The sequence below is a fragment of the Paenibacillus sp. NPDC056579 genome, assembly GCF_042793215.1.
Lineage (GTDB): Bacteria > Bacillota > Bacilli > Paenibacillales > NBRC-103111 > Paenibacillus_S.
The window spans coordinates 1-57,671 of the sequence record NZ_JBHTVD010000021.1 but is presented as its reverse complement, the minus strand read 5'-3'; the positions used below and the strand labels follow the sequence as shown (position 1 = coordinate 57,671).

Sequence of the window (57,671 nt, the reverse complement as noted above, 5' to 3'; positions counted from 1 at the left end):
GCGTTTAAAGAGAAGATTCTGAAGGCGATATTTAACATCAATGTCAAGACTTCTTCGTTGGATGCCGAGATCGTCACCGAGCTTATACAGTCGGGCAAAGCAGATGAAATCGTTGCGGAAAAAAAGCAGCTGGCGCGGTCGGCCAACCATTTATTCTCAGAGCTGTTCCCGCAGCCTCAATATGCAGGCCATCCGTTAAGCTTTTATAGATGGCTTCCTTTATCGGATCGTGTTACTACAACAAACATGGAGAGTTATTTTCTAAGCAAGGGAATTCGGGTTTATCACTCCGACCGGTTTATAAGCGGGGCTAGCACACAGAGACAATATTTAAGAGTAGCGCTCTCGTCGACCAATTCTATGGAGGAATTACGAAGAGGGCTGGAGATTTTGAAGGAACATCTTCCGGTGTAGGGACGTACCCATGAAAAACGGCCCTGCTCGCAGTTTTGCGAATAGAGCCGTTTGTAATTCGTTCAAACCGCTAAGGAGCAGCTTAAGCTTAGTTTGGCTTCAGCTTGACCTCAATCGTCGTCGGCGCGGATTCCTCATGGAACGTATTCACCGCTGTGACGCTGAAGTTATGCTTCTTGCCGTTGGGCAATCCCGTTACTTTGTACGAGGTGCGGTTGATCGGCTGCGCCGTCAAGCGGATGCCGTCTTTGTAAACATAATAGCCCAATACGTCGCTTTCCGTATTGGCCTTCCATGTCAAAGTCGCTTCCTTGTGCCCTTTGTCGGCTTGGAGATCGGAAGGAGAGGCGGGAATCGCATGACGGTTCACCGTTACCGTATACGTACCGGTCGTTTGACCGTCCGCCGCGAGCACTTTGATAGCAATAACGTTCGCTCCTACGGCAAGGTTGATTGCCCCGGTCTCATAGACGGCGCCGCTCACCGTATACGTCACATTCGTGACGCTGCCGCCGCTGCTTACGGTGATGCCGTCAAGCTTGGACTTCAGGCTGCCCAAAGTCGTCTGCAGACGGATCGTTTGGACAGAGTTGGCAACGTCCTTCGTGTAGGCCGTTCTCTGAGGATCAAATCCGGCTACCGGATCGTTATTCAGGGAAAGGCTGCTGAGCGTCGCGATGCTTTCCTTGACGACGCGGACCGTAAAGGAAGCGGTCCGGCCGTTATAGGTGGCGGTAATAATCGTTTCTCCCGAACGATGCGCTGTAATTTGCCCGTCAGCGGTAACTGAGGCTACGGAAGGATCGCTGCTGACCAGCCCGGAAGCCTGCGTCACGTCGAACGTACCGCGCTCGCCAAGGAAATGCTGCACCTGCAGCGTGCCGGTCTCTTGCTCCATCAGAGGAGCCGACGGACCTTGGATCGCAATATGGTCGTACTGCTCCCACGCTTTCAGATCGACGATCTGCAGCCGGTCGAGCGGATAATTGATGCCGGGTTGATAAATGTTCGCTCCCGATTCGTACATGATGTACAGCTTGCCGTCGTCCGTGACGAAATTACCTTCGGCGGATGGCGGCATATCGAGTGAATCTACCATATTGAGGCCGTCAAGAAACCATACCGGAACACTCGTATTTTCAATCATTACGCTCGAATGAGGCGTTTCCTGCACGCTGACCTTGTATTTCAAAATGTTGCTCTTCGGATTGCCGTTCGTCTGGCTGAGCATCACCTCGTCATCCGTAACCGACACGCCTTGAATCCGATCCGTCACGGAGAATATCGTGTTCGGAATCACCATGCCGTCGGATGTGTACTTGCTGTCAGCCGGTAAAAGATCGGTTGCTTCGTCCAGCTTATAGCCGACGATCCAGGCATTGTATACCTTGTTGTCGCGGGCGGTCATTTTCTGAATCGGCGTCGTCAAATAGTTAGGCGAGCTGTAATAGTCTCCGACCCAGAGCGTTCCATTGGAGTACGAAGCGAAGGAAGCGCGGGTATTCGTCTTGAAGCTGTCGACAATCGATAAATTGGCATTGTCGGGACATTGGATGACGTCGTCGAGATTCAAGCGCAGCATTTCTTTGCCGTAGGCGATCCATACCGACTTCTTGCTGACTGCGACGCCGCCTGCGTGACCGGTGAACGGCTGGCCGTTTTTATACAGATGGATCGTCTTGACATGCGCTCCGCTCTGCAGATCGACAATGGTCAGCGTACTGGCTCTGCGGTCGTCGCGGTAGCTGGACAGAATAGCCCAATTCTTGTCCTTGATCACATGCATGCCTTGCGGTACAAGGCCTTGCAGCAATCCAGGCACGATAGGGCCCGGCTGGCTGACATCGAGAAACCGTTGATAGAGCGACGTGTCGCCGACAATCGGCGCGCCGGTCTCTTCCTGTGTCAAAGGCTGGTGCGGCAGAGTGATCAGCGCCGGGAGCGACTTGTCCGATTCGTTGGCCGATGAATCGACGGCGGCTACCTGCAGCTTGTACTCGAAGCCGCCGGATAACGATGTGATCTCCGCCCAGTACGTGCTCGATGACACCGTTCCGACGAGTGTGCCGTTCCGGTAAATTTTATAGGAAGCCATGTCCGGCTCCGCATTCGGCGCCCAGCTCAGCTTCACCGAGGCCACTCCGGTAGGAGCAACCGTCAAGCCGGCAGGAGCCGCAGGCGGAATCGGATCAATGACGGCGGGCTGCGGCGTGCTCTTGACCGTAGCGGAAGGCACCGACATTTGCGACGTTTCGTTGACTGCGACAACGGCGAACCTGTATTCGGTAAAATTCGTAAGCCCAGTCACCTGGTAGACAGGCTCCGTAGTAAGAGTACTGTCAAGGATGCCGTTGACGAGGACATGATAGCCGATCACATCGGGATCGGTGCTGGCTGTCCAACTAAGCTGCGCCGAACGGTCTCCCGGCGTGACGAACAAGCCGTTTAACGGCGCGGGTGCTGCCGTTTCAGGAGCTTGCCCCTCCACAAGCAGGCCCGGAGTCGGCGTCTGCTGGTTGGCGGTTTTGCGCATGACGATCGTGCTGTCCAGCGGATAGCTGTAGACGACACTCTTGTTGAGCACCACGTCATCGGCCGCTCCGGTTCCGTCGCTGTAGGAGGCGCTGCTGAATTTGTAGCCGTCGCCGCCGACAAGAACAAGGGTGCGCGAGCCGCTGTTGGATAAGCCTTGGCCTGAGATCGGGTAAAATTGATCGGGTCTCAAGCTGGAGCCGTAATGGGCGTTAAACGCTTCTACACTACCGGAAAGCCCGGGAGATTGCACCCACAGCACCATCGTATCTCTAGGCTGAATCGTCATCTCTTTGTCCAGGTTCCAGGTGGAGGTCGTATTGTAAATGATTTTATAGCCGTTCAAGGGTATCGGGGCGCTGCTGTTGTTGTAAAGCTCGATGTATTCATATCCGTCTACGGAGCCGCCCGCCGCGTTCGTTGCGTTGCTGGTGTCTTGAACCATTTCCGTAATAAGCAAGGGCGAGACGGGTGTGGAGTCCGCAGCGGCCCGGGCTTCAGGAAATCCGGTGAAACCGCTAAGGGGAGCAGCGAATAAGGAGCAGGCCAATCCGATTCTCGCGGCATGTTGTAAACGCTTTATATTCATGGTTGAATTCTCCTTTATCAAGCTGGGTTTACAGATTTATCAATAGCTGATTGCCGATCAATTGCAGCACAAAAAGACGAAAGTTCACCCCCTAACAAATTGTCTCCTTCGATAAAGATGAAGGGAAAATGTGCAGGATCAGGGTAATCTCGTCGTCTCCAACCCGTATTCCTTCTATTAAACTAGCAAAACCTGAAACGAGAAAAGTATATCATACTTTCGAGCATGGCGTATATACATAAGAAGTCTTAAAAAATGCCGCCGTTTCCCTTATAATGGGAGGAACTTGACATTTGAAAATGGGGGCACTACAATTTGTAGTGAGAGGTGTGGATATTGAAAATTCATCATTTTAAGACGAATGAGAGCGGCTTGAACCGTTTTTTCGGAGCCTTGGAAGCGAAGATTATGGAGATTCTGTGGGTCAGCGCCGAGATAACGATCAAGGACGTTCAGCAGAAGCTCGAGCAGGGGCAGGAGAAGGCCGTGAATTTCAACACGGTGATGACTGTCATGAACCGGCTGGTAGATAAGGGCGTATTGCAAAAGCGCTTGGAAGGCAGATCGTTCGTATACCGTCCCGTTTTGTCCAAGGAACAATTCATCGACACCCAGTCCAAAGAGCTGACACACGAGTTAATCGAGGAGTTCGGGCCGGTTGTGGTCAATCATATGCTGGACGCTCTGGAGACGGCCGATCCGGATTTAATGGAAAAGCTAGAGCAAAAAATAAAACAATGGAAAAAGGAAACGTAATACATGTGGGAAAATCGATCCAAGTTGATTTTTATATCATGTATGCTCATTGCCGGGGTAATGTTCGCCCAGATGGGAATGTATATCATGCATGCGTTGGCCGGATGGCAGATCCGATATAACGTTATTCAATTGTGCCACACGATGATCCGTTCGCTCGGCATGCTGTGGGTCGGGTACATTTTGAACGCCATCGTATTTTCCACGTTTGCTTTATCGATATGGATCGCCGCGAGACAGCTGTATTTGTCCAGAAGATTTTACCGGAAGCTGATGTCCTGGCGGAGCGATTCGCTCACTCACGATTTGAATCAGCGGTACAGCGGCGGGCAATATTCCATCGCTGTCGTTCAATGCTCCAAGCCGATGGCCTTTGCCATGGGGCTTATCAAGCCGCAAATCGTATTGTCGACCGGATTGGTCGATATGCTGGACCGGCGGGAGCTGGAAGCCGTCATTCATCACGAAACGTACCACCGCAATCATTATGATCCGTTAAAAACATTCCTGATGTCGCTTTGCGCATCGGTCATGTGGTATATTCCGATTTTAAAATCGTTTCATCAAAATTATAAGATCGTTAGAGAAGTGCTCGCCGACAACTACGCGATTAGCAAGACCGGAGATTCAGTCCATCTGGGAAGCGCGCTGCTGAAGCTGCTTAAAGGGAATTCGCCCGTACAAATGCCGTTCTCGCATGTTTCGTTCTCGGACACCTCCATCAACTTCCGTATCCGGCAGCTGCTGGATCCGCAGACGGAGCTTCCGCTGAAGTGGCCGTTTACACCGGCGATGATCTCGGTACAGGTGCTGTTTGCCCTTTGCACGATGTTTGTACTCGTGATGAACTAAGAAGTCTGTTCCCGGGCGAGTTCGCCGGAATGGCAGCAGGCTTCCATTTTTTTGGGGAATTACACTACAATGTGTAGTTTGAAAATATATTCACTATGAAGGAGGAAATGATGATGAATAACAGGGCCGAGCTTGGAACATTGATTGCCAGAGTGGTGCTGGGCTTTACTTTCTTTGTTCACGGCTACATGAAATTTCAGGGTGGCATCGCCAATGCGGCGGGCTTTTTCAACAAAATCGGCATTCCGGGAATGCTGGCCTACGGGGTAGGCGTCATTGAGCTTGTCGGCGGCATTTGCGTGCTGCTGGGGATAGGAACTCGTATTTTTTCCGTCGCTTTTGCTGGTATAATGGTAGGAGCCATTACGATGGCCAAGCTGTCTGCAGGGTTCGCCGGCGGGTATGAGCTGGAAGTGGCGCTGCTTGCTATGTCCGTTCATCAAGCGCTCAGCGGGGAACAGAAGCTTGCTCTGGGCCGTTATTTCGTCCGCGGACGGAATGCGAAGCAAAGCGTTTAAGTGCAATAAATGGCAGCGTATAGGGAATACTTCGCTTAATGACGGAGCCTAAGACGAACTTTTGATAGAAGGAAGAGATGGAATTGAAGCCAACTGCGAAGAAATCGGTGTACAAGGAGCTGCGCAAGCAGGAGAAGCTAAAAGAGAAGGCCAGAATGAGAATGATCATGTGGATTACGGCAGCTTGCGTCGTAGCGCTGATCGCTATTGCCATTATAGCCATGCCGAAGGCGGCGCCCGTGGAAATGCCGTATGAATCGATGCCGGTATTGGGCAAGCCTGATGCTCCGGTCAAAATTGTCGAGCTGGGCGATTATAAATGCCCTTCATGCCAAGTGTTCAGCCAACAAATCGAGCCGAAGCTGAAAAAAGATTTCGTCGATACGGGCATCGCTTCCTTTCATTTTATGAATTATACGATTATAGGGCCTGATTCCAACACGGCCGCACTGGCCGGTCAATCGATTTTCCATCAAAACAACGAGGCTTATTGGAAATTTTACGATGCGATCTACAAAAACCAGGGAGACGAGAGGACACCATGGGCGACTTCCGCGTTTTTGACGGACCTTGCGCGCAACGAGAAGCTGCCGATCGATTATGACAAGCTGAAGCAGGATATCGAGAACAAAACGTATCAAAACGAAGTAGACGCGCATAACTCGTTCGCAAGCAGGAACCGGGTGACCGGTACGCCGACCTTGTTCATTAACGGCAAAAAATTCGATGAGGCGTTCGATTACAATAAACTGAAAGCCGCTATCGAGCAGGCGCAAAAGGGTGAGTAATAGCGATGCGCTCCATTGGCAAACGGTATGGCCTCTATTTGGCCTGGGTGGTCTCGCTTGTCGCCGTAGGCGGCAGCCTCTTCTTCAGTGAAGTGCTGCGCTACGAGCCTTGCAAGCTGTGCTGGCTCCAACGCATTTTCATGTATCCGCTCGTCATTTTGCTCGGCATGGCTTGCTATAAAAACGACCGCAGGCTCATTCCTTACCTGCTGCCTTTGAGCTGTATCGGCGGTTTGATCTCGCTGTATCATTATGCCGAGCAAAAGATCCCCGGGCTTGCCAAGCTGCTGCCGTGCACGGTCGGGGTACCCTGCAATGTGGATTACATTGACTGGTTCGGCTTCGTTACGATTCCGCTGCTTGCTTTGACTGCGTTCATGCTGATTACGTGCAGCCTGCTTCTCGCTCGCGGTTCGGAAGAGGAAGTATAGCAGCTAAATAGGGTACCTTATATTGATCCAATAAAAAAACGCGGCGTCCTTGGAGGGATTTGAATCCCCGGGATGCCGCTTTTTTGTGTTGGAATCAAGGGATCTAGCATTACAAAGACAACGTCACTAGCCCGACTACTATCGTAATTAGTATAAGCAGTGACACAATCCAAGTGTAGATAATGACATGAAGCCTGGGCTTAGTATGTACGATATGATCATCTATGGTTGTTTCGCCTGCAATGCTGTCGATCATAAGACTGTTACCGGGCCGGTTCGAATCATATACAAGCGCCTCTTCATGATCATCCTCGAGCATCTCGGGTAGACTCGTATGTACAGAGGCCTGATGGATGTTACCGTCCATGTCTTTATATTGAAACGTTAGCTTATATACCGGCTTCTTATTTTCGCTCAAGATGGTTTCTTCTTTGGATATCAACGTACCCTTTGCCAGTACTCCTTTTGTAAGAAGAGGGACGGATCGGATGTACTGACGCAAACAGAAATATGTAAATAGAGCACCTGCTATTGGAAATAGATAAACAAAGATGAGGTCCAGCGGAAACATGTTACCGCGTGCTCCTATAATTCTTGAATATTCAGGTTTGCCCGCAGGGTAATGGATGCTGACGTTGTCACCCGCTCTGAAAATCGTATCGGCAGCATAGGAGGTTCCGCTGATTGTTTCTCCTGTTTGTATAGTAAATTGGTGATTTACTGCATAGATTTTGGCTCTATTGATGGATGCATTAGTAGGAAGAACAGAGGTTACTTGACCTGAGACTTCAATAGATTCACCTCTAAAATGGATAATGGACATATCTATCTTGGGGGTAATCAGTATGGATAACAAGAGACCGATAAAAAGAAAGATCCAACCGAGCAAATAGATTACTCGTCCGAAAAGTAAACTAATCTTCGTTTGAAACGAGATAGTACGATTGTTAGGCATTATTTAGTTTACCTCCTTAATCATTTCCTTATATTAACATAAACTAGTTCCTTTTTACTAGATGGGAGCTTATTTGAATGGAAGCTTTCTAAGCAGAAAATTACTCGCCGTCGGTTAGCATGATTGCTTGAGCCAGTCCATATATTGGTACGGAAAGACAGCGGGCAATCTTAATGAAGATGGAGTGAAGACGATGAACGGTACAGCGCCTACGGCGGTCCGGCAGGTCGTAATGAACATCACGGGAATGACATGTGCGGCATGCGCCGCTCGCATAGAGAAAGTGATCGGCAAGCTGGACGGCGTCGAGCAGATTGACGTCAACCTTGCCCTGCACCGGGCTACGCTGCAAATCGTTCCCGCCCGGATCACCCTCCGCAGCATCGAAGATAAGGTGCGGCAGCTGGGCTATACGGCGGAGGAGCATAATCCCGGCATGGCGGGTAAGAGCGGTGCCGATCCGTTTGAAATCAGCAGAACGGGGGCCGTGCTGCTCCTTTCCTTCCTGTTCATGGTCCCGTTCCTGTGGGCGATGGCGGATCACCACGCATGGTCAGCCTCTATCCCTGTGCCCGAGCTGCTGGTGAACCCGTGGTTTCAGCTGGCTTTGGCGACTCCGGTTCAATTCATCATCGGGCTGCCCTTCTACATCCGTGCTTTCCATGCGGTAAAAAACGGCGGCGCCAACATGGACGTGCTGATCGTTATGGGAACCTCGGCTGCGTATTTCTACAGCCATTATTTAATGTTTCATCCAAGCTCAACTGCGGGCCATGCGGCAGGCGGGGCTCATCATACGCCTTTGTATTTCGATGCAAGCGTCATGATTATGACGATCGTCTGGTTCGGGAAATGGCTGGAGGCGCTGTCCAAGCGGCGGACGCTGCACAGCCTCCGGCAGCTTCATGAGCTCCGGCCGGAGATGGCGCAAGTCATTAGGGGCAGCCGTGAGCTGCGGGTCCCGTTCGAAGAGGTGGCGAGCGGAGAACTGCTCGTTGTGAGGCCCGGAGAGAAGATCGCTGTGGACGGCGTCGTTACCGAGGGGTATGCATCCGTTAACGAGTCGATGATCAGCGGTGAAGGCCTGCCGGTCGATAAACGGCCAGGAGACCGGGTGATTAGCGGTACATGGAACCAGAACGGGGTGCTGAAGGTCAAAGCGACAGAGGTCGGACACCAGACGACGCTTGCCAAAATGATCCGGCTGATGGAGGAGGCGCAAAGCTCGAAGGCGCCGATTCAGCGGATGGCGGACAACATATCCGGCATCTTTGTGCCGATCATCATAGCTATCGCTGCGGCGACGTTTGCGGCATGGTACTTCGTGGTGGAGCCGGGCGTAACCGGAGGGGCTTTGGAAAAAGCGATAGCGGTGCTGCTCATCGCATGCCCGTGCGCTCTGGGGTTGGCTACGCCGACTTCGATTCTGGTCGGGTCGGGGAGGGCGGCTCAGCTTGGCATCTTGTTCAAGGAAGGCAAGCATTTGGAGGAGCTTCCGCGTACGGATGTAATACTGCTGGATAAAACCGGCACGATCACGATAGGCAAGCCGCATCTGTTCGATGTAATGGCAGCGGGAAGAAGAGACCGCGCGTCTCTGCTCCGCACCGTTGCCGCAGCGGAGCAGCATTCCGAGCATCCGCTGGCTAAGGCGATTGTCGAGGCTGCCTTGTCCGAAGGCTCGGGGGCGCTGGAGCTCCCGGCCAGCGAGCGCTTCGAATCGTCGGCGGGGCGCGGTATCATCGCCGTAGTGGAAGGCTCAGCCGTTCTCGCCGGAACGCGCAAATGGCTTCAGGAGCAGGGCGTAGCGCCGATTCCTCCATCGGGCCGCATCGAGCGATGGGAGCAGGAGGGCTGCAACGTCATTTATGCCGCCATTGACGGCGAATGGGCGGGAGCCATCGCGCTGAGCGACCGGATCAAGCCGGCGTCGCGCAAGGCGATCCAGCAGTTCAAGGCGATGGGAGCGGAGGTGATGATGGTCACAGGCGACCATCATCAAACAGCGCGCTCGATCGCGAAGCAGGCGGGCATTCGGCACGTCTATGCCGAGATGCTGCCGGAGCACAAAGCGGCGCTTGTTCAAGAATTGAAGAGCCAAGGCAAGCATGTGGCGATGATCGGAGACGGCATCAACGACGCGCCCGCGCTGGCGGCGGCGAATGTCGGGGCGGCGATAGCCAAAGGAACGGACATCGCCAAAGCGGCCGCCGATGTCGTCCTGCTTAGAGGCGACCTGAACGGCATGGTTCGCGCTATCGGCATCAGCCGCCGCACGATGCAGATTATCCGGCAAAACCTGCTGTTCTCGCTGATGTATAACGCCTTGGCGATTCCCTTCGCGGTAAGCGGCTATTTGGCGCCTTGGGTCGCCTGTACGGCTATGGCGTTCAGCTCGGTCACCGTCATTTGCAATGCGCTCAGGCTGCAAAAAGCTTGAATCCGGAAGCTGCTCGCTTCGTGCTTCCGGTGAAGGGGGATGTTCCCCGGCCCGGCAGGAGCGCAACGCAATGGTTCTTCGTTCGCCGGCTGCATCATACATATAAGGCAGCATAGCTTGCACAGGAGGTGAAGCCCATCCTGACTGCAGACGGAATCATTTTGGCCGCCTTGACGGGCCTCATGGGTGCGCCCCATTGTATCGCCATGTGCGGCGGAACGGCGGGCGGCTTCGCCTTGAACGCGGATACGGGAGCATTCCGCGCCGTCCTGGCGTACAATCTGGGGCGATGGACGACCTATATCGGACTCGGAGCGGTCATGGGAGCCTTGGGCTCCTTTGTCAATGTGGCGGGGAAGCTGGCGGGGATTCAAGCCATTGCCAGCATGGCGGGCGGCGCGCTTATCTTGCTCTGGGCGTTTCGCAAGGCCGCGCTGCCTTTGGCCCGCTGGGGGCCGCTGCGCTTCGCGCCGGTGAGCCGGCTCGCGTCCCGGCTCCGCTCCCGCAAGGATGCCGCTGCGATCTACGCAAGCGGCATCCTGCTCGGCTTTATCCCCTGCGGCTTGACGTACGCGATGCAGAACGCCGCTGCGAGCAGCCATGCCTGGAGCGGGGCGCTGCTCATGGCGGCGTTCGGGCTGGCGACGTTCCCGGCGCTGATAGCCGCAGGCCTCTTTGCGGGCGCGCTGAAGAAGTCGCTGCGCAGCAAAATCCAACGCGCAGGCCACTACATTGCCGTATGGATCGGCGTGGTGTCGATACTGCGCGGCATGGCCGCCAACGGATGGATTCCGAGCATCCATCCGTGGCTTTGGTAGCCCGGTTCGCGGGACCGGGCGCAGGAGCAAAACCAAGGACACCTCACGTCGGGAGGTGTCCTTGGTTTGTTTTCTCTGCGACTCATATCGGTCCAAGGGACGACAGGTAGCGTGCCAAGGCCGCTGCATAATATTTTTTCATCTATTGGCTAATAATAACAGTCAAATGTGTAAGCAACGAGGTGCTATGTGGTGAGCGAGCTATGGCTGGACCGGATCTTTCCGTTTATGAGCAAGTCCGATGATTTCGTATGGAAGACGATGTCCGACCGCGGATTTCTTGTTCAGTATTTTTATCTTGTCTCGATGATTGACGCGAAGCAGTTGGACAGCCTTGTACTTCCTGCGATTATCAGCAGCCAGAACCAAGAAGAGCTTCAGACGAAATTGCTCTCCTTAGGGAGTATGATGAGTGCAAAGGAGCCTGCTTCACTCGATCATCACTTATTGGACGGGACCATTATAGTCCGCCTAGACAATGCCTTGTTCACGATTCCGGCGAAGAAGATAAGATCCGACCAGCCGGAGGACATGAAGGTCGAGCAAACCTTGCTGGGACCGCAAAAATCGTTGTCGGAATCCATCGATGCGAACCTGGGAATTATCCGCTCCCGTTATCCGAACGTAGAATTGCGGGCGGAGCCTTACGTACTGGGCACTCTTACAAAGACGCGAGTTTTGATGCTGTACGATCAATCACGGGTAAAGCCGGAATTATTGGAAGAGGTCCAATCGAGACTCTCCCGCGTCCAATTTGATATATTTCAGTCGGTAACCCAGCTGGAGATCGGAATGAATAATCGCCGGCTTTCTTTGTTCCCCCGGATGCTGGTAACGGAAAGGCCGGATCGAATCGTATTGAATCTGGCCAAGGGTAAAGTAGTGATCATGGTCGACGGCACTCCGTTCACGCTTATTGCCCCGGCCGTTTTTTATGACTTCATGTCGGCCATGGATGACTTGTACCAGAGCTTCTGGGTTGCAAGAGCTCTTGTTCTTCTGCGTTATTTGGCATTGTTCCTCACGATTACGCTGCCGGCCATTTATATATCCATAGTTTCGTTCAACCCGGACATTACGCGGGTCCAGCTAACATTGTCCATTGCGGGCAGCCGTGCGGCAGTGCCTTATCCTTCCTATGTCGAGGTGCTCATCATGATGTTCCTTACCGAAGCTTTGACGGAGGCCAGCTTAAGACTGCCGAAATATATAGGTTCGACGGCCACCACGGTCGGCGGTTTGATTCTTGGCCAGGCGGCACAGCAAGCAGGCCTTGTCAGCAGCATTATGATTATTATCACATCGGCGGTCGCTATCTCCAACTTTGTCATCCCGATCAATGTCATGAGTTATTCCGTGCGCATTTTGAAGTATGTGTTTATTATATTCGCTTCCTTCTTTGGGATCGTAGGCACAGCGGTCGGGTTGTTCTGCCTCATCGGCCATATGGCCAATATGAGAAGCTTCGGGGAGCCTTATTTGAAGCTGTTCATCGGCGAAGCAGCTCAGGGGCGGCCGATACGCTCCAAGTGACGCGCCCATGAAACGCTACTTTTATTATTTGCTGATCATGAGCATGCTGACGAATACGATCTTTTTCATTCCTACCATATTGGTAGAGCAGAGGTTTAACGGCGCGTTGCTAGGTATTGGCTTCAGCGTAATTTCAGGGTGTATTTGCATTTACTTATTCAGTAAGGGAATGGGACGGTTTCCCGGCAAGGATCTTCCGGATATATTCCGTCTTTTTTTTCCAAGGTGGTTTCGCATTCCGTATGTCTTCTTTCTCGGCTTCATGTGGTTTACCGCAGGCGGTATTATCGTCATCGCTTATTCAAGAATCATTCAACGGTTTGTCAATCCGGAATTCAATCTTTTTGTGTTGATCGGTTTTTTCCTCACGGTCTGCTGCTGGCTGGCATCCGGCAAATCACGTTCCATCCTATACGTGGCGGAAATCATTCTGGTGCTGAATGTTCCTTTTATCATATTGCTCCTGTTTAAGGCGGTAACGTCCCCTGAGCTAGATTGGGATGCTGTAAGGGTTATGACACATTATTCCACTCAAATGCCAAGTTTTCCGATCGTTTCAACGGCAACCTACGTGTTCACAGGCTATGTCAACTGGGTCGTCTTTAACAGAGAGTTCTCCGGATTGGTGCTCAAGCATACGTGGGCTATACCGGTCACCGGCCTGCTGGTTATGCTGTCCAGCTTTCTTATTCCAATCGGACTGCATGGCACCATAGGGGTGGAATCGTATGTTCATCTATGGGTCAGTACGGCGGATTCACTGCGTTTGGAATTCGGCTTTATTGAACGTGTCATTTACATTTTTCTCGTGCTCTATTTGTCCGTATCCCTGTTATTTGTTTGCGTGACATGGCATGTGGGGGGCGAGCTGATGAAAAGTGCCGCTCAAGATTTGCAGATTCGCCAAAAATGGATAGGAAATTGGCTTCCCTTTATCGTGATGTCGATTCTTGTCTTGTTGACGGTGCAGTATTTTAACGAGAAGCAGTTCCTCGAAGTAGCCAAGTGGTGGTTCATCATACGATATCCGAGCGAATGCATGCTGGTCATAATGGTCTACTGGCTTGGGAAGAGGAAGGGAGGAGCCTAGTTGCGCGCCTGGATTTCTATTGTTCTTACTGCGGTAATGCTGTCAGTGTCGGGATGCGGGTTTAAAGATATCGACAAGCGTTACTTTGTATTGGGGATTGGAATTGATAAAACGAATGACGATACCAAGCCTTACCGGGTTACTCTAAAGCTGGGAATTCCATCGGCTAAGGTTGAGCCGGGGCAGTCGAATCGTTCTCAATTAATAAGCCAGGACGCGTCAACGATCACGGAAGCGGTTCGATTGCTGAAATCCAAAGTCGACAAGGAGCTCGATTTCGGTCACACGAAAATTTATTTGTTCGGCAAAAGTCTGGCTTATGACGACATTCAGAAGCCTCTGGATTGGTTCGTACGCCGGCGGGATACTCAAATGATCGGATACGTAGCTATCGGAGAGCCGAGCGCGGAAAAGATTCTGTCCACCAAGCCGCCGTCTGAAAGGCTGCCGGCCAACGCTTTGATTATGTCCTTTAACGGGGAGGGGACCGAGTCTTCTTATATTATGACCGAAAGGCTCTCCGACTTTCAGCGCCGCATTACCGAAAGAGGCAAGGATCCTTATATGCCCATCATCCAGGTGTCTGGCGAGTCGTTTGCTATCCTGCGCGCAGCCGTAATGGACAAACATAGGATAAAGCTCGAACTAAGCGAGCAGGAAACGCGGGTTTTGAACGAGCTGTTGAAAAAAAATAAAAATTTCGAGCTTTACACTAAGAGCGGTAAAGATGATTTTGCTATGTCAATAAATCGATTCGGCATGAAATACAAGCTGCTCAATGAGCAGGTAAATCCCAAAATCCGGATGACCTTTCACATAACGGGGGTTGCGGAGGAATCGAGCAGGAGGCTGCATTCCCAGGATTGGAGCCGGCTTGAGCGTGTCGCCGCAAAGCAGGCGGAAGAGCGTTTTCTTGGGTTGTTAAGGCGATTGCGTGATCACGGCCTGGATCCGATTGGCTTCGGGCTGAGGTACCGGGCTATGGGACATGTCTCTGACGACGAATGGCAAAAGTGGCTGGAGCTCTATCCTAAGACGGAATTTGACCTTCAGATCCACGTTCAATTTGTAGGGACAGGTTCGGTAAAATGATCTTAGCAACGACCCCGCGTGATTGCGCCCATGCGCCAATTCATCAGCGCGCCGCCCAGAATGGGTGCTGCATCGAATAAGTATGGCCGTTCAACGATACTTTGACATCGGCCGTAGATGCTCCCGCCATCAGCGGGATGCCGTCCCCGTGATAAATTCCCGGCGCGACTTCCGATGCCTTGACCGTACTCGTCCCGCAAAACATATCCGGCATCGACAACGTGATGTCGATGGCCGCGCCGCTGACAGGCCGTTGATCCGCCTGGCGAATCTCTACCGTGAAGCCGTTAGGCTTGAGCACGACGGCGTGGTCGGTATTCATTTTGACTTCAAAGGTATAAGGCTCCTCCGTAAATACGGATACCGGCTTATAATCGGGAATCGGTTGATGCTGCTGCACGAGCCAAGCTCCGCACAGAACGGCGGCAATCCCGGCCAAGCCGTACAGCAGCAGGTTTGTTTTGTCCATGCCGCGCCTTCTTTCCGAGGTGGTGTTTCTTAATAAATATATCGAAATGAAACCTTTTATGACGAAAAGGTATTCTTATGCAAAGTGATAATCGTAAAAAATACTATTTACAAACGGGCGACTATCCTATATGATAGTCCATGTCGGTTTTAATAGTAATAATTACATTTAATGTTGTGGTACAGTCAAACCATCATTCTCATGTGCGGGAAGGAGGGGCACGCCCCAATGGAATTAGCTGCAATGAGCAACGTCGTATTCGGCTATACGGATTTTCCCTGCCTCGAGGATGTACATCTATCGATAGCTCAAGGGGAATTTGTTGCGATAGTCGGACCGAACGGGGCTGCCAAAACAACGCTGCTCAAGCTGATGCTTGGCCTGCTGAAGCCGTGGAGCGGCGAGGTGATGTATCCGGGGACGGCAAAGCAAGGGGACGGAACGAAGACGAGGGTAGGCTACGTCCCGCAGCAGATGGCCGCATTTAACAGCGGATTTCCGAGTAAGGTGATGGAGTTTGTCCGCTTTGGACGATTTGTTCGCAAACGATGGTATTCCCGCTGGAACGTCGAAGATCGTCAGGTAGTGGAACAGGTGCTGAAGCAGGTGGGCATGTGGAGCTTCCGGGATTCCCGGATCGGCGAGCTGTCCGGCGGTCAGAAGCAGCGGATCTGTATTGCGAGAGCGTTGGTGCAGGAGCCGGATTTGCTGGTGCTAGACGAGCCGACGACGGGGATGGATAAAGAAAGCAGGCTGGCGTTCTACGAGCTGATGGATGAGCAGGTGAAAAAGCACAAGCGTACGGTAGTCATAGTCACCCACAACTTGGAAGAGGTGCTGCCGAAGATCGATCGCGTAATCGAGCTGAAACGAAAGGAGGGGGGCGATTGGAAATGCTGCACTACGAATTCATGCAGCGGGCATTTTTGGCCGGGGGCGTAGTCTCGCTGCTCGCATCGGTAATAGGTGTGTACCTGATGCTGCGGAGGCAGGCTTTGATGGCGGATACGTTATCCCATGTGTCCTTGGCAGGGGTTGCCATCGGGTCTCTGCTTCATGTGAATCCGGTATGGACTGCGTTCCTCACCGCGATCGTAGGCGCATGCGCCGTGGAATACGTCCGCAGGTCGTTCCGCTCGTTCAGCGAAATATCCATCGCCATCATCATGATAGGCGGGCTGGCATCGGCTGTGGTCATCATGAATATGAACCAGGGACTTTCCAAAAGCATGAGCGCCTACCTGTTCGGCTCCATCGTTGCCGTCAGCAATACGGAATTGCTATTGATGTCGGCGGTTGCCGCAGCAGGCGGATTGTATTTCTTTTTCTTGCGGCGTTCCTTGTACATGCTGACCTTTGACGAAGAGACAGCGGAGACCAGCGGTCTGCGGGTCAAGCTGCTGACGTTTTCCTTCAGCATCGTAACGGGAATGGCTGTTGCCGTAGCGATGCCTATCGTCGGAGTGCTTCTGGTGTCTTCGCTCGTCATTTTGCCTGCCTCTCTTGCGATTCGGGTGGCGCGCGGGTTTACAGCCGCGATATGGCTTTCGATGGGCATTGGGCTGACCGGTGTTTTTACTGGTCTAACCGCATCGTACCGGCTTAGTACGCCGCCTGGAGGTACGATTGCCCTGATATTGCTTTTGTTTTTGATCGTAGGCTTGCTAATGAAAAGATGCTGGGTCTACATAGGGAAGCTGCTTAATAAGCGGCTGACGCGGAACGACAAGGAAGTCCGTTCAACGCAATGGACACGGCAAGGAAGCCGGTTTAATTAAACGAACTTTTATGGAGGGTCATACAAATGAGAACACTATTACAAACATCGCTGGCGGTGCTGATGACTTCAGTCTTGGTGCTGGCCGGCTGCACGGATTCGAAGCCGACGTCCGGGGATGCCGCCGCACCAGCCGCTCCCGCAACGGCGTCTGCAAGCAAGCTTAAGGTGGTGACGAGCTTTTATCCATTGTATGAGTTTTCCCGCAATGTAGCCGGGGACAAGGCCGATGTAGTGAACCTGGTGCCGGGTGGAGTGGAGCCTCACGATTGGGAGCCGACCGCTCAAGACATGAAGCGAATTCAGGAATCCGGGGTGTTCGTATATAACGGAGCCGGTATGGAGAGCTGGGTGGATAAAGCGCTGGACAGCGTTAAGCAGGATAAAACGATCATTGTGGAGGCTTCCAAAGATCTGGAGCTCATGGAGGGAACAGGGGAAGACGGGCACGACCACGATCATGCACACGATCATGATCATGACGGGAAAGAGGAGAAAGACGCTAAAGATCATGACCATGCAGAGGAAAAAGGAATGGATCCGCATGTCTGGTTAGACCCGGTCCTGGCGCAAAAGCAAGTGAAGGCCATTCAAGCCGCGCTGGAAAAAGCCGATCCTGCGAATCAGGAGGCTTATAAGAAAAATGCGGATGCTTATATCGCTAAGCTGCAGGAGCTTGACGGGGCCTTCAAGGAAGGCTTAAGCGGCGCCAAACGCAAGGAATTCGTTACGCAGCACGCGGCATTCGGATATTTGGCCAAAAGGTATGGCTTGACGCAAGTTCCGATCGCAGGCTTGTCACCCGAGCAGGAGCCGTCTCCGGGGGAAATGGGAGAAATCGTCCAATTCGCTAAGGAGAAACAGGTGAAGACGATTTTCTTTGAGACGCTGGTCGCACCGAAAGTGGCGGAGACGGTAGCCAAGGAAGTCGGCGCCAAGACGGCGGTGCTGAACCCGATCGAGGGGCTGACTGACAAAGACAAAGCCGACAAACTGGACTACATCGGCATAATGAAAAACAATCTTGCGGCATTGAGGGCCGCTCTGAACGAGTAAGTGAATAATATGGGCTCCTCTTGGCCTTGGGCCGTGGGGACCGAGCTGAGCTGTTGGTTGAAGGCGGCGGCAGGACACAGCTTAATTGGGGTCAAAAGCTTAAAATAACAAAAATATACGCCAAGCCTATGATGATGTCCCCCGGCTTGGCGTTTTCTTTTTACATAATATCTAAGTTTTATATTGATCATTGGACTAGATTCCTTCTTTAACTATTTTACCCCCGCTTTTTATACGCCCTCATCGCAAAGATATAAGCTACGAGCGTAATTCCGATGCACCACGCAAGCGCAATCCATATATCATTACCCACCTGATGACCTGACAATAATGCACGGATGGCTTCCACGATCGAGGTCACCGGCTGGTTTTCGGCAAAGACGCGAACAGCAGTCGGCATAGACTCTGTCGGCACAAACGCCGAGCTGATAAACGGCAGGAAGATAATCGGGTAGGAAAAGGCGCTTGCGCCATCCACTGATTTTGCGGATAACCCGGCAATCGCCGCTATCCAGGTTAATGCCAGTGTAAACAGCGCGAGTATACCGGCTACTGCAAGCCATGACAGAATACCCGCCGACGAACGAAAGCCCATAATCAATGCTACGAGAAGGATGACGACAAGGGATAAAGCGTTGGATACCAGCGAGGTTAGGACATGCCCCCACAGTAGGGTGGAACGGGAAATCGGCATAGTGTGAAACCGCTCGAATATGCCACGCTGCACATCGGTAAACAGGCGGAAGGCCGTGTAGGCGACACCGCTAGCAATAGCAATCAGTAGTATACCGGGCAGCAGGTAATTCACATAGTTATCCGTTCCGGTTTGAATTGCGCCGCCGAACACATAGACGAACAGCAGCATAAAAGCGATCGGCATGATGGTGACCGTGATGATGGTATCCATGCTGCGGGAAATATGTCGCATGGAGCGTCCAACCATAACGCCCATATCGCTGAAAAAGTGATTCTTTGCCGTCTCCATTTACTTTTCCTCCTTTTTGCCGACGATGGCGAGGAATATTTCCTCCAAAGACGGCTGCTTTTCAACATACTCTACCTTGGCGGAGGGGAACAGCTTTTTTAACTCCGAGAGCGTGCCGCTGGCGATAATCCTGCCCTCATGCAGGATGGCAATTCGGTCGGCAAGCTGCTCAGCCTCCTCTAAATACTGCGTGGTTAAAAATATGGTCGTACCGCCGTCGGCCAGCTCCTTGACAATCTTCCAAACCTCGATGCGCGCTTCGGGGTCAAGCCCTGTGGTTGGTTCGTCAAGGAAAATAATCTGCGGATTTCCTACAAGGCTCAAGGCGATGTCCAGCCTGCGGCGCATACCGCCCGAATAAGTGGACACCCTGCGGTCGGCAGCGTCTGTGAGGCCGAACCGTTTTAACACGTCGTCCGCCACCTTACGCGGATCCTTGAGGTAACGCAGCTTCGCAATCATGATAAGATTTTCCCGTCCGGTCAAAATTTCGTCCACGGCGGCGAATTGCCCGGTCAGACTGATCGCCTGCCGCACGCTCTCGGGTTTTGACGCAACATCGAATCCGTTTATGACAGCGGTTCCGCTGTCTTGTTTGAGCAGCGTGGTGAGGATTTTGACAACCGTTGTCTTGCCTGCGCCGTTGGAGCCGAGGAGGGCGAAAATACTGCCCTTTTCCACCTCGAAATCTACGCCCTTCAGCACTTGAAGCTGCTTGTAGGATTTTTGCAGACCTTTTACTTGAATGGAATTGGCTTGCACGGTTTGCATTGGATTCCCTCCCTTAAATGACTGTCACTTTTGACAAATCGGCTTCCATGCCTTTGAGCAGAGCGAAGGTCAGTTTATCCATCGTTGCGCCGTCAAAGCAGATGGTTTTGATCATACGGTAGTACTTCTTAGAAAAGGTAAACCCGGACTGGAAAGAAACATTTTTAAGAGTAGCCCCCCTGAACGAAACTCCGTTTAATGCCGCTTTGTCAAACGTAACGCCGATAAACGTCTGTCCGTCAAAACACATTCCGCCCAGATCGGAGTACTTGAAGTCAACACCATCAAATGAACAACCTTCAAAAATCGTTTTTCTAAGATCGGTCATCGATAGTGTGACGTCGGTCAGTCTTACTCCTGTGAATTTGGCTCCATCAAGGCCTGACTTGCTGAAATTGGTTCGTACAAGGATCGTCTTATTGAAGCTCGCATTCCTGAGGTCAAGGGCCGATAGGCTGCAGTCCGTCAGATTCGCGCCGTCAAAATTGGCTTCGCGTACGTCGCTGCTCTTAAATGAGCTGCCGGTCAAATCTGCGCCCGAAAAGTCGGAACCATGCAGTGCGCTGCCTATAAACTGTCCTTTATGGGCCGTAACGCCTGCAAAGTCGCTTTTCACCAAATTGCTTGAGCTAAAGTTGGTCAGTACTTGCCGTTCCAGCGAACGGGAGAGGTTGGCGACCTCCAGGATCGTCTGCTCGATGTCGCCGATACCCTCAATAGTCATCTGAAACGCTGTTTCATCGTCCTTGCCATCCGCTCTGAGTTCGCGGTATCGCTCCTGCAAATCGGAGAGCAGGTCGGCCTTTAATTCGGTGACGCTTTTTACCCCATCGTATGGCGTAAACACGCTGTTCAGATAATCCGTCAATTTCTGATTCATCCTATCAAATCTCCTTATAGTAAATTTTCTAACACACGCTTTGCATACTCCCAATTGCTTTTGTTGCGGGCGTATGTATCCTTGCCCTTTGCGGTAATCCTAAAATACTTGCGCCGTCCTCCCTGTGATTCATCGCCCCAATACCACTCGATATCTCCGTCGACTTCAAGCCTCTTGACACTGGAATACATCGTTGCTTCCTTTAATTCATATTCGCCGCCCGACCGCTCGGCAATCAGCTTGACGATCTCGTAGCCATAGCGATCAGCTTCGGACAAGAGCCGTAAAATCATCGTATCCGTATGGCCGCGCAACAGGTCGGATGTGATCTTGTTCTCACTCATTTCATCACCCCCACATCTGCATGATACAACAAATTACTATGACTGTCAAGGTAGTATTTTAATTCTATTACCTTGTTTGAAAAATAGTGCGATTCATGCCGGAATCAACGAATTGACGGATAATGATTGGTTTACACGATAAGGTTTAGGAAACAGTAAAGAAAGTGAAGGATGAATTAGCAGCCCTGGGGAAAATGGCAACAATGTAGTTTTGTTTTATATTGCTCCGTTTTCTAAGCTTTTGTGCACTGATTTCAACAGCATTGTCTCGAGTCTGGCCACTTTAGGATGGTTTCTCGGAGGGAAGCATGAAACGGGAGCTGGACGAGGTAATCGAGCGTTTAACGTATCTTCCGAGACGATATGCAGCAAGTTGGGTGTAAATCGCGAGAGACGCGGTTTGGGCACATCGAATTTTTACGAGGGAAATTGCGCTTCGTATCGGAAAAACGGAGCACGGTGACAGCCCGTACGCTGTAAGCCGGAAAAACCGCGTTACGGGGCAGCGTAACGCGGCTGGGTGTGTCTGTAACGCGGAAAAAGCGCGTTACAGGAGTGCCCCGGCCCCTCGCGCGCCCCGAGAGCGCACGGTAAGCCGGAAAAACCGCGTTACGGGGCAGCGTAACGCGGCTGGGTGTGTCTGTAACGCGGAAAAAGCGCGTTACAGGAGTGCCGCGGCTGGCCGCGCGCCTCAAGAGCGCGCTGCAAGCCGGAAAAACCGCGTTACGGCGCAGCGTAACGCGGCTGGTTGTGTCTGTAACGCGGAAAAAGCGCGTTACAGTAGAGCCCCAGCCCCGCGCATCCCGCCCGCACGTGAGCTGACAGCTTGCTTCGCCCTCGCGAGGCTCTCACGCTCTACAGCAGCTGCTTATCGACCGGCTGCTCCGCGCTCGGCAACAGCCGTTCCAGGCCGTTCATATACGGCCTCAAAGCGGCAGGAATCCGGATGGCGCCGTCTTCCTCCTGATGATTCTCTAGCAGCGGAATCAAGATGCGAGGCGACGCTACTGCCGTGTTGTTCAGCGTGTAGCAATAGCGCAGCTTGCCTTCGGCATCGCGGTAGCGGATGCCCGAGCGGCGCGCCTGAAAGTCCAGCACGTTGGACGACGAATGCGTCTCGCCGTAGCTGCCGCGGCTCGGCATCCAGGTTTCGATGTCGTACTGCTTGTAGGTTTTTTGCGACATATCGCCGGTGCAGACGGCCATGACGCGGTAAGGGAGCTCCAGCAGCTGCAGCAGCTCCTCCGCGTTGGCGGTAATCTCCTGAAGCAGCTGCTCCGACCGCTCCAAGCTTGCCTCGCAGAGGATGACCTGCTCGACCTTGGCGAATTGATGCACGCGGTATAGGCCGTGCACATCCTTGCCTGCCGATCCTACCTCGCTGCGAAAGCACGAGGATACGGCGGCGAGCTTGACCGGCTCCGTCACATCGATAATCTCGTTGCTGTAATACGAAATAAGCGGTACCTCCGACGTCCCGACCAGCCACCGGTCCTCGCCGCCGATCCGGTACGTCTGATCCTGGCCGAGCGGGAAGAAGCCGGTATTCGTCATGGCCTCGGTCCTGACCATAGTAGGAACCTCCAAAGGCACATAGCCTCTGCGCAGCAGAAGGTCCAGCGCGAGCTGCTGCACGGCGCGATGGAGCAGAACCCCGGCGCCCTTCAAATAATAATGACGGCTGCCTGCCGTTTTGACTCCCCGGGGAATGTCGATCATATCATGCAGCTCACCCAATGCGACGTGATCGCGGAGCCCGAAATCCGGCTTCACCGGTACGCCTGCTTTTCGCAGCTCTACGTTATCTTCGTCCGATCGGCCGACGGGGGTATCCGGCGATACGATGTTCGGCACCCGAAGCAGGAGGGCATGGCATGCCTGCTCTGCATCGCCAAGCCGTGTCTCCAGCTCCGCTAGTCGCCCGCCCAAGTGACGGACCTTTTCCTTCTCTTCCTCGGCTTCCGCCTGTTTCTCAGCACGCAATAATCGATTGATCTCCTGCGAGCGTTGATTTCGTTCCTGCCGGAGCTGTTCGACTTCCTGCAGCAGGCGCCTTTTGTGCTCATCCTGCTTCACCAGCTCCGCAATGGAGACCTCCATCCCTTTCTGATCGGCAACCGTCTGTAAGGCAGCCTCATGGTCTCGAATCCACTTCATGTCCAGCATGCATCCGCACTCCTTTTCTTAGAAAAATACAAAGAGCGCCCTCATCCGTATGGGACGAGGAGCGCTCAGCTCGCGGTGCCACCCAACTTGACCGAGCAAATCATACATCTGCTCGATCCTCTTTGGTTCCGCGGTAACGGGCGGTGCCGGATAACTTAGGGGGAATTCGAGACGAACGGATCAATCCCCTTGACGAAAACGCCTCCGAGTTGGATTCTCATCATCGGCATAGTTGGTTGTATTTATTTTTTCATATTATAGCGTATTCCGGCTTTTTTATTCAAGTGCACGCAAAAAAAATGAAAAAGACGATCCGAGGATCATCTTTTTCAGGGCAGCATCTATTAATTATCCGAATAGTTCAACGATGGTTTGAATAAGAAGGAAAGGGAGTGCCGCGAATCCGAGCAAGCCCCAAAGCAGGCCTTTAGCGACGTTTTTTACATGTTCCATGATGATCATCTCCAAATAATTGAGTTATTAAATAATTGAACTATCAAAGTAGTGTACTCATTGTAAGAAAAGTCTGATAATTTGTCAATGGGAATTTGTGGATGCTAGTCCCCATATTGTTCAACATAGGAAAAGAGAGGTTTGTCGAAAAAAAGTGAATTTTGTATACATAGATGTGAGGATTGTACATGGCTGTTCGGTTACAGTCACTTTACAATAGCCTTAGCAAGCAATTGCTGCACTAAAGTAGTAAAGGAATGAATGTAAACGAAGCTCTTTTCGGGCAAAAAGGGGGAACTCATGGTGTCGTCAATTCACGGGAAGCAAGACACAAGGCTGTTTTATCGCAAGCCGGCAAAGAAATGGCTTCAGGCGCTGCCTGTTGGCAACGGGCGAATCGGCGCAATGGTGCATGGCGAAATTAACCGCGAGGTCATACAGCTGAATGAGGATACGGTGTGGACCCGGGGACCGATAAACCGCAACAATCCGGATTCGCTGCAGACGATAGATGTGCTGCGTAAGCTTCTGGCGGAAGGCAAGGTCGAAGAGGCGCATGATATGGCCGATATGGGTATCATGGGCGTCGCCCGGCGGCAGCCGCCTTATCAGACGCTCGGAGAATTGAATTTATTTTTCCCGGGGCAGAGGGAAAGCGAGGTTTCCGACTACCGCCGCGAGCTCGATTTGCAGACAGGCATCGTGAAAGTAAGCTACCGGATCGGAGATACGGTGTTTACCCGCGAAGTGTTCTCCAGCACCCCGGATCAGGCGCTCATAGTGAGAATCACGGCGGATAAGCCGAATGCATTGAGATTCGGGGCCAATTTGTTCCGCAAGTTTGACTCCGTGACCGAAGCGGTTTCCGCCGATACGGTAAACCTTGACGGCCAATGCGGCGCATGGGGGACGAAATTCCATGCCCGGCTGCACGCGGTTCTGGAGGGCGGGAGCAGCAGAACGCTGGGAGATCACATCTATATCGAAGAGGCCGATGCCGTCACCTTAGTATTGACAGTGTCGACGGATTTCCGGTATGAGCAGTACCGCGAACGGTGCCAAGAAGAGCTGGAGCAAGCCGCACGCATTCCTTATACGCAGCTAAAAGAACGGCATATCGCCGAATACCGGCAGTGGTTCGACCGGATGGAGCTGGAGCTCGCCTATGATTACAGCGGGAATCTTCATGAGCTGCCAACGAACGAGCGGCTAGCCCGCGTCAAAAACGGCGAGCAGGATTTGGGACTCGTTACTCTGTATTTCCATTACGGCCGGTACCTGCTGATCAGCAGCAGCCGTCCGGGGACGATTCCGGCGAACTTGCAGGGCATATGGAACGACAGCTATGTCCCGCCTTGGGATTCCAAATATACGATTAATATCAACATCCAGATGAACTACTGGCCTGCGGAAATTTGTAACCTGTCCGAGCTGCATTTTCCGCTGTTCGATCACTTGGAGCGCATGCTGCCTAACGGGCAGGAGTCGGCCAAGTCGATGTACGGTGCTCGCGGCTTCATGTGCCACCATAACACGGATTTATGGGGCGATACGGCGCCGACCGACTTTGCGAGAGCAGGATTGTGGCAAATGGGCGCAGCATGGCTGTGCTTCCATTTATGGGACCACTACACCTTCAGCCTGGACCGTTCGTTCCTGTCTGAGCGCGGCTATCCGCTTATGAAGGAAGCGGCGCTGTTTATTCTCGATTTCTTGTTCAAGGGAGAAGACGGGAAGCTGCACATCGGACCGACCGTTTCGCCGGAGAACATATTCAAGCTGCCGAACGGCCAGGTCGGACGCTTGTGCATGGACCCTGCAATGGATATTCAGATCGCACGAGGGCTGTTCGAGCGTTGTATCGAAGCTGCGGGTATTCTGCAGATCGACGAAGAGCTTCGCAGCGAGTGGGCGGAAGCCCTAACGCTGCTCCCGGATCCGAAGGTCGGCAAGTACGGACAGCTGCAGGAGTGGGATGAGGATTACGAGGAATTCGATCCAGGACATAGGCATCTATCTCATCTGTTCGGCGTATTCCCGGACGACCAGCTGCTGCGCGACGAACGCTGGGCCGAAGCGGCGAGAGTCGCTCTGGAGCGGCGTCTCGAATATGGCGGAGGCGGTACAGGCTGGAGCACCGCTTGGATTGTCAGCCTGTGGGCGCGTTTCTTGGAGGGCGACAGAGCGGACGAGATGATTACGAAGCTGCTGCAGAGCAGCACCGCGGACAATATGCTCGATTTGCATCCGCCGCTTATTTTCCAAATTGATGGTAACCTTGGGGCTACCGCAGGTATTGCCGAGATGCTGCTGCAATCGCATGAAGGCAATGTGAGGCTGCTTCCGGCGTTGCCGTCGTCTTGGTCGGAAGGCCGCGTGAAGGGATTGCGCGCACGTGGAGGCTTCGAAGTATCGCTGCAATGGAGCGAGTCGCGGCTTCAGCGTGCGGAAATCGTATCGCTCAACGGAGGCGTGTGCAAGCTGGCGGCAGCTTCTCCCGTTGAGATTAGACAGGGTGACAGGCTTGTCGCCACTGCCAGCGGGGTGTCGGACGAGATCGAATTCCCAACCGAACAGGGAGCCGTTTATCAGATCATAGTTGTATAAGTAAGAGAAGCTAATAGACCAACTCCTGCCTCGGCAGGGTGTTGGTCTATAAGACTTTTCAAGAGGTGGTGGAAGAGGTTGGAGAGGATGAACCGATGGCTGAAACGCCGTACCGTCTACTCCGGTATTTTGTTTTCTTACTTGCTCATGCTGATCATTCCGCTGTCTATCGAGACGTTCAGCTATATGCAATATTCGCAGCTGATTCACAAAGAAACGGAAATGTATAACCGGTCCATGCTGAAGCAGGCTCAGCGTGTGCTGGACGATCGGCTGCAAAGCATAGAAGAGGTAACGATGAACCTGTCCTACGATACGGAGGTTCAACGCTTTGTCAACGTCACCGAAAATATGGACGCACTGGACAAGTACAATTTGAGCAAGCTGATCAATACGATCGACCGGTACAAGAAGACGAACAGCTTTATTCATGGTATTTACATTTATTATCCAAAATCCGGATCGGTGGTCACCGAAAGCGCCAAATCGACGGTCGAGGATTTTCCTAAGTATGTATACCGTTATTCGGACTGGACGTTCGACGATTGGAAATATACGATCAATCAAATCCAGAATCTTGAATACCGTACGGCTCAGCTGTCGCAAAACGACGCTTCGGAGCCGCGGAAAGTCGTGTCGTTGATGCAATCCGTATTCCAAGGCTCCATCAAGCAAGCTGTCGCAACCATAGTCGTCACTGTCGACGTCACGAAGCTGGAAGGTCTGCTGTCCGACGGCCCGTCCTCATTCGGCAATTTGTATGTCCTGGACCGGAAGGGGAAGAAGGTGTTCGAATTGGGAGACCAGGAGCTGCTTGCAAGCGTACCTGCCAATCCATTGGATGAGCATAAAAGCTCGTTTGTAAAGGTGGCGGATAAGCAATATTACGTCTCCAGTCTTCCATCGCCTTACCGCGAGCGCCAGTATGTGTCGGTAACCTCCGTCGAGAACATCAAGCAGGATTTGAAACGGATCACGGATCTCGTCATCCTGGTTACGATCGGATTGATTACAGCAGGAATTGTGCTGGCTGTTATTTTGGCAAGAGGGAAATACAAGCCTATCAAAAAGCTCGCCGATGTGTTCCAGACCAAATGGAAAGCGGCGCCCATCGCCGAGTCCAATGAATTGAAGCTTATCGAATGGGTGGCGGATACGGCCATTAAAGAGAAGGAGCAATTCGTGCAAGCGATGCAGCGGCAGATGCCCGTGCTCCGTTCCAATATGTTCTTGAGACTGATGAAAGGCAGCATCACGGTGGAGGAGCAGGCGATGCACGATATCGGGGTCGAGCTGCCGAACCCTTATTTTGCCGTTATTCTGGTTCATGTGGATCAGTATGATGAGAGCAAATTGAAAGAGCGAAATTTGTCGAAATTTGTCATAAGTAATGTGTTGGAGCATCTGGGTCAGGAAGCGGGGCTGTCATATGCCGTGGACATCGATATCGATCGTGTTGGATTGCTGCTGAATGTGGAGGAGTCTTCGTTCAGAATGACCGAGCTGCTGCATGAGCTGTCCACCAAAGCGTTGGAATTTATCGGCGTCAAGTTCCATAATACGATCACCGTCAGCATCGGAGGCATTCACGAGAAGCTGGAGGGCATCCATCTGTCATACCAGGAGGCGTACCAGGCAATGGAATACCAAATGGTGAAGGGGTACAGCAGCGTAATCGGCTACGATGAGGTCCAGTCGTTGTCCAAGCCGCAAACGTATGTGTACCCGATTCAGACGGAGGAGCTTCTGCTCAGCAGTATCAAGCACGGGGACATCAAAAAAGTACGTGAAATTATGAACGACGTCTATGAAATGAACTTCGTAACCGGTCAATTGCCGATCGAGATGGCGCGCTGTCTGTATTTCGATATGATGGGTACGGCGATCAAAGTGCTGAACAGCTCGGCCATGGATTATGAGGTCATTTTTGCCGACGGGCCGGAGCCGTACTCCAAGCTTATTTCCAGCCGGACGATACAGGAGATGCAGAGCACGCTGCTGTGGATTTACGAGCGCATTTGCGAGCACATTCACGAGGGCAAGAAAAAGCACAGCTATCAGCTCGAGGACCGGATTACGGCATTTATCGCCGAGCACTTTGCCGACCCAGATCTGAGCTTAACGAAGGTGTCCGGGGTATTTAATTTGAGCCCGACCTACTTGTCCGGCTTTTTCAAAGAGCAGGTGGGGGAAAATTTCCTGAACTATGTGAACAAGCTAAGGATCGAGGCGGCCAAAAAAATATTGCTCGAGGAGTCTCTCTCCCTTCAGGAAATTGCCTCGAAAGTAGGCTATTCCAACAACGTCGTCTTGATCCGCAATTTCAAAAAGTATGTCGGCTGCACACCGGGAGAATACCGGGAAAGCCCGCAGTGACGCACCTTAAGAAATGATAATGAAATTTATATAACGAATTTCCGTAAGGAAAATCAACGGCTCGTAAGGAATGGTTCTTTACCGGACCCCCGCCTGTTGACTATGATCAATCTCGAGAAACCAACATCAGGAATGGGGGAACCAAGGTATGGATGCTACCCGCCAAAGTGCGAACGGGGGAACGTTGAACCGGGAGCGGGCGATGCCTAAAGGCATTCAGATTTTGACTCGAGACATCATTAGGAACAAGTACATTTACCTCATGATGCTGCCGGGGTTGCTGTATTACATTATTTTTCACTACGTGCCGATGTACGGAGCGACGATTGCATTCAAGCACTTTACTCCGGTTGCAGGCATTTGGGGAAGCGAATGGGTGGGGTTCAAGCATTTTCAGGAATTTTTTCGCAGCTACTACTTCGTACGTATTATTAAGAACACGCTGCTGCTGAACTTTTACTCCTTATTGTTCGGATTTCCCGCACCGATCATTCTCGCTCTGCTGTTGAACGAGCTCCGCAAGCAGTGGTTCAAGAGAACGGTGCAAACGTTGACCTACCTGCCGCATTTCGTCTCTATTATGGTTATTTGCGGCTTGCTTGTCGACTTCACGTCCAAGAACGGCTTGATCAACGATATTATCGTTTGGTTCGGAGGCAGCAGAGACAATCTGCTTATGAATTCGGATTTGTTCCGTACGATCTTCGTCAGCTCGGGGATTTGGCAGGAGATCGGCTGGGGCTCAATCATTTATCTGGCAGCATTGTCGGGTATCGACCAAGAGCTGTACGACGCCGCCAAAATCGACGGTGCGGGTCGCTGGCGCCAAATGCTTAACGTAACGATACCGGGCATCATGCCGACGATCATTATTCTGCTTATCTTAAGAATCGGGCATATGATGGACGTAGGGTTCGAAAAAATCATTTTGCTGTATAACCCTTCCACCTACGAAACGGCGGACGTCATCTCCTCCTTCGTGTACCGCAAAGGTCTGGTGGATGCGAATTACAGCTACAGTGCCGCCATCGGCTTGTTCAACTCGCTAATCAATTTCATCCTGCTGATCGGGGCCAACAAAATAAGCCGCAAATTCTCCGATTCCAGCTTGTGGTAAGGAGGACGGAACGGTGAAGAAAAAAAGTGCCGGTGAAATGTTTTTTGATTGTATCAACGTCTTGTTCTTATGCACTCTTACGGCTGTGACTCTTTACCCATTTTTACACGTCGCCTTCGCGTCGGTAAGCACACCGTCCGAGCTTGCTTCGCACAGCGGACTGCTTTTTCATCCGATAGGGATTCAGTGGGAAGCGTATAAGCTCGTGCTCAGCAATCCGCTGATCGTATCGGGTTATAAAAACACCTTGATCTATGTGACCGTCGGAACGGCGCTGAACGTGCTCGTTACGGCTTTGATGGCATATGCGTTATCCCGCAAAGGCGTGCTGCTGCGCAATTACGTTATGATGTTCATCGTCTTTACGATGTTTTTCAGTGGCGGCTTGATTCCAACCTATTTGATGATCAAAGGGATGGGGCTGCTGAATTCGATTGGAGCGCTTGTTCTTCCGGGGCTTATCAGCACGATGAACCTAATCATTATGCGGACGTATTTTCAATCGATTCCCGAAAGTCTGGAGGAGTCGGCCAGGCTGGACGGAGCGGGCGACTGGGTCATTTTGTTCCGTATTATTATTCCGTTGTCGATGCCGGTTATATCCGTCATGATCCTGTATTACGGAGTAGGGCATTGGAACGCATGGTTCAACGCATCGATTTATTTGAACAAAGCGGAGCTGTATCCGCTGCAGCTGGTGCTGCGCAACATTCTGATCAACAACAACACGGAAGATATGATGGTTACGCTCGGCATTGACAAGAAAGGCCAGGATATGAGCGAGGTCATCAAATACTCGACCATCATGGTAGCTACCATTCCGGTGCTTATTGTGTATCCGTTTTTGCAGCGTTATTTTGCCAAAGGCGTCATGATTGGAGCAATCAAGGGTTAGCGCTGACGTCCATAACGGGCGCTGGCTGTAATACATTATACGAATTCAGGGGGAACTGTTTGCTATGAAGAAGAACATGAAAACCGTTCAAGCGATGATGGCCTTTGTCCTGCTGGGCGGCGTGTTGGCAGGCTGTGGAGGCAGCAAGGAAGATGCGAAGGATGCGGCTGCGTCCAATTCGGGCGAAGTCGAATCGCTTGCGCTTCCTATTGCGAAAACGCCGATTACGATCAAGTGGTACCAAAAGAATTTCGTTGAAACCGAGCTGAAAAGCATGAGCGAAATGGAAGCGTTTAAAGAGCTGGAGAAGCGGACCGGGATCAAAATCGAATTCGTACACCCGCCGAACACTCCGGATGCAATCAACGTCATGCTGGCTTCCGGCGACTATCCGGACGTTATTTTCTGGGATTGGGCCAGTGTGCCACGCGGTTTGACGGGCCTTATCAATGACGGTGTCGCTCTCAAGCTGAACGATTACATGGACAAGTATGCCGTCAACTACAAGAAAGCGTTGGATAAATATCCGGATGTGAAAAAGTTCGCGACACTGGATGACGGCACGTATCCGGCCTTTTTCCAGCTCGATCCGGACCCGATGAGAACAAGCTACAACGGCTTGATTATCCGCAAGGACTGGCTGGATAAGCTCGCTCTGAAGCCGCCTGCAACGATTGACGAATGGCATACCGTATTGAAGGCGTTCAAGGAGAAGGATCCGAACGGCAACGGCAAGCAGGACGAAATTCCGTACAGCATCGCCAAAGCGCCAAGCGGAACGGCATTGGGCGGTGTAGGAAGCGGAATGTCCGAATTTACGGCGGCTTGGGGCATTTTGGACGGCTTCTATAAAGACCCGGCCAGCGGAAAGCTGCTCTACGGACCGATGCAGCCGCAATACAAGGACTACTTGACTACGATGGCAAGCTGGTATAAAGAAGGCCTGATCGACTCGGAGTTTGCTTCTACGGATGCCAAAGGCTTGACGACGAAGCTGCAAAACGAGCAGGTCGGTACGACGTACGGCTCGCTGGGATCGATTATCGGGAACACGACGACTGTTGTCAGAACGAAAAATCCGAACTATTCGCTTATCGGAGTGAAGCCGCCTATCGGACCTGGAGGCAAGTCGTACAACTACGCTTCCAACACCGTTCAGAAGGTTGGTTACGCAGGCGTCATCACCAAGACGTCCAAATATCCGAAGGAAATCGTCCGGTTGATCGACTACATGTACTCCGAGGAAGGCCAGGCGTTGTTGAACTGGGGTATCGAAGGCAAGAGCTACACCGTCAAAGACGGTAAGAAAGCATTCACCGACGAGATTATGAAAAGCCCGGACGGCAAATCGCCTCAGCAAGCGCTGTATCGCTATGCAACCTCGGTCTTCGGACATACAAAGGTCATGGAATACGATGCGTGGAGTCAAATTTCGATGCCTTTCCCGGAGCAAAAAGAATCGATCAAGCTGTTCGCCGGAGCGGATACCTCGTTGAACACGCCGACGTCGTTAAGCTTGACAAGTGAGGAAAGCTCCAAGCTCGGTTCGATTATGAGCGATATTAACACGTACAAGCAGGAGACGGTATTGCGTATTTTGATGGGGGCCGACCCTGTAAGCAAAATCGACGAATTCCAGAAGCGTCTTAAAAGCATGGGCATTGACGAGGCGCAAAAAATTTATCAAGCCGCCTACGATCGCTTTAATGCTAGAAAATAAGTTCTAATCTGGAAAACATTGTATACAATAAATACGGGCCTTCTCCAAGAGGAGGCTCGTATTTTCTTATATCAGAGTGAAATACAGGATGTGAGGAGTGATTCATCGCCACTTAAGAAAAATGTAAACGCTTCAGCCTTTCATTATGGCTTGCGTTTCCAAAACAAACTATACGAGGAGGAAAGTTATGAAAGTAACAAAATGGGCCGGGCGATACGTATTATCCGCTCTAGCCGTAAGTTTGGCAGCTGTCGGCTGGGGAGGGGCGGCATCGGCTGCTTCCAGCTCGCTTGTGTATTTATCAAGCGGGCAGCTCGTGTACAACACCTATGCCAATCAGGGGCAAACCAATTCGGTCAATACGATTCCCGATTTCTCCAATGCGGGATATATGGGAGGCGGTGTCGCACTGCCGAACGTCCCGGTGAAGCAGACGGTAAGTCCGGTAGCCGGGGACGACAGGCTGACCATCCAAAATGCCATCGATTACGTTTCCGGATTGACGCCGGATGCGAATGGGGTTCGCGGTGCCGTGTACTTGAATGCAGGCACGTATGAGGTGAACGGAGAGCTGCACATCCCTGTAGGCGGCGTTGTGCTTCGAGGGGCGGGCCAAGGGACCGACGGGACCATAATTAAAGATATGGCCACATACCAGAACGACTTCATCCAGGTAGGGCCGGACCCTGCGGGCAAGCCGAACTGGGTCGAGACGGCCGGGACGCGCCAGTCCATATCGACAGCGTATGTACCTACCGGAGCAAAAAGCTTCAATGTAGCTTCGGCATCCGGTTTCAATGTGGGAGACCGCATCATGGTCGAGCGAACGCCGAACGACACCTGGATTACCGATCTCAATATGGCCCAATACGGATGGACGGCGGATGACTATGCAGTCGATTACGAGAGAACAATTACCGCCAAAAGCGGGAATACGATTACTATCGATGCTCCGATCGTGCAGGCTATGGAGACGAAATACGGCGGAGGCGCAATCTTCAAATATACGGTGCCAGACCGCATTCAAAAAGTCGGAGTCGAAAATCTCCGAATCGAGTCCGCATACGCGAGCAATACCGATGAAAATCACGGCTGGAATGCGATCAAGTTCGTGCTGGTGGAAAACGGATGGGTGTCCGGCGTTACAGCGCGGTATTTCGGCTACTCCGCCGTCAATTTAAGCAAAATGTCACGCAATATTACCGTACAGGACAGCGCCTATCTGGACGGCAAATCGCAAGTGACGGGCGGACGCCGGTACTCGTTCAACATCGAGAATGGCGCTACCTTTAACTTGTTCCAGAGGCTGTATACTTCCGAGGGCAGACATGATTTCGTGACGGGATCGAGAGTGCCCGGACCGAATGTTTTCGTGGACAGTTTGTCCGTCAATTCGCATGACGACGCCGGTCCGCATCATCGTTATGCTACAGGCCTGTTATTCGACAACATCAAGACGCTGGAGCTCAATGTACGCAACCGGGGAGCCTCAGGTACAGGACATGGCTGGGCGGGTGCGCAGACGATATTCTGGAACAGCGAAGGGGCCAATCAAATGATTGTAGACAGTCCGATCGGGGCGAAAAACTGGAGCATAGGTTCCGCCTCCGGGGGCAAGAGCGGTGCAGGAGGCTACGATTCCTTCGGCGTCCGGGTAGAGCCACGCAGCTTGTATTATCAGCAGCTTCAGGACCGGCTGGGAGCTGCTGCCGTCGGGAATGTGACGCTGCCGGAGCAGCTGACGGGATCGATCTGGCCGAAGCTTGCAGCCTGGGCCGGGAACGGCAAGCTGGAGGACGCCACCCCCACCCCCAATCCCGGCACCAATCTCGCGCTGAATAAAACATATGCCGCATCCACGACCTGGAGCACTTCGTATACGGCGGCCAAAGCGTTTGACGCCAGCACGTCAACGCGCTGGTCCGCTTCCAGCGGTTCGCTGACGAACCAATGGATCAGCGTCGACTTTGGCGCTGCCACTACTTACAAGCAAGTGGTGATTAAAGAATCTTCTTATCAAAGGGTAACTTCCTACAAGCTTCAATCGTCGAATGACGGTACGACATACACCGATATTGCAGGTACATCGGGTACGACGATCGGGGCGAGCAAAACGATCAGCTTCTCCAGCGTCAATTCAAGGTATTTGAGGCTCTACATTAGCTCCGCCAGCGATGAGCCTACGATCAACGAGATCGAGGTGTATAATTAAAAAAGAGGCCTCCCATTAGCAGGGAGGCCATTTTTCTTTTTAAACAGAGGTAGGCTGCTTCAAATCCGGGGCTTCGCCGGTACGGCCGGCAGTAGACCATTTGGTGCGGTACAAGTGGTAAGATATGCCGAGCAGCAGCCAGACAAGGCCCATAATCAGCGCGTCTTTGTCCAGCAGCGACAGCAGCCAGCTGATGAAGCAGGCACCGATGAGCGGACAGATCAAATATTTAATCGTTTGCGTGAACGAGCGCTGCTTGTCTTTCCAGTAGCATTGTGCGATGACGGACAAGTTGACGCAAATGAAAGCGGACAAGGCTCCGAAGCTGACGAACTTCACCGCCATCTCCAGATCGATGACCAAAGCTAACAAGGAGATGACACTAACAATAATAATATTGTTCGTAGGCGTGTTGAATTTCGGGTGAACGAAGCCGAAACACCGTTTGGGCAAGATCGAGTCACGGCCCATGACATATAACAATCGCGATACGCTGACGACGGATGACAAACCCTGCGTGAAGATTGCCATGATCAGCACCGTGATGAACAAGGAGCTCAGCCCGGCTCCTCCGACCATTTTTACAAGCTCGAATCCCGCAGTGTCTACGTTATCGAAGGTCATGGCCGGAAAAGCCAATTGCGTCAATACGGATGGACCGGTGTACAGTACGATCGCTGTGAAAATGATGATCATAATGGCTCGCGGGATCGTTTTTTCCGAACGGATGGTTTCTTCGGACATCGTTGTTATGGAATCGAAGCCGAGAAAGGAGAAGCAAATAATCGAAGCGCCGGCCAAAATAACGGATATAGGCACATCGCCGGAAAATAACGGTTGAACCGGTTGACCCGAGGACATCAGCTTGTTGACGAGAACGGTGCAGAATATGGCGATAAATCCGATTTGAATTAAAACGAACAGCTTGCTGAGGTTAGCAGAGAAATTGATTCCGATAATGTTAACGACAGCGAGCAGAAGATTCAAAGCGATGATCCATATATATGCGGGAACGGAAGGGAACTGCGCATGGAGGTAAATGCCGAAGGTCAGGCAGGCAATGATCGGCGAGAACAAGTAATCCAGCAGGAGCGCCCAGCCTACCAAAAAGCCGAGGTAAGGGTGGATGGCCCGTTTGGCATAAGCGTAAGCGGAGCCGGAGGTGGGGTATTTCTTGGACATGACGCCGTAGCTGAATGCGGTGAAAAAGATGGCGATGAAGGCAAGCAAATAAGCCTGGGTCATCATGCCATGCGAGTTCTCGTAGGCAATGCCGTAAACCGAGAAGTAAATCATCGGGGTCATCCATGCGAGACCAAGAAATACGACTTGAAATAGGGTTAGCGACTTGCGCAGGGTTGCTTCTTCTTTCATGAGGGTACACCCTTTCCTTAGGCTTGTTAAAGTACATCACAGGCTGTGCCCGTGTTATGAACAACAAAAAAAGCCCAGGAGAGTATCGTTACGATCATCTCCCGGGCTTTTATCCCTCCGTGAACACAGCGTCGGCCGTGCGTTTTCTCTCGGACCAGGCCGGACATCCATTCCGCGGAACCCTAGAAAACAAGTATTATGTTATTTAACATTACATAACCTGCTGTTGAAAGATGGTAACTTTCGAAATCAGCGAGGATGAGCTTTGTTTTATGTTAGTTAATATAACATAAAAGTTATCATTGTGGAAGAGGTTTGCAAAAAAAACATCAAGATTCATTTTGGTGTTAGAAATAATGGTGTAATCATGTCGTGCAGCGATGAATGTTCTTTTTTACTGGATTTGATGGCAGAAAATATGACGTATACTTATTTGGGGAAATCCCTAGTCGTATAAGGAGTCGGCTGAGGGGCTAGAATGATAGACAAGACAGTGATTTATCAGGGTTTAAAGGTTGCTTCGTTATTAAGAATCTCGTACAATAAGTCCATTGTAAAAAAATATGGGCTGTGAAAAGCACTTTGAAATCTTTTACATATACTGTAGGCATGTGACTATATAGCTGCGGGGGTTAGCAATGGCGAACTATCATTTTATCGGGATTAAAGGCAGCGGGATGAGTGCGTTGGCACAAATGCTGCATGATCTTGGGCATAACGTCCAGGGCGAGGACATCGAGACTCATTTGTTCACGCAGACCGCGCTTGATGCGCGCCATATTTCTATATATCCTTTTGGGGAGGGGCCGCTTGTCCTGCCGGATTTGACGGTTATCGTATCGAATGCGTTTACCGACGATCACCCGGCGGTGGCTCGCTGTAGGCAGGCGGGGTATGCCATCGAGCGGTATCATCATTTTCTGGGCCAGTGGATGCGCGAGTATACGAGTATTGCTATTACAGGCTCACACGGCAAAACGACGACAACCGGCATGATGGCTCATACGCTGGGAGCCGTAAAACAGGTCAGCAGCCTGATTGGCGACGGTACGGGAAAAGGAAGCGCCGGTGCCGAGCTGTTCATCTTCGAGAGCTGTGAGTACAAGCGGCATTTCCTTGCATACCGGCCGGAAATTGCCGTGATCACAAATATAGATTTCGATCATCCCGATTATTTTGCCGATATTCAGGACGTGCGTTCCGCTTTTGAGGAAATGGCTTCGCAAGTCGGAAGGCAGCTGATTGTTTGTGGTGACGACCCGCAAGTAAGACAGCTGCAAACTAGCAAAAAGCTGCTCAAGTACGGGTTCATGGAGCATAATGATCTGAGAGCGTCGGAACCGGAAGTCGCTGAAGGTGGAGTTGCCTTCGAAGTGCATTGGCGTGATTCGAAGCTGGGGCGGTTCGTCATTCCGACCTTCGGCAGACATAACGTCCTGAACGCATTGGCCGTTATCGGAACGGCGCTGCTGCTGGATCTGGACCTGGAACGCATTCGCGAGAGTATCGCGACGTTTGCCGGCGTGAAGCGGCGGTTTACGGAGAAGCAGTGGAAGGGCAACGTGCTGATCGACGATTACGCCCATCATCCGTCCGAGATTACGGCGACGCTGGAAGCGGTACGGAGCAAATACCCCGAGAAGCGCGTCGTAGGCGTGTTTCAGCCTCATACGTTCAGCCGCGTGGAGAAGCTGATGGATGATTTCGCTGTATCGCTGCGCGCGGCTGACGACGTATTCTTATGCCCGATCTTCGGCTCGGCCAGAGAAGTGTTCGGCAGCGTTTCGATCGAGCAGCTGAAGGCGCAAATTCCGAACGCCCAGCTCATTTCGGAATGCAATGTCGCCGACTTATCCGGCTATGAAAACAGCGTGCTGGTGTTCATGGGCGCGGGAGACATACAGAAATATCAAGTGCTGCTGGAGCAGCTGTAACCATAACGAAGAAGAGGCTGTCCCTTGGCGACAGGCTCCCTGCGCGGCAGGCAGGCGAATAGGAATGCCTGCTGCTGTGAGAGGAGCCTGTCTTATGCCGGTAAACCGGCGAGGGACAGCCTTTTTATGTTGGTGAAGTGAGATTAGCCCTTCAAAATCTCCTCGATGGCATTCAGCACATCGTCGGACAGCTTGATGCCGCTGGCTGCACAGTTCTCAACGACCTGCTCCGGACGGCTTGCGCCTACAAGAGCGCTGGCTACGTTGTCTTGGCGGAGAATCCATGCGATCGCGAGCTGGGATACTTTGATGCCAAGCTCGTCGGCGATTCTGGAAATGCCCTCAACCTTGGTCAGATTCGTTTCGTTCAGCTGCTTCTCGCCCCAGTTTTTGCTGGCGGCGCGGCTGTCGGCTGGTACCGGCTGGCCGAGACGGTATTTGCCGGTCAGCAAGCCTTGTGCCAACGGCGAGAATACGACTTGGCCGTAGCCTTTTTCCTTGCCGATAGGGATGATTTCCTTCTCGATGTAGCGGTTGAACATGTTGTACACCGGCTGGTTGACGATGATTTTGTCCAGCAGCAGCTTGTCCGCAATGGCATACGCTTCCACGATTTGAGCCGGACTCCACTCGCTTACGCCGATATAGAGCACTTTGCCTTGGGTTACGAGATCGTCCAGAGCGCGAAGCGTCTCTTCAAGCGGAGTTTCTTTGTCATAACGGTGGCAGTAGTAAATGTCGATGTAATCGGCGCCAAGGCGCTTCAGGCTCGCATCGCACTGCTCCATAATATGTTTGCGCGACAAGCCGCGGTCGTTCGGTCCTTCGCCCATTTTATTGAATACTTTCGTTGCCAGCACATAGGATTCCCGCGGATATTGGGACAGCGCTTGGCCCATAACCTTCTCCGCTTCGCCCCGCTCGTACATGTTGGCGGTATCGAAAAAGTTGACTCCCAATTCGTAAGCTTGCTCGATAGAACGGACGGCATTATTGTCATCTACGTAACCGCCATATGTGAGCCAGCTGCCCAAGCTGATTTCGCTGACTTTTAGACCGCTGTTGCCCAGTTTCCGATATTGCATTGGTATAACGCCTCCCATAGTATGTTGTTGCGGTTTTTCACAACCCATAAATTATTATAGAAATAATAGCGGTTTTTGGTAAGAGCTGAAAAAGAGTTCATTTAGTTACTCTGAGGTGTCTCACTTACGTTGAGGTAACTGGCTTGAGAGCGGGGTCGACGTTGAAATGACGCCTAAAGCGATAACGACAAAAAAGCCGCGAAAGGAAGCGGCATCATAATGGATGGAAGCGCAGCCGAAGGCGACAACGGCCCGGTAATGATGGAGGGGCAAAGAGCTGATTGATAGCGGAGGCAAGTATAAGCCGATGAGGCATCAAAATATAGAAGACGTTACTCTTTGTTTTGAAGCGATGTCAGCGGTGAAGAGGCGTTTCGCGCTGCATTCCTTGTATGATCGACAAGGTTTATGATATTTTGATACGTCTGTTTAGCTCCCAATACAAGTAGAGGAACTCTGATGAAGTCGATTTTTAAAGCCTCTGAAAACATTCCTCCTATGGTCATGTGTGAGTACCTCCGAAATCATGATAAATGTAGATCATAAAGCTCCCTCCCGGCTGTGTGGGGTTCATGCCATCTGTTTTATTTTTCCATTCCCATAGGAAACTATGCACAAGAAAAAGCCGGCTCCAAGGGCCGGCGCGGGACAGCGAGAATTCAGTTAACCGGTAACGATGCCGAGGGAGAAGCCGTCGTAGCCTTTGCTCCCAACGGTTTGGATAGCCGTAGCTTCGATTCGGGATTCCTCCGACATGAGCTCGAAAAACCTCTGTACGCCTTGAACGCGTGCGTCCTGGGTAAGCTTATTGGTGACCTCTCCTTCACGGATGACGTTATCGCCGATAATAACTGTCCCGGGGCGGGACAATTTGAGTGCCCATTGCAGGTAACCCGGATTGTTAGGCTTGTCGGCATCGATAAAGATGAGGTCGAACGGTTCGACGCCCTCCGCCTCCAGCATGGCCAGCTGATCCAGCGCGCTGCCGATCCGAACGTCCACTTTGTCCTCCAGCTGTGCCGAAGCGATGTTAGCCCGTGCTACCCGTGCATGCAGCTCCTCCAGCTCCAGCGTGATCAACACGCCGTCCTGCGGCAGTGCTCTCGCCAACCAGATGGTACTGTATCCGCCTAACGTACCGATCTCCAAAATCCGCCGGGCTCCCATCATTCGGGCAAACAAATGCAGCAGCTTCCCTTGGCCCGGCGTTACGTCATAGGGCGGCAAGCTTGCTTGTTGATTGGCTGCCAGCGCTTTTTCCAATACAGGGTCATACGGTATGAGACGCTCCTCGATATAACGATCGACCTTTTCCCACGTAGTTGGATGCATCCGTTCCAGCTCCTTCTTTGTTTTGTGCTTACAGGTTCAGTATAAAGGAGTCAAAATGATAAATATAATATATAATAAATTCATATTTATATATTTTGTATATGACTTTGCGAAGGAGAAGGGGTAAAAGTGAACCTGCATGCTCTGCGGTTATTCCATGTGATTGCCTCGACCGGAAGCGTAACGCGAGCGTCGGAGCTGTTGAATATCAGCCAGCCGGCAATTACCGCTCAAATCAAGAAGTTTGAAAAGGAACTGATGCTTCCTCTGCTTAAGCCGCAAGGAAGAGGAATCGCGCTAACGGATGCGGGAGAAGAAATTGCGATACTAGCCGATAGGCTATTTGCCGTAGAACAAAGAATCGAGCAGTTCGCGGAGGACTACCGCAACGGCTTGAACGGCAGCATTCGTTTGGCTGCGACATACTTGCCGGCACATTTCCTCATCCCGGCCTGGATCGCCAAGTTCAAGCAGCAGTATGAGAAGGTGGAGATGATTATTACAACGACCAATTCCAGCGATGCGATGAAGCAGCTGCTGCAAGCGGACGTCGATATAGCCATCTATGGAGGTATTGCCGAGGAATACCCGGACACGATTGAGACCGAAGAGCTGTTTCAAGACGAGCTGTGGTTCGTGGTGGCGCCAGGCCACCGCTATGCGGAGCGGCATGTATCATTGGCCGAAATGATGAAGGAGCCCTTCGTCATGAGAGAGGTAGGCAGCTCCACGAGGGAGCGGCTGTTATCCTTGTGCCGGATCTATAACACGGCGGCGCCTGTCATTCCTCTGCAGTTCAACGGACTGCACGAAGCGATTACGGCGGTGAAAGCGGGATACGGAGCGAACTTCGTGTCCTCCCTTGTCGTGCGAGACGATGTAGAGCGGGGAGTGCTGTGCCGGGTATATGTCGAAGGCATCCGCATGACCAATACTATCGCTATCTGCACGCGCAAAAACGAGCCGCTGCAAGCACCCGCAGCGAATCTCATACGGATGATCCGCGACAATCCGTACCGCAGTATGCCGCAGCAGCCCCCGGCGGAAAGCTCATAGTCAACCGCCGGGCGGGCAGATGACGCCATCTATGTCAATAGAGCGTTCTCCATAAATAAAAGGTGGCGTAAGCCTTCCACTCTCCCCATGGGGCGGAAAACTGCTTCAGCTGCTCGATGGACGGCTTCGTCTCCAGGCCCAATACATGCTTCACGGCGTTATGCAAGCCTACATCGGCGATGGGAAAAGCGGACGGAGCTCTCAGGCAGCGCATCAGAACGTAATTCGCCGTCCACGGTCCTATGCCGCGGATGCTCACGAGCTCCTTCTCGATTGCCTTCGGCTCGCCGATGTCGAGCAGCTGCTGCTTGGACAAAGAGCCTTCGGATATTTTCTCTGCGACGCCGATGATGTACTCGGCTTTTTTGCCGGTGAATTGCAGCGGAGTCAAATCGCTGACGGATAGACGAGCTATTGATTCAGGCTCCGGGAACAGCCAATAGGCACGGCCGTTCCAGACAACCGATTGGCCGAAGGCTTCGACGAATCGTCTTTTCAGCGTATAGGCGAACGCGAGATTGATCTGCTGGCCGATGATGCCCCAGCTCAGCGCTTCGAAGAGATCGGGAATGCCGACAATATGCAGTCCTCGGAACTGCGGAACGACGACGGACAACAGCGGGTCCTGCTCGGACAGCTTATAGAACGGCTCCAGATCGACGCCGAGATCGAGCCATTCCCACACATAGTCCGCTACGGCTGCTCGCTCCCCGGGCTGCAGAGCTGCGGCTTCGTCCATGAAACGGATCCGGATCGTTTCGTCCGGACCGCCGGATACTTGGACCAGAGCCAGACTCTGTCCGGCTTGGATCAGCTTGTAAATGGAACCGTGTTCAACATGGAACATGCACTCGTTAGACGATCGGGTCAAATAGCCGAGCGTATGCTCAATACTGAATCCCGAAGGCGGATACAGTGTCAAGCTCGATTCATGATCTTCCCATCGGTCAGGGGGGATAAGATGGCTGTTTGCGCTCATAAGGTCTCCTTTTCATGCAGCGGCAATACGGTGTTGAAAATTACCGTTACCGTGATTGACGTATTTCGAAGCAATCGTTTGTATCTATTATTTGTTGTAACATAGTTTCATCCCGACGGCTTTTGTAATCTTGCTATCCTATTCTAAACACCTTACGCTGCGGCTGCAAATACGGGTATACTGTGCTTGGAGGTGAGAGGCAATGAACGATGAGATATGGAATGCGATCATCCATAACGACAGCTCCTATGACGGATCCTTTTTTTACGGCGTCATGACGACGGGGATCTTTTGCAGGCCTTCCTGCAAGTCCAAAAATCCGAACAAGGAGCATGTGAAAATATTCCAAACGGCCGACCAAGCGTTAGCCGAAAAATTCCGCCCTTGCAAACGATGCAGGCCGGACGGTCAACGGATGCCGGATCAGGAGTGGGTAGCTCAGATTTCCGAGTTTATCGAGCGGCATTACCCCGAGCAGCTGACGCTTCAGGTACTCGCGGATTCGCTGCACGCGAGCCCGTACCATCTTCAACGCACGTTCAAGCGGGTCCGGGGAATGACCCCTGCCGAGTATGTGCAGCGAATCCGGCTGGAGGCGGCCAAGGAGCGGCTCGCACAAACCGATCAGGCCGTGACGGATATTGCTGCCAGCGTAGGGATTCCGAATGCGGGGCATTTCGCTACGGTGTTTCAGAAGAAGACGGGACTGTCACCGACCGATTACAGAATGGCAGCGGCGACAAAGCCGCAAGAACGGAGGGATGGATATGGAAAGCGGTAATACGATCTATTGGGCACCGTTTCAAAACGGGTCATGGACGATGCATATAGCGGCAACGGAAAAGGGGCTTTGTTATGTCAACTCGCCGTTCGGACCGTTCAGCATGATGGCCGATTGGCTGCAAAAGCATTATCCGGGCTGCACATTAGTCCGGGACGATGACCGAATGCAGCGCTACAGCGACGAGCTGACGCAGTATTTGCAGGGGGCCAGCAAGCATTTCGAGCTGCCGCTCGATTTGCACGGCACCCCGTTCCAGCGGTCGGTCTGGACCGCGCTGCTAGATATTCCGCGTGGAGCGACCTGCTCGTATTCCGATATCGCGGAATCGATAGGCAAGGGGAACGCGGTGCGTGCCGTCGGGGCTGCGATTGGCGCGAATCCGGCGCTGATGGTTGTGCCTTGCCATAGGGTCATCGGCAAGAACGGGGCATTGACCGGCTATCGCGGCGGGATGGAGGTCAAGGCCGAGCTGCTGCGATTGGAGGGGATTCAATTATGATCCCGTTGGAGCAGCTCGCGATAGAGGATCGGATCACGGCACTCAATTGGCCGGCGATCCACCGCTCCTTGGACGAATCGGGCTTCGCAACGATTCCCGCCTTGTTGTCGCCGGAGGAGTGCGGCCGGCTGATGCAAATGTACGACGATCCGGCCTTGTTCCGCAGCCGGATCGTCATGGAACGGCACAGCTTCGGCAAAGGCGAGTACCAGTACTTTGCCGCCCCGCTGCCAGCGCCGGTCGATCAGCTGCGCGACGGCTTATATCCCCGGCTTGCCGAGGCGGCGAATCGTTGGCTCGGCATGTCCGGGGAGGAGCCGGCGTATCCGGAGCGGCTCGCCGACTTTTTGCAGCAATGTCATGCCAAGGGGCAGAGCAAGCCGACGCCGCTCCTGCTGAAGTACGAGGCCGGCGGATTTAACTGCTTGCACCAGGATTTGTACGGGGAGTCGTATTTCCCGTTTCAGGTCGTCTTCGTGTTAAACCGGAGTATGACCGATTTCACGGGAGGCGAGCTGCTGCTCGTCGAGCAGCGGCCGCGGATGCAGTCGCGGGGCCATGTCATCACGCTGGCGCAGGGCGAAGCATTGATCTTCCCTACGCGGAATCGCCCGGTGCAAGGTTCCCGCGGCTATTACCGGACGACGCTGCGACATGGCGTCAGCACGATTGCCTCAGGGCGGCGGTACAGTCTTGGCATCATTTTTCACGATGCGCAGTAGCTTAGGTCCGCGGCTCCATATTTCCTCGCAGGCCTGTCAGGCCGGCGGCTTCGGCGTTCTTCGGCCGGATGGCGAACAAAGCTGCGATGGCGGCGGCCATGCAAAGAGCCGATATGACATAGAACATGACGGATACAGACATTTTCATCAAAACCGAAGCAAGCGGAGGACCAGCGGCAACGCCGATAAACCGCATGGAGCTGTAAATGGATGTGATCGTGCCCCGCTGCTGCTTCTCAATCCCCTCCGTAATCATCGCATCGAGACAGGGCAAGGCGGCCCCGATGCCCATCCCGGCGAAGGCCATCAGCGCAATCACCAAATACAACGAATGAACCATGCCGCAGAGCAGAATACTGGAGGCCAGCAGCGTAATGCCGGCGAACGTAATCCATTTCATCCGCTTCTTGTTTTTGCCTATTGCTTTGCCCGTGGCAAATGAGCTGACGCACAATACGGCGAGCGGAATGGCGAGCACGCAGCCTTTTAGGATTCCGTCGATATGAAATTGTTCCTCCAGCGCATCGGATAAGTAAAACAAGGTTCCGAAGATAACAAGCATGCACAGACCTCCGACGGCGAAAATGGCGTATAGCCAGCGGCCCTTCTGTTTGAATATGCTGCGGACGCCAGCTAGAAAGCTGCTGAAGGATGCAGGCGGCGCGTCCCCCTCCTTCGGCGGTGTTTTCACCAGGAACAGGACGAGCAGCATCGAGACCGCGCAAAAAACCGGGATAGCCAAAAACGGCAAATACCAGACGATGAAAGCCAGCGCCGAGCCGAGGATGGGACTGAGCACTTTACCGAACGTATTGGCCGTTTCCACAACACCGAGACCGCTGCTCACATCGCTTTCCTGCTTGAACAAATCCCCGACCAGCGGCAGTACAATGGGGAACGCGCCGGCGGCCCCGATGCCTTGAAGGGCGCGGCCGAGCAGGATGACCGTGTACGAATCCGTCATTTTCCACGCGGCAAGCCCGGAGATTAAGCCCCCGATCCCTGTAATAAGAAGGCTTGGAATGATGACCGTCTTGCGGCTCCATCGGTCGGACAAGTAGCCTGCGAGCGGGATAAGCACGATCGCCACGGCGGAGTAGACGGTGATCAGCAGGCTGACTTGAAGGGACGATACCCCAAGCTTGCTGCGAATGGCGGGAAGGACGGGAATGAGCATCGAGTTACCGAGAGTCATGATTAGCGGGATGGAGGCGATGGAGATCAGATCCCACTTTTTATCGTTTTCCATAAGGCACCCTGCTTCCTGATCGCATTAATTAATATTAATCATATGAGCTTTGTCGGAAATAAACTGGCGACCTTACTATGCCCACTTCGGAGTCGTCTAATCCGCGCAATAAAAAAAACGACCCGGCTATTGCAGCCTGTAGTCGTCGATTTTCGAACCGTCCTCCCATACTTCCACAAATAAAGCATCGCAATCCTCGAAATCGTCCGTCTTGAGCGATAATGCTTTCTCCTCGTCGGTGGTGACGTATACGTTATCCATTTGTTCCTCTTGCAGCGATATGACAATATAAATTTTCATGGCGCAGTCTCTCCCTCTAGCATCGTAATCAGCGGCTATGTATAGAATACCACAAAGAGCCGCTTTGTCATCTTATGGTCAGGCAGCAGCGGATGCGTATTGACTTGAACGACCCGATATGATATCGTGTTGATAATTTTTATATCGTACAAACGGCGATGAAGAGGAACAGTAGGCAGGCGGCCGAATGACAGAGAGCCCATGACGGTGGAAATTGGGTATTCGATCCTGGCGAACAGAAGCCTCGGAGCATCGGACTGAAAGAGGGAGTAAGTCCGGCGGGTCTTCCCGTTATAGAAGAGCGCTTTTTTGTAATGCAATAGGCGCTGTGAGTGGGTTGCAAAACCAAAGCAGGTGGTACCGCGGAAGCACTGGCCTTTCGTCCTTGGATAGGACGGAAGGCTTTTTTGTATTGCATCGCAGCGCGGGAATGGTTCCGTGGCCGAAAAAATGATGAAAGGAAGTGGAAGTTATGACGTATGATCAACAGCTGGCGGACCGGTTATTCCCTAATGTGACGCTGCTGCCGCAGGACGTCATTGCGCAATACCCAAGAAGAGAGCTTGCAGCGGCGGCGAAAGTAACCCGGTTCGCTCCGAGTCCTACCGGCTTTCTCACCATTGGAGGACTGTATGCAACCTTTATTTCCGAGCGGCTTGCCCACCAAAGCGGCGGCGTCTTTTTCCTCCGAATCGAAGATACGGACCGCAAGCGCGAGGTGAAAGGGAGTATCGACGGCATTATTTCCGCTCTGGACTATTTCGGCATCCGGCGGGACGAAGGGATAACCCACTCGGATGGGGAGAGCGGACGGTATGGTCCGTACAAACAGAGCGCAAGAGCTTCTATCTATCATGTATTTCTTAAGCGGCTGGTGGCAGAGGGGCTAGCATACCCCTGCTTTTGCGACGCAGAGGAGCTTAACGCGATCCGGGAGGCTCAAGGGAGGCGAAATGAGCCTACCGGCTATTACGGAGACTGGGCGGTGTACCGCCACGCTGCTCCCGAGAAGGTTCAAGAGCAGCTGGACGCTGGAAAGCCGTATGTCATTCGTTTGAAGTCGCCCGGCTCCGCGGATCGGAAAATCCGGATTACGGATCTGATCAAAGGAGAGCTATCGATGCCGGAGAACGTCCAGGATATCGTCCTCATGAAATCGGACGGCATACCCACGTATCATTTTGCCCATGCGGTAGATGATTATTTGATGGGAACGACGCACGTCATAAGGGGGGACGAATGGTTGTCCTCGCTGCCGGTTCATGTGCAGCTGTTCGAAGTGCTCGGGCTGCCTGCGCCGGCATACGGGCATCTTGCGCCGATCATGAAAATGGACGGAGCCTCGAAGCGCAAGTTCAGCAAAAGAAAGGATCCGGATGCAGCCGTTTTGTATTATCAGCAGCAAGGCTTCCCCGGTGACACGATTTCCGAATATTTCATGACGCTGGCGAATTCGAATTATGAAGAGTGGAGAAGCGCTCATCCCGACGAGCCTTACCAGCATTTCCTCCTCGAAACGAGCCGAATGAGCGCCGGCGGGCCGTTGTTCGATATGCATAAGCTCACGGACATCAGCAAGGACGTGATTAGCCGCATGACGGCGGACGGCGTCTACGCGCAATGTCTCGATTGGGCGAAGGAGTACGACGATAAGCTGTACCGGCACTTATCGGATGACCCTGATTATGCGAAGCGAGTATTCAATATCGGACGGGGCGGCGCCAAGCCGAGAAAAGATTTGTCCCGGTGGTCGGACGTGCGACCGGTGTCCGGCTATTTCTTCGACGGCTTGTTCGAGAGCGGCGGAGCCCGCGCGGAGACGATCCTGCCGCCTAATGCCGGATTGCCTCGTGCCAAACGGATCGTGGAGCTTTATATGGAAACCTGGGATTACAAAGACGACAGGGACAGCTGGTTCGAGAAGATGAAGCATACGGCAGAACAGGTAGGCTTCGCCAAAGACATGAAGAGTTTCAAGAAAAGCCCCGACAGCTACCAAGGGCATGTAGGGGATGTGGCCATGGTATTGAGAGCGGCTTTGACACATAGCGCCTTTACACCGGATTTGTACGACGTCATGCAGGTCATGGGTGAGGACAGAGTCAGATTGCGCTTGAACCGGTTTGTTGGACGATGAGCACACTAGTTGTGTTATTATAATACCGGATAGAGGTTGTCCGGCCTGAAGGGTCGCGAAAGGACGCGAGAGGAGTTAATGAGACGATGGGAAAAGAGATCGAGAGAAAATTTTTGCTGCCCGGGTATCCGGAGACGCTGATAGAGAGCAATGAGATCAAGCTTCTATCGCAAAAACGGATTTATCAGACCTATTTGGCTTTTTCCGAGGATCAGGAGATCCGTGTGCGCGAGCTAGTCGATAACGAGGGAAATTCCTCCTTCACGCATACGTTCAAGGCGGGTCATGGAATGATAAGAGAGGAGATCGAGTACGCCATATCCGAACGCATTTACCGCCAGCTGTTGGGCAATACCGGGCTCGTTCCTCTGGAAAAGATCCGCACGAAGGTAGAGCAGGACGGCTTCATCTACGAAATCGACGAGTACAAACAGATCGAGCTGACGGTTGTAGAAGTGGAATTTGACGATGAAGCGGCTGCGCAATCCTTCGAAGCGCCGTCCTGGTTCGGGAGAGAATTGGGGCAAGAGGAGGAGTACCGCAACAAGTCGTTGTGGATCGGATTGCAGACACAAAAAGTTCGCGGTTAAAATTTGCATTCAGGGGTTGATAAACTCGCTCTTCTGTATAATAATAAAGAGTCTATAAAATGAACGATACAGGGAGAACAGGTTCAAAATGCAAACGACGACTTCAGATGAACAAGCACGGGAACTGACCGAGCAGCCCGCTCAGGAGCAAGAGCTGCAGCAGGTCGAGATTTGGAAATGCAAGGAAACGAGCTGCAAAGCGTGGATCCGCAGCGAATTCGTAACGGAGGCGAAACCGGCCTGCCCGTTGTGCAAAGGCGCGATGGTCCGAAGCTACAAGCATGTGCCCGTAGTGAAGAAAAAGGGGAACAAGAAGTTTATTGTAGGAAAAAGACGTCTGTAGTAGGACGATACATATACACTCCTACGCAAAGCAGTGCAATTGGTTGTACGCAGCAGGTTACCGGCTATAGGCCGGTAGCCTTTTTTGTTGTCCGGGACATGATGCAAAAGCTGATTTTCTTAGAAGCGACTCTATGGTTGTCTTCACTTTTGGTGAATCGTTTCTTGTTCGATTGTGAAAAAGAAGTGTTCATTCCCCTCATTTTAGAGAATTGCCCCTTCTTTTATACTTTGAGTAAGAACAAGGAAACTCTTTAAGAAAAGGTGGGCTACCATGAGTACACAATCGACAACGCTTTCTGCGAAAAAAGCCGCCCGCAAACGGACCTTTTCCTTTTCCCTCAAAGGCCGATGGGAATCTCCGCTTGCTGGATATCTGTTCATATCTCCGTGGCTGCTGGGCTTATTTCTGCTCACATTATGGCCAATGTTTCAGTCCATGTACTACTCCTTTACGAAGTTTACGCTGCTCGATACCCCCGAGTGGATCGGCTTGCGAAACTATGAGCGCATTTTCCAGGATGACGATACGTTCCGCCAGTCGCTGAAGGTAACGCTGCTTTTCGTCGTTCTGTCGGTGCCGCTGAAGCTGTTCAGCGCCTTGATGGTGGCCATGCTGCTGAACAAGAAGATCAAAGGCATCTCGATCTATAGAACGCTCATTTATTTGCCGTCCTTGATCGGCAGCAGTATTGCCGTAGCGGTGCTGTGGAAAAATATTTTCGGCATCGACGGGTTTATCAATAAGCTGTTAAATGTATTCGGCATTCAGGGCATCAGCTGGATCAGCAGTCCGGGAACGGCTCTCGGCACCTTGATTTTGCTTGTCGCCTGGCAGTTCGGCTCCTCGATGGTCATTTTCCTGGCGGGACTGAAGCAAGTGCCAACCGAGCTGTATGAGGCGTCCTCGGTGGACGGCGCATCGAAGGTAAGGCAGTTTTTCCAAATTACATTGCCGATGCTTTCCCCGGTTCTGCTCTTCAATCTGGTGCTGCAGACGATCGGATCGTTCCAGATGTTCACGCAAGCTTTTATCATAACCAAAGGCGGTCCGGTAAATTCCACTTATATGTATGCTCTGTACTTATACGATCGGGCGTTTGCGCGCTATGACATGGGCTACGCTTCCGCGCTGGCATGGATTTTGCTGGTCATTATCGGTATAGCTACCGCGCTGATTTTTGCCTCCTCTAAATACTGGGTGTTCTATGAGACGGAAGGGAGCCGGAAAAGATGAATACAACTACGAAGCGATCGATTCGCACCCACGTGCTGATGACTCTGTTCAGCCTGGTTATGATCTATCCTATATTATGGTGGGTTGGAGCGGCATTCAAATCGAACGATGAGATGAGCTCGCCTTCTCTGTTCCCGACGACGTGGCTGTGGAGCAATTTCACCGACGGCTGGACGGCGATCCCCAAGTATACGTTCACGCATTTTTATATCAATACGTTCGAGCTGATCTTGGGCGTCATTATTACTTCGGTGCTGTCGTGCAGCCTGGTTGCGTTCGGCTTTGCCAGACTGGATTTTCCGTTAAGAAACTTCTGGTTTTCCATTCTAATGGTTACGCTGATGCTGCCGACGCAGGTGACTCTCGTTCCTCAATACATCATGTTTAATGCTTGGGGCTGGGTCAATTCGTACTTGCCGTTTTATGTGCCTCACCTGCTCGCCGGGGGCGTCGGAGGACCGTTCTTCATCTTCCTGCTGGTACAGTTTATTAGAGCCATCCCGAAGGAGCTCGATGAATCGGCCAAAATGGACGGCTGCAGCTGGTTTGGCATCTACTGGAGAATTGTGCTCCCTCTGACGAAGCCTGCGCTTGTGACGGTCATGATCTATTGTTTCCTGTGGAATTGGGACGACTTCTTCGGTCACCTGCTGTACATCAACTCCATCGATAAGTATACGGTAGGACTGGCATTGAAGCTGTTCGTCGACAGCCAATCCGCACTGCCTTGGGGGCAGCTGCTGGCGATGTCGCTCGTCTCGGTAATTCCTTCTCTTATTATCTTTTTCATGGCGCAGCGCCATTTTGTGGACGGCATTGCTTCCGGTGCGGTGAAAGGGTAGAATAAGGCTGAACATAAGCCCGAATGCGGGGTTAACGATATGAAGAAGTTGGAAAAAGCTGCGTACGTATCAGGCAGCTTTTTTCCTGCTTTTGCTGTTTTGTAACCGATTTACGGGGGATGGCGAGGGGGAATGGACAACGATGCCGAATCTGTTTAAGCGTACGCGTATCGACCGGCTGTTCTTTGGCAGCTTTGCCGCGTGTATTGCCGTGCTGCTGCTGGTATTTACGTGGATCAGCTATCATATTACGTCCCGGGAGCTGGTGAACAATACATCCTATTATCAGCAGGATTTGCTGAACGAATTGAACAAGCAGCTGGATATTCAGCTGAGGTCGATTGAGCAGATGTCGCTTGCGGCATCGCGGAATATCGATACGGTAGGCTTCGATCCGCTGGAGAAGGACTCCTTCGAACGGCTGCGGAGGAAAAAGGATTTGCTCAATATGCTCGCCAATATTACGTACAGCACGACCATGGTGCACTCGATTTATTTGTATATGGAAAATCCCGATTTGACCGATTCCCAGGCGCCTGTACAATTCAGGGATATTCGGCAGGTCACAGGCGAAAGCTGGTTCCCGGAAATCCAGAATAACGATTTTACCTGGATTGCCGAGCATACGCTGGCTACGAATACAGGCCCGCAGAAATTCATCGGCTTTGCGCGAAAGGTATATAACAATTCCGGCAAATATTACGGCATGCTGGTGCTTAATGTGAAGGCCTCCGCGATTGAGAGCTTAATACGGGGTGGAACCGACGGCAGAAGCCGGCTGCTGCTGGATGCAGGAGGCAAGACGATATCCTCAATTGGCGGAGTCAAGCTAAGCGGCGAGGAATTGAACCGGATCCGGAGCATGCCGGACAGCTCGGGAAGCATTCGACTTCCTGCGGCGGCGGGACGCGAGGATTCGCTCCTGGTCTGGAACAAAACGCGGTCCGACTGGGTACTCATCGAAGCAACTCCGTGGAATTCGATTGTCCGCGGCAGCGTGAAGCTGGCGTTTATTTTGGTGACCATCGGCTTGTCGGCGATCTTTATCGCATCCTTCTTTACTTTATTTTTGTCACGGCAGTTTACGAAGCCGATCCGGCAGCTGGTCTCGATTATGGGGAGGCTGCCTGCCAGCAGGCCGGCGGGTATGCTGCCGACGGATTACACCAATGAATTCGGCACGCTGTTCCATGGCTACCGCAGGCAAATGGAGCGGATCGACGAGCTGCTACTTTCTTTGAAGGAACAGCACAAGCGGCAGCGTGAAGCGGAAATACAGGCGCTGCAGGCGATGATCAATCCGCATTTTTTATACAATACGCTCGATCAGCTGAACTGGATGGCCATTGAATCCGGACAGGAGAAAATTAGCAAGATGGTGTCGCTCATGGGCAAAATGTTCCGGATCGGCCTCTCGAACGGCGAGACGGTGATCCCGATACGGGACGAAATCAGCCATGTGGAAAGCTATTTGCAAATTCAGCAAATTCGCTGGGGCGACCGTTTATCCTATACCATCAAGACCGACGAGGCATTGCTCGATCTGTATATCCCCAGGCTGACGCTGCAGCCATTCGTCGAAAATGCGGTCATTCATGGGTTCCATGGGAGACGGAGCGGGGAGATCGTCATCGAAATGCAAGGTCATGATCGGGAGATCGAATTCCGTATAATCGACAACGGCAAGGGCATAGACCCGGATTGGGATAAGCGGAAGCCGCGGAAGACCGGTGGCTACGGCTTTAGAAACGTCAAGGAACGGATAGCCGCCTACTTCGGGGCGCCTTACGGTGTGGAGCTTTATAATAGGGAAGAATTGGAGCAGTCGCAAGGAACGGTCGCGGTCATCCGGTTGCCGGAGATTCATAATAAACAGGAGGCGGAGGAGAGGTTCGATGTGGAGAGTCCTAATTATTGACGATGATTTTCAAGTGCTGGAGGGGATGAAGCGGTCCATCCCGTGGGAGCAGCTGGAAGCCCAATGGGTAGGCGAAGCAATGGACGGCAAGGAAGGCTTGGCTGTCATTAAGGAGACGAATCCGGATATCGTCATCACCGACATCTATATGCCGGTCATGAACGGCCTGGAGATGATCGAGCAGCTTAGGGAGGAGCGGTATTCCGGGGAAATCGTCATTCTGAGCGGCTATTCGGATTTTCAATATGCCCGTCAGGCGCTTCGTCTGCAGGTGAGTGATTATTTGTCCAAGCCGGTGACGCTGGAGGAGCTGCGCACGGTGCTGGAGCGCGTCATCAAGGAGCTGGAAGCGAAGGAGCTGCAGAAGCTGGAGCAGGAAGAGGTCAGGCGGCGGCTGATGATGTACGAGCCCTTCGTGCAGAAGGAGTGGCTGAAATCCGTCGTAACAGGCACGTTCGACAAAGCGGTGGCGGACGAAAGCCTGAAGCTGTCCGGCAAAGCTTACTGGCAGCAGCGAAGCCACGCGGTTATGGGGATCGAGCTGACGAATACGGTCCGCATCTCGAACGTGACGCTGACGGATTGGAATTTGTTCCGTTTTGCGCAAGCGAACATTATTCGCGAGCTGCTGGCCGAGCAGTGGCCGGAATCGGAGCTGGTCGAGCTGCACAGCCACCATGCGGCGATTGTATTCCATATGACGCAAGGGCTGTCACTGGAGGAAGCAGTGCACAAGCTGCAAGCGATAGGGGACAGCATCGTCCATTTCATCCGAAAATATCTCCAGCTTGAAATTCGGATTGGCATCGGCAGTATCAAAACGGACTGGAAGCAAATTTCCAACTCGACGGAGGAAGCCTTCCTCGATTTGCTGCGGCAGACGATTACGAACCAGGGCGACTCCGCTACATTGGCGGCAGGAGAGGAAATTGCCATACGCCCGGTTAAGTTTTATCAGGAGCTGGCGGAAGCTATCGTCTACTCCAGGGAAGAGGCGACGCGCTCCATCATCGACGGCTATGTGCAGCAGCTGCGCGAGATGCCGGCCATTACTCCGGCTTATTTGCAGTATTTATGCTCGGAGCTGTGGACGATTTTTGCCTACGCGCTGCACACGGCCGGTATCGTGCTCGACGAGCTGTTCCCGGATAGTCCGGTAGCGCAGGAGATCGGCAAGATCGCTACGATCGACGATTTCAAACAGTGGCTGCAGGACAAAATCCGCGTGATCGGCTCGAGCCGCGGCTGGAACGAGAATTCCCGGCATAAGGACGCCGTCGATTTCATGATCGATTATGCCCATAGCCGCTACTCCGAGGAAATCAATCTGGAGGATTTGTCCAAGCAGCTGTACTTGTCCCGCAATTATTTGAATCAGATATTCAAGAAAGCGACGGGCGAAACGTTCACCAACTACGTGATCCGCGTGCGTATGGAGAAGGCCAAAGCCTTGCTGCTGGAAGGAAAATCCATGATTTATGAAATATCAGAAAAGGTAGGGTACAAGAACGTGCCTTATTTCAGTTCACTCTTCAAAAAGTATTACGGGATGAATCCGAGCGAGATCGGCAAAAAAACGTTGTGATGAATAGTGATAGAAATGTGTTCATTACTCTCATTTTTCTGAATCCCCGTCCTTACTATAATGAATTTATCAGGGCACGCACTGAATACAGGAAGGGGTTAGTTCATATGAATAAGCAGATACGTACATGGGGGCTGCTGTCCTTGGCTGCCTTAACGGCAGTGAGCATGGCGGCATGCGGTTCGGGAACAAAACAGAGCGGCGGCGAAGCCAGCCCGGCGGCGGGCGGCGGAGACAAGCCGGTGAAGCTGAGAATCGTCTGGTGGGGCTCGCAGGCCCGGCACGACGCCACGCTGAAAGCGCTGGACGCCTACACCAAGAAACACCCTAACGTCACGTTCGAGCCGGAATTCAGCGGTTTCGACGGGTATGCGGATAAGCTAGCTACGCAGGCTGCCGCGAAGAATGCTCCCGACATCATCCAGATGGACCCTGCATGGCTGTTCGAATATGCGGGACGCAACCAGCTCGCGGACTTGTCCAAAGGCGTCGCTACTACGGATATCGACAAATCGCTGCTCGACTCCGGCAAATACAAAGATAAATTGTATGCGATTCCATTAGGCAATAACGCCACCGGCATGGTATTCAACAAAAATGCGGTCGATAAGCTCGGCGTCACTCCTCCCGCCAACGGCTGGACATGGGATCAGTATTTCCAATTCGGCAGAGACGCGAAAGCGAAGCTCGGCAAAGACAAGTACGCGCTGATGGACTCCACATCGGATTACACCGTATATTCGGCATACCAGATCAGTCAGGGCAAAGGGTACCCGATTACGGTTGACGGCAAGTTCAATTTCGATAAAGAAACATGGCTCAACTATGTGAAAATGTATTCGGACCTGAGAAAAGAAGGCGTCGTACCTCCGCCGGACGTAGCAAGCACGGACAAAGAGTCCGATGCCAAGCTGGATTTGATGAACAACGATACGGTTCTGATGAAACGCAGCTTCGCCGCTCTATTCCCGGGCTACGACGGCGTGAAGCCGGGTACGTATACGCTCGTTACGCAGCCGAAAGGCGTGCAATCCAGCGGCTGGCTGAAGCCTTCCATGTTCTGGTCGGTGAGCGCAGATTCCAAATATGTTGAAGAATCCAAGAAATTCATCGACTGGTTCGTCAACGATCAGGAAGCGGCCGACATTCTAGGTACAACGAGAGGTGTTCCCGTCTCCAAAAAAATTCTCGATTATATGACGCCTAAACTGACTCCGAGCGATAAACTGCAAATCGAGCTTATCAAGAACGTGTCGCCTGATGCGCAGCCGTTCAATCCAGGGGCGAAGGGCTGGAGCAATTTCACGGCGAAAGATTACAAGGACATCGGAGAAAAGGTGATGTTCGGCAAAACGACGCCGGAAGCCGCTTTCGACGAGCTGGTTAAAAAAGCGAAAGACTATCAATAAGAGAAGACAGGAGCAATCGATATGATTACACTGACCGGCTTTGCCGATGAAATCTCACCCGATTTGGAGCTTCAGCTGGACGTCATGGCTTCCGTCGGCATCTCGCATATAGAGCTTCGCGGAGTATGGGGGAAAAATGTGCTGGATTTGTCGGACGAGGAGGTCGCGCAGATCAAAAAACGGCTCGATGAGCGGGGATTTCGGATCTCCTCCATCGGGTCGCCGATTGGCAAAATCTCGGTGACCGACGATTTCGAGCCGCACTTGATCCGCTTCCGGCGCGCCATCGAATTGTCTCGAGCTTTTGAAGCTCCTTATATTCGCATCTTTTCGTTCTTCATCCCTGAAGGACACGACGCCGGCGACTACCGTGAGGTCGTACTGGACCGGATGAAGCAGCTGACCCGGATTGCCGAGCAGGAAGGCGCCCAGTTGCTGCATGAGAACGAGAAGGACATATACGGCGATGTCGGCGAGCGGTGCCTTGATATTTTGCAAGCATGCGATTCTCCGCATCTGCGCGGCGCGTTCGACCCGGCCAACTTCGTCCAATGCGGCGTTCGGCCGATGACGGAAGCGTATCCGCTGCTTGCCCCTTACGTTGATTACATCCATATCAAGGATGCGATGATGGGCAGCGGAAAAGTCGTCCCTGCGGGCGAAGGGGATGGAGAGCTTCGCGAGCTTGTCCGGGAGCTGAAGCAGCGCGGCTATGCGGGCTTCATGTCCTTGGAGCCGCACTTGTCGGCGGCGGAGACGTTCCAGGGCTACAGCGGGCCGGAGCTGTTCGTGACGGCGGTTGAGGCGCTTAAGAAGCTGCTCGTGGAGCAGGACGTAGCGTGGAATTAAGATGTATTGGAAGCCGGCCGGATGGCCGGCTTTTTGCTGTTTGTGGAAGATGCGAATGGGGGGATGGCTGTTCGTTTGCGATACTAGGATAAGGTGAGGGTGCTCAGGGAAGGGGAAACCTGCTAAACGTGATAATGGTAAGCACCAGTGGACTAGAAGTGGAGCAAGCGTGGTAAACCCGGAAAGAGCGGCAAGTCTGGCAAACTTGGAGGCCTGAATATACGGGAGGGGGAAGCGTGGGACGGCCGGGAGGTAAGCTCGGTAAGCCCGGTAAGGCTGGTACCTCCGGCAACTGAAAGTCCGGAAGCCCGAAACTGGGAAATGGGCAAGCGTGAAACTGCCTGGGAGGTAAGCCTGGAAAGCCGGGCACCTCCTGCAACTGGAAAGTCCGGAGCCCGAAAGTGGGAAAGGGGGCAAGCGTGGAACGGCTTGGGAGGTAAGCCCGGAAGCCCGGAAGGCCCGGAAAGCCCGGAAAGCCCGGAAAGCCCGGAAAGCACGGAAAGCACGGAAAGCCCGGAAAGCCCGGAAAGCATCCGGAAAGTCCGGAAACCCCGGAAACCCCGGAAACCCCGGAAACCCCGGAAACCCCGGAAACCCCGTAACCCCGTAACCCCGTAACCCCGTAACCCCGTAACCCCGTAACCCCGTAACCCCGTAACCCTGTAACGCCGTAACTCCAAACCCCAAACCCCAAACCCCAAACCCCAAACCCCAAACCCCAAACCCCAAACCCCAAACCCATAACCCCGTAACCCCCGAACCCCCGAACCCCCGAACCCCCGAACCCCCGAACCCCCGAACCCCCGAACCCC

The 57,671-nt window shown here is 52.6% G+C and carries 49 protein-coding genes, 1 riboswitch and 1 other annotated feature (1 of these 51 running past the window's edge); of the genes, 34 read left to right on the top strand and 15 right to left on the bottom strand.

Annotation, left to right across the window (positions count from 1 at the left end):
- Window positions 1-414, top strand: the 3' portion of a protein-coding gene (locus tag ACFQ88_RS38500) for an aminotransferase-like domain-containing protein (RefSeq protein WP_379463132.1). It extends 981 nt beyond the left edge of the window; 414 of the gene's 1,395 nt are visible here — the last part of the coding sequence; the start codon falls outside the window, past its left edge; it ends in the stop codon at window positions 412-414.
- Window positions 415-502: 88 nt separating this feature from the next.
- Here the strand turns inward: ACFQ88_RS38500 and ACFQ88_RS38495 are convergent, their stop codons facing one another.
- Window positions 503-3,535, bottom strand: a complete 3,033-nt coding sequence (locus tag ACFQ88_RS38495; protein WP_379463130.1) for a fibronectin type III domain-containing protein — start codon at window positions 3,533-3,535, stop codon at window positions 503-505.
- Window positions 3,536-3,871: 336 nt separating this feature from the next.
- Between ACFQ88_RS38495 and ACFQ88_RS38490 the strand changes: the two genes are divergently transcribed.
- The 5 genes from ACFQ88_RS38490 to ACFQ88_RS38470 all read left to right on the top strand — a co-directional run bounded on the left by ACFQ88_RS38490 (window position 3,872) and on the right by ACFQ88_RS38470 (window position 6,880).
- Window positions 3,872-4,291 carry a BlaI/MecI/CopY family transcriptional regulator gene (locus tag ACFQ88_RS38490; RefSeq protein ID WP_239628229.1) on the top strand — a complete coding sequence of 140 codons (420 nt, stop codon included), beginning with the start codon at window positions 3,872-3,874 and terminating at the stop codon, window positions 4,289-4,291.
- A gap of 3 nt (window positions 4,292-4,294) precedes the next feature.
- Window positions 4,295-5,143, top strand: coding sequence for a M56 family metallopeptidase (locus ACFQ88_RS38485; RefSeq protein ID WP_379463128.1), 849 nt, complete (start codon window positions 4,295-4,297; stop codon window positions 5,141-5,143).
- A 113-nt stretch (window positions 5,144-5,256) separates the two neighbouring features.
- Complete coding sequence (locus tag ACFQ88_RS38480; protein ID WP_239635523.1) at window positions 5,257-5,661, top strand: DoxX family protein; 405 nt, start codon at window positions 5,257-5,259, stop codon at window positions 5,659-5,661.
- Between the two features lie 77 nt (window positions 5,662-5,738).
- Complete coding sequence (locus ACFQ88_RS38475) at window positions 5,739-6,449, top strand: DsbA family protein (RefSeq protein WP_379463100.1); 711 nt, start codon at window positions 5,739-5,741, stop codon at window positions 6,447-6,449.
- 5 nt (window positions 6,450-6,454) lie between these two features.
- A complete protein-coding gene (locus tag ACFQ88_RS38470; protein ID WP_239628223.1) occupies window positions 6,455-6,880 on the top strand; it encodes a disulfide oxidoreductase in 426 nt (141 codons plus the stop codon).
- A gap of 109 nt (window positions 6,881-6,989) precedes the next feature.
- Here ACFQ88_RS38470 and ACFQ88_RS38465 read toward each other — a convergent pair whose 3' ends face one another.
- Window positions 6,990-7,835 carry a DUF3592 domain-containing protein gene (locus ACFQ88_RS38465; protein ID WP_379463098.1) on the bottom strand — a complete coding sequence of 282 codons (846 nt, stop codon included), beginning with the start codon at window positions 7,833-7,835 and terminating at the stop codon, window positions 6,990-6,992.
- Window positions 7,836-8,028: 193 nt separating this feature from the next.
- Here ACFQ88_RS38465 and ACFQ88_RS38460 point away from each other — a divergent pair, with 193 nt between their 5' ends.
- From ACFQ88_RS38460 to ACFQ88_RS38440, 5 genes are all read left to right on the top strand, one after another.
- Window positions 8,029-10,275, top strand: coding sequence for a heavy metal translocating P-type ATPase (locus ACFQ88_RS38460; RefSeq protein WP_379463096.1), 2,247 nt, complete (start codon window positions 8,029-8,031; stop codon window positions 10,273-10,275).
- A 182-nt stretch (window positions 10,276-10,457) separates the two neighbouring features.
- Window positions 10,458-11,093, top strand: coding sequence for a sulfite exporter TauE/SafE family protein (locus tag ACFQ88_RS38455; RefSeq protein WP_379463143.1), 636 nt, complete (start codon window positions 10,458-10,460; stop codon window positions 11,091-11,093).
- Between the two features lie 192 nt (window positions 11,094-11,285).
- On the top strand, window positions 11,286-12,626 hold the full coding sequence (locus ACFQ88_RS38450; protein ID WP_379463094.1) for a spore germination protein: 1,341 nt from the start codon (window positions 11,286-11,288) through the stop codon (window positions 12,624-12,626).
- Between the two features lie 7 nt (window positions 12,627-12,633).
- Window positions 12,634-13,716: a GerAB/ArcD/ProY family transporter gene (locus ACFQ88_RS38445; RefSeq protein WP_379463092.1), complete on the top strand. Its 1,083-nt coding sequence runs from the start codon at window positions 12,634-12,636 to the stop codon at window positions 13,714-13,716.
- Window positions 13,717-14,808 (top strand): Ger(x)C family spore germination protein, encoded by a 1,092-nt coding sequence (locus tag ACFQ88_RS38440; RefSeq protein ID WP_379463091.1) that lies wholly within the window; start codon window positions 13,717-13,719, stop codon window positions 14,806-14,808.
- Between the two features lie 43 nt (window positions 14,809-14,851).
- Here the strand turns inward: ACFQ88_RS38440 and ACFQ88_RS38435 are convergent, their stop codons facing one another.
- Complete coding sequence (locus ACFQ88_RS38435; RefSeq protein ID WP_239628211.1) at window positions 14,852-15,277, bottom strand: FixH family protein; 426 nt, start codon at window positions 15,275-15,277, stop codon at window positions 14,852-14,854.
- A gap of 228 nt (window positions 15,278-15,505) precedes the next feature.
- On the opposite strand from ACFQ88_RS38435, the gene ACFQ88_RS38430 reads away from it, so the two are divergent.
- The 3 genes from ACFQ88_RS38430 to ACFQ88_RS38420 are packed head-to-tail and all read left to right on the top strand — an operon-like array spanning window position 15,506 to window position 18,110.
- On the top strand, window positions 15,506-16,219 hold the full coding sequence (locus ACFQ88_RS38430; RefSeq protein WP_379463088.1) for a metal ABC transporter ATP-binding protein: 714 nt from the start codon (window positions 15,506-15,508) through the stop codon (window positions 16,217-16,219).
- Window positions 16,165-17,055, top strand: a complete 891-nt coding sequence (locus ACFQ88_RS38425) for a metal ABC transporter permease (RefSeq protein WP_379463086.1) — start codon at window positions 16,165-16,167, stop codon at window positions 17,053-17,055. Before ACFQ88_RS38430 ends, ACFQ88_RS38425 begins: the two co-directional genes overlap by 55 nt.
- A 26-nt stretch (window positions 17,056-17,081) precedes the next feature.
- Window positions 17,082-18,110, top strand: a complete 1,029-nt coding sequence (locus tag ACFQ88_RS38420; protein ID WP_379463084.1) for a metal ABC transporter substrate-binding protein — start codon at window positions 17,082-17,084, stop codon at window positions 18,108-18,110.
- Between the two features lie 217 nt (window positions 18,111-18,327).
- Here the strand turns inward: ACFQ88_RS38420 and ACFQ88_RS38415 are convergent, their stop codons facing one another.
- From ACFQ88_RS38415 to serS, 5 genes are all read right to left on the bottom strand, one after another.
- A complete protein-coding gene (locus tag ACFQ88_RS38415; protein ID WP_239628200.1) occupies window positions 18,328-19,095 on the bottom strand; it encodes an ABC transporter permease in 768 nt (255 codons plus the stop codon).
- Complete coding sequence (locus tag ACFQ88_RS38410; protein WP_275590428.1) at window positions 19,096-19,866, bottom strand: ABC transporter ATP-binding protein; 771 nt, start codon at window positions 19,864-19,866, stop codon at window positions 19,096-19,098.
- 13 nt (window positions 19,867-19,879) lie between these two features.
- Window positions 19,880-20,746, bottom strand: a complete 867-nt coding sequence (locus ACFQ88_RS38405) for a pentapeptide repeat-containing protein (protein WP_379463081.1) — start codon at window positions 20,744-20,746, stop codon at window positions 19,880-19,882.
- Window positions 20,747-20,760: 14 nt separating this feature from the next.
- Entirely contained in the window at window positions 20,761-21,090 is a 330-nt protein-coding gene (locus ACFQ88_RS38400; protein ID WP_239628197.1) for a PadR family transcriptional regulator, read from the bottom strand.
- A gap of 855 nt (window positions 21,091-21,945) precedes the next feature.
- The gene (gene serS / locus ACFQ88_RS38395; protein ID WP_379463072.1) at window positions 21,946-23,256 is read right to left on the bottom strand and encodes a serine--tRNA ligase; all 1,311 of its coding nucleotides are present in this window, start codon (window positions 23,254-23,256) and stop codon (window positions 21,946-21,948) included.
- A gap of 756 nt (window positions 23,257-24,012) precedes the next feature.
- Here serS and ACFQ88_RS38390 point away from each other — a divergent pair.
- The 6 genes from ACFQ88_RS38390 (at window position 24,013) to ACFQ88_RS38365 (ending at window position 34,636) form a co-directional block, all read left to right on the top strand.
- Window positions 24,013-26,316, top strand: coding sequence for a glycoside hydrolase family 95 protein (locus ACFQ88_RS38390; RefSeq protein WP_379463070.1), 2,304 nt, complete (start codon window positions 24,013-24,015; stop codon window positions 26,314-26,316).
- An 87-nt stretch (window positions 26,317-26,403) separates the two neighbouring features.
- Entirely contained in the window at window positions 26,404-28,692 is a 2,289-nt protein-coding gene (locus ACFQ88_RS38385; RefSeq protein ID WP_239628192.1) for a helix-turn-helix domain-containing protein, read from the top strand.
- A gap of 202 nt (window positions 28,693-28,894) precedes the next feature.
- Window positions 28,895-29,809, top strand: coding sequence for an ABC transporter permease (locus ACFQ88_RS38380; protein WP_239635520.1), 915 nt, complete (start codon window positions 28,895-28,897; stop codon window positions 29,807-29,809).
- A gap of 37 nt (window positions 29,810-29,846) precedes the next feature.
- Window positions 29,847-30,704, top strand: a complete 858-nt coding sequence (locus tag ACFQ88_RS38375) for a carbohydrate ABC transporter permease (protein ID WP_379463141.1) — start codon at window positions 29,847-29,849, stop codon at window positions 30,702-30,704.
- A gap of 64 nt (window positions 30,705-30,768) precedes the next feature.
- Window positions 30,769-32,424, top strand: a complete 1,656-nt coding sequence (locus ACFQ88_RS38370; protein ID WP_239628191.1) for an extracellular solute-binding protein — start codon at window positions 30,769-30,771, stop codon at window positions 32,422-32,424.
- Window positions 32,425-32,611: 187 nt separating this feature from the next.
- Window positions 32,612-34,636, top strand: coding sequence for a discoidin domain-containing protein (locus tag ACFQ88_RS38365; RefSeq protein WP_379463067.1), 2,025 nt, complete (start codon window positions 32,612-32,614; stop codon window positions 34,634-34,636).
- Window positions 34,637-34,675: 39 nt separating this feature from the next.
- On the opposite strand, the gene ACFQ88_RS38360 is transcribed toward ACFQ88_RS38365, so the two are convergent.
- Entirely contained in the window at window positions 34,676-36,010 is a 1,335-nt protein-coding gene (locus ACFQ88_RS38360) for an APC family permease (protein WP_379463065.1), read from the bottom strand.
- A gap of 96 nt (window positions 36,011-36,106) precedes the next feature.
- A riboswitch (guanidine-I (ykkC/yxkD leader) is annotated at window positions 36,107-36,207 on the bottom strand.
- Window positions 36,208-36,648: 441 nt separating this feature from the next.
- Here ACFQ88_RS38360 and murC point away from each other — a divergent pair.
- A complete protein-coding gene (murC, locus tag ACFQ88_RS38355; RefSeq protein ID WP_379463063.1) occupies window positions 36,649-37,944 on the top strand; it encodes a UDP-N-acetylmuramate--L-alanine ligase in 1,296 nt (431 codons plus the stop codon).
- A gap of 143 nt (window positions 37,945-38,087) precedes the next feature.
- Here murC and ACFQ88_RS38350 read toward each other — a convergent pair whose 3' ends face one another.
- From ACFQ88_RS38350 to ACFQ88_RS38340, 3 genes are all read right to left on the bottom strand, one after another.
- Window positions 38,088-39,029 carry an aldo/keto reductase family protein gene (locus tag ACFQ88_RS38350; protein ID WP_239628182.1) on the bottom strand — a complete coding sequence of 314 codons (942 nt, stop codon included), beginning with the start codon at window positions 39,027-39,029 and terminating at the stop codon, window positions 38,088-38,090.
- Between the two features lie 332 nt (window positions 39,030-39,361).
- Window positions 39,362-39,535, bottom strand: a complete 174-nt coding sequence (locus ACFQ88_RS38345) for a DUF3189 family protein (protein WP_379463061.1) — start codon at window positions 39,533-39,535, stop codon at window positions 39,362-39,364.
- 157 nt (window positions 39,536-39,692) lie between these two features.
- Entirely contained in the window at window positions 39,693-40,361 is a 669-nt protein-coding gene (locus ACFQ88_RS38340; protein WP_239628180.1) for an O-methyltransferase, read from the bottom strand.
- 129 nt (window positions 40,362-40,490) lie between these two features.
- Between ACFQ88_RS38340 and ACFQ88_RS38335 the strand changes: the two genes are divergently transcribed.
- Complete coding sequence (locus ACFQ88_RS38335; RefSeq protein ID WP_379463058.1) at window positions 40,491-41,417, top strand: LysR family transcriptional regulator; 927 nt, start codon at window positions 40,491-40,493, stop codon at window positions 41,415-41,417.
- A gap of 34 nt (window positions 41,418-41,451) precedes the next feature.
- Here ACFQ88_RS38335 and ACFQ88_RS38330 read toward each other — a convergent pair whose 3' ends face one another.
- Window positions 41,452-42,396: a DNA-3-methyladenine glycosylase family protein gene (locus ACFQ88_RS38330; protein WP_239628175.1), complete on the bottom strand. Its 945-nt coding sequence runs from the start codon at window positions 42,394-42,396 to the stop codon at window positions 41,452-41,454.
- A 202-nt stretch (window positions 42,397-42,598) separates the two neighbouring features.
- Here ACFQ88_RS38330 and ACFQ88_RS38325 point away from each other — a divergent pair, with 202 nt between their 5' ends.
- From ACFQ88_RS38325 to ACFQ88_RS38315, 3 genes are read left to right on the top strand one after another with little or no spacing between them, the layout of a single operon-like run.
- The gene (locus tag ACFQ88_RS38325; RefSeq protein ID WP_379463056.1) at window positions 42,599-43,177 is read left to right on the top strand and encodes a bifunctional transcriptional activator/DNA repair enzyme AdaA; all 579 of its coding nucleotides are present in this window, start codon (window positions 42,599-42,601) and stop codon (window positions 43,175-43,177) included.
- Window positions 43,164-43,679: a methylated-DNA--[protein]-cysteine S-methyltransferase gene (locus ACFQ88_RS38320; protein WP_379463054.1), complete on the top strand. Its 516-nt coding sequence runs from the start codon at window positions 43,164-43,166 to the stop codon at window positions 43,677-43,679. Before ACFQ88_RS38325 ends, ACFQ88_RS38320 begins: the two co-directional genes overlap by 14 nt.
- Entirely contained in the window at window positions 43,676-44,401 is a 726-nt protein-coding gene (locus ACFQ88_RS38315; RefSeq protein WP_379463052.1) for a 2OG-Fe(II) oxygenase, read from the top strand. The genes ACFQ88_RS38320 and ACFQ88_RS38315 overlap by 4 nt, the downstream gene beginning before the upstream one ends.
- Before the next feature lies 1 nt (window position 44,402).
- On the opposite strand, the gene bcbE is transcribed toward ACFQ88_RS38315, so the two are convergent.
- Both bcbE and ACFQ88_RS38305 read right to left on the bottom strand, forming a co-directional pair.
- On the bottom strand, window positions 44,403-45,650 hold the full coding sequence (bcbE, locus tag ACFQ88_RS38310; protein WP_379463050.1) for a bacillibactin exporter BcbE: 1,248 nt from the start codon (window positions 45,648-45,650) through the stop codon (window positions 44,403-44,405).
- Between the two features lie 126 nt (window positions 45,651-45,776).
- On the bottom strand, window positions 45,777-45,950 hold the full coding sequence (locus ACFQ88_RS38305; RefSeq protein ID WP_379463048.1) for a hypothetical protein: 174 nt from the start codon (window positions 45,948-45,950) through the stop codon (window positions 45,777-45,779).
- A 149-nt stretch (window positions 45,951-46,099) separates the two neighbouring features.
- Window positions 46,100-46,340, top strand: a binding site (T-box leader).
- 82 nt (window positions 46,341-46,422) lie between these two features.
- Here ACFQ88_RS38305 and ACFQ88_RS38300 point away from each other — a divergent pair.
- The 9 genes from ACFQ88_RS38300 to ACFQ88_RS38260 all read left to right on the top strand — a co-directional run bounded on the left by ACFQ88_RS38300 (window position 46,423) and on the right by ACFQ88_RS38260 (window position 56,859).
- Complete coding sequence (locus ACFQ88_RS38300; RefSeq protein ID WP_379463046.1) at window positions 46,423-48,087, top strand: glutamate--tRNA ligase; 1,665 nt, start codon at window positions 46,423-46,425, stop codon at window positions 48,085-48,087.
- An 86-nt stretch (window positions 48,088-48,173) separates the two neighbouring features.
- Window positions 48,174-48,677, top strand: a complete 504-nt coding sequence (locus ACFQ88_RS38295) for a CYTH domain-containing protein (RefSeq protein WP_379463044.1) — start codon at window positions 48,174-48,176, stop codon at window positions 48,675-48,677.
- Window positions 48,678-48,765: 88 nt separating this feature from the next.
- Window positions 48,766-49,020, top strand: a complete 255-nt coding sequence (locus ACFQ88_RS38290) for a cold-inducible protein YdjO-related protein (protein ID WP_239628154.1) — start codon at window positions 48,766-48,768, stop codon at window positions 49,018-49,020.
- A 273-nt stretch (window positions 49,021-49,293) separates the two neighbouring features.
- Window positions 49,294-50,256 carry a carbohydrate ABC transporter permease gene (locus ACFQ88_RS38285; RefSeq protein ID WP_239628153.1) on the top strand — a complete coding sequence of 321 codons (963 nt, stop codon included), beginning with the start codon at window positions 49,294-49,296 and terminating at the stop codon, window positions 50,254-50,256.
- Entirely contained in the window at window positions 50,253-51,098 is an 846-nt protein-coding gene (locus ACFQ88_RS38280; protein ID WP_239628152.1) for a carbohydrate ABC transporter permease, read from the top strand. Before ACFQ88_RS38285 ends, ACFQ88_RS38280 begins: the two co-directional genes overlap by 4 nt.
- Window positions 51,099-51,240: 142 nt before the next feature.
- Entirely contained in the window at window positions 51,241-53,016 is a 1,776-nt protein-coding gene (locus tag ACFQ88_RS38275; RefSeq protein WP_379463041.1) for a cache domain-containing sensor histidine kinase, read from the top strand.
- The gene (locus ACFQ88_RS38270; RefSeq protein WP_379463039.1) at window positions 52,994-54,601 is read left to right on the top strand and encodes a response regulator; all 1,608 of its coding nucleotides are present in this window, start codon (window positions 52,994-52,996) and stop codon (window positions 54,599-54,601) included. Before ACFQ88_RS38275 ends, ACFQ88_RS38270 begins: the two co-directional genes overlap by 23 nt.
- A 107-nt stretch (window positions 54,602-54,708) precedes the next feature.
- On the top strand, window positions 54,709-56,010 hold the full coding sequence (locus ACFQ88_RS38265) for an ABC transporter substrate-binding protein (RefSeq protein ID WP_379463037.1): 1,302 nt from the start codon (window positions 54,709-54,711) through the stop codon (window positions 56,008-56,010).
- A gap of 21 nt (window positions 56,011-56,031) precedes the next feature.
- Complete coding sequence (locus tag ACFQ88_RS38260; protein ID WP_379463035.1) at window positions 56,032-56,859, top strand: sugar phosphate isomerase/epimerase family protein; 828 nt, start codon at window positions 56,032-56,034, stop codon at window positions 56,857-56,859.
- The last annotated feature ends 812 nt before the right edge of the window (window positions 56,860-57,671 follow it).

Coding starts and splice junctions, on each gene's coding strand:
- ACFQ88_RS38375 (WP_379463141.1), top strand. CDS start 29,847: ATGTTTTTTGATTGTATCAACGTCTTGTTCTTATGCACTCTTACGGCT.
- ACFQ88_RS38445 (WP_379463092.1), top strand. CDS start 12,634: ATGAAACGCTACTTTTATTATTTGCTGATCATGAGCATGCTGACGAAT.
- ACFQ88_RS38460 (WP_379463096.1), top strand. CDS start 8,029: ATGAACGGTACAGCGCCTACGGCGGTCCGGCAGGTCGTAATGAACATC.
- murC (WP_379463063.1), top strand. CDS start 36,649: ATGGCGAACTATCATTTTATCGGGATTAAAGGCAGCGGGATGAGTGCG.
- ACFQ88_RS38420 (WP_379463084.1), top strand. CDS start 17,082: ATGAGAACACTATTACAAACATCGCTGGCGGTGCTGATGACTTCAGTC.
- ACFQ88_RS38485 (WP_379463128.1), top strand. CDS start 4,295: ATGTGGGAAAATCGATCCAAGTTGATTTTTATATCATGTATGCTCATT.
- ACFQ88_RS38300 (WP_379463046.1), top strand. CDS start 46,423: ATGACGTATGATCAACAGCTGGCGGACCGGTTATTCCCTAATGTGACG.
- ACFQ88_RS38285 (WP_239628153.1), top strand. CDS start 49,294: ATGAGTACACAATCGACAACGCTTTCTGCGAAAAAAGCCGCCCGCAAA.
- ACFQ88_RS38320 (WP_379463054.1), top strand. CDS start 43,164: ATGGAAAGCGGTAATACGATCTATTGGGCACCGTTTCAAAACGGGTCA.
- ACFQ88_RS38495 (WP_379463130.1), bottom strand. CDS start 3,535: ATGAATATAAAGCGTTTACAACATGCCGCGAGAATCGGATTGGCCTGC.
- ACFQ88_RS38365 (WP_379463067.1), top strand. CDS start 32,612: ATGAAAGTAACAAAATGGGCCGGGCGATACGTATTATCCGCTCTAGCC.
- ACFQ88_RS38265 (WP_379463037.1), top strand. CDS start 54,709: ATGAATAAGCAGATACGTACATGGGGGCTGCTGTCCTTGGCTGCCTTA.
- ACFQ88_RS38280 (WP_239628152.1), top strand. CDS start 50,253: ATGAATACAACTACGAAGCGATCGATTCGCACCCACGTGCTGATGACT.
- serS (WP_379463072.1), bottom strand. CDS start 23,256: ATGCTGGACATGAAGTGGATTCGAGACCATGAGGCTGCCTTACAGACG.
- ACFQ88_RS38330 (WP_239628175.1), bottom strand. CDS start 42,396: ATGAGCGCAAACAGCCATCTTATCCCCCCTGACCGATGGGAAGATCAT.
- bcbE (WP_379463050.1), bottom strand. CDS start 45,650: ATGGAAAACGATAAAAAGTGGGATCTGATCTCCATCGCCTCCATCCCG.
- ACFQ88_RS38405 (WP_379463081.1), bottom strand. CDS start 20,746: ATGAATCAGAAATTGACGGATTATCTGAACAGCGTGTTTACGCCATAC.
- ACFQ88_RS38480 (WP_239635523.1), top strand. CDS start 5,257: ATGAATAACAGGGCCGAGCTTGGAACATTGATTGCCAGAGTGGTGCTG.
- ACFQ88_RS38410 (WP_275590428.1), bottom strand. CDS start 19,866: ATGCAAACCGTGCAAGCCAATTCCATTCAAGTAAAAGGTCTGCAAAAA.
- ACFQ88_RS38345 (WP_379463061.1), bottom strand. CDS start 39,535: ATGACCATAGGAGGAATGTTTTCAGAGGCTTTAAAAATCGACTTCATC.
- ACFQ88_RS38260 (WP_379463035.1), top strand. CDS start 56,032: ATGATTACACTGACCGGCTTTGCCGATGAAATCTCACCCGATTTGGAG.
- ACFQ88_RS38290 (WP_239628154.1), top strand. CDS start 48,766: ATGCAAACGACGACTTCAGATGAACAAGCACGGGAACTGACCGAGCAG.
- ACFQ88_RS38400 (WP_239628197.1), bottom strand. CDS start 21,090: ATGAGTGAGAACAAGATCACATCCGACCTGTTGCGCGGCCATACGGAT.
- ACFQ88_RS38275 (WP_379463041.1), top strand. CDS start 51,241: ATGCCGAATCTGTTTAAGCGTACGCGTATCGACCGGCTGTTCTTTGGC.
- ACFQ88_RS38385 (WP_239628192.1), top strand. CDS start 26,404: ATGAACCGATGGCTGAAACGCCGTACCGTCTACTCCGGTATTTTGTTT.
- ACFQ88_RS38470 (WP_239628223.1), top strand. CDS start 6,455: ATGCGCTCCATTGGCAAACGGTATGGCCTCTATTTGGCCTGGGTGGTC.
- ACFQ88_RS38430 (WP_379463088.1), top strand. CDS start 15,506: ATGGAATTAGCTGCAATGAGCAACGTCGTATTCGGCTATACGGATTTT.
- ACFQ88_RS38475 (WP_379463100.1), top strand. CDS start 5,739: ATGGAATTGAAGCCAACTGCGAAGAAATCGGTGTACAAGGAGCTGCGC.
- ACFQ88_RS38455 (WP_379463143.1), top strand. CDS start 10,458: ATGGGTGCGCCCCATTGTATCGCCATGTGCGGCGGAACGGCGGGCGGC.
- ACFQ88_RS38380 (WP_239635520.1), top strand. CDS start 28,895: ATGCCTAAAGGCATTCAGATTTTGACTCGAGACATCATTAGGAACAAG.
- ACFQ88_RS38270 (WP_379463039.1), top strand. CDS start 52,994: ATGTGGAGAGTCCTAATTATTGACGATGATTTTCAAGTGCTGGAGGGG.
- ACFQ88_RS38465 (WP_379463098.1), bottom strand. CDS start 7,835: ATGCCTAACAATCGTACTATCTCGTTTCAAACGAAGATTAGTTTACTT.
- ACFQ88_RS38325 (WP_379463056.1), top strand. CDS start 42,599: ATGAACGATGAGATATGGAATGCGATCATCCATAACGACAGCTCCTAT.
- ACFQ88_RS38315 (WP_379463052.1), top strand. CDS start 43,676: ATGATCCCGTTGGAGCAGCTCGCGATAGAGGATCGGATCACGGCACTC.
- ACFQ88_RS38360 (WP_379463065.1), bottom strand. CDS start 36,010: ATGAAAGAAGAAGCAACCCTGCGCAAGTCGCTAACCCTATTTCAAGTC.
- ACFQ88_RS38435 (WP_239628211.1), bottom strand. CDS start 15,277: ATGGACAAAACAAACCTGCTGCTGTACGGCTTGGCCGGGATTGCCGCC.
- ACFQ88_RS38295 (WP_379463044.1), top strand. CDS start 48,174: ATGGGAAAAGAGATCGAGAGAAAATTTTTGCTGCCCGGGTATCCGGAG.
- ACFQ88_RS38415 (WP_239628200.1), bottom strand. CDS start 19,095: ATGGAGACGGCAAAGAATCACTTTTTCAGCGATATGGGCGTTATGGTT.
- ACFQ88_RS38350 (WP_239628182.1), bottom strand. CDS start 39,029: ATGCAATATCGGAAACTGGGCAACAGCGGTCTAAAAGTCAGCGAAATC.
- ACFQ88_RS38340 (WP_239628180.1), bottom strand. CDS start 40,361: ATGCATCCAACTACGTGGGAAAAGGTCGATCGTTATATCGAGGAGCGT.
- ACFQ88_RS38305 (WP_379463048.1), bottom strand. CDS start 45,950: ATGAAAATTTATATTGTCATATCGCTGCAAGAGGAACAAATGGATAAC.
- ACFQ88_RS38370 (WP_239628191.1), top strand. CDS start 30,769: ATGAAGAAGAACATGAAAACCGTTCAAGCGATGATGGCCTTTGTCCTG.